Origin of the sequence: Hymenobacter lutimineralis, assembly GCF_008271285.1 — a bacterium.
Classification (GTDB): Bacteria; Bacteroidota; Bacteroidia; order Cytophagales; family Hymenobacteraceae; genus Hymenobacter; species Hymenobacter lutimineralis.
Genome location: NZ_VTHL01000012.1, coordinates 57672 through 115342 on the forward strand (window position 1 = coordinate 57672; position 57671 = coordinate 115342).

The 57671-nt window shown below is 59.1% G+C and carries 42 protein-coding genes (1 of these 42 only partly in view); 25 read left to right on the top strand and 17 right to left on the bottom strand.

From position 1 onward, the window contains the following. Positions 1-115 precede the first annotated feature (115 nt). The gene (locus FY528_RS12335; protein ID WP_149071327.1) at positions 116-1600 is read right to left on the bottom strand and encodes a helix-turn-helix domain-containing protein; all 1485 of its coding nucleotides are present in this window, start codon (positions 1598-1600) and stop codon (positions 116-118) included. A gap of 206 nt (positions 1601-1806) precedes the next feature. On the opposite strand from FY528_RS12335, the gene aceB reads away from it, so the two are divergent. Together aceB and aceA are read left to right on the top strand one after the other, a co-directional pair. After that, positions 1807-3438: a malate synthase A gene (aceB, locus tag FY528_RS12340; RefSeq protein ID WP_149071328.1), complete on the top strand. Its 1632-nt coding sequence runs from the start codon at positions 1807-1809 to the stop codon at positions 3436-3438. Between the two features lie 132 nt (positions 3439-3570). Next, positions 3571-4851 carry an isocitrate lyase gene (aceA, locus tag FY528_RS12345; protein ID WP_149071329.1) on the top strand — a complete coding sequence of 427 codons (1281 nt, stop codon included), beginning with the start codon at positions 3571-3573 and terminating at the stop codon, positions 4849-4851. Positions 4852-5099: 248 nt separating this feature from the next. On the opposite strand, the gene FY528_RS12350 is transcribed toward aceA, so the two are convergent. After that, entirely contained in the window at positions 5100-6269 is a 1170-nt protein-coding gene (locus FY528_RS12350; RefSeq protein WP_187632107.1) for a ribonuclease D, read from the bottom strand. Between the two features lie 196 nt (positions 6270-6465). On the opposite strand from FY528_RS12350, the gene FY528_RS12355 reads away from it, so the two are divergent. Continuing rightward, positions 6466-9522, top strand: coding sequence for a SusC/RagA family TonB-linked outer membrane protein (locus FY528_RS12355; protein ID WP_149071331.1), 3057 nt, complete (start codon positions 6466-6468; stop codon positions 9520-9522). A gap of 27 nt (positions 9523-9549) precedes the next feature. After that, positions 9550-10959 carry a RagB/SusD family nutrient uptake outer membrane protein gene (locus tag FY528_RS12360; RefSeq protein ID WP_149071332.1) on the top strand — a complete coding sequence of 470 codons (1410 nt, stop codon included), beginning with the start codon at positions 9550-9552 and terminating at the stop codon, positions 10957-10959. 90 nt (positions 10960-11049) lie between these two features. Here the strand turns inward: FY528_RS12360 and FY528_RS12365 are convergent, their stop codons facing one another. Continuing rightward, positions 11050-11529, bottom strand: a complete 480-nt coding sequence (locus FY528_RS12365; protein ID WP_149071333.1) for a hypothetical protein — start codon at positions 11527-11529, stop codon at positions 11050-11052. A 170-nt stretch (positions 11530-11699) separates the two neighbouring features. Between FY528_RS12365 and FY528_RS12370 the strand changes: the two genes are divergently transcribed. Beyond that, positions 11700-11957: a hypothetical protein gene (locus FY528_RS12370; protein WP_149071334.1), complete on the top strand. Its 258-nt coding sequence runs from the start codon at positions 11700-11702 to the stop codon at positions 11955-11957. 165 nt (positions 11958-12122) lie between these two features. After that, the gene (locus tag FY528_RS12375; protein WP_262383981.1) at positions 12123-14690 is read left to right on the top strand and encodes a M14 family zinc carboxypeptidase; all 2568 of its coding nucleotides are present in this window, start codon (positions 12123-12125) and stop codon (positions 14688-14690) included. Positions 14691-14805: 115 nt separating this feature from the next. On the opposite strand, the gene FY528_RS12380 is transcribed toward FY528_RS12375, so the two are convergent. The 3 genes from FY528_RS12380 to FY528_RS12390 all read right to left on the bottom strand — a co-directional run bounded on the left by FY528_RS12380 (position 14806) and on the right by FY528_RS12390 (position 17239). After that, positions 14806-15138 carry a hypothetical protein gene (locus FY528_RS12380; protein WP_149071336.1) on the bottom strand — a complete coding sequence of 111 codons (333 nt, stop codon included), beginning with the start codon at positions 15136-15138 and terminating at the stop codon, positions 14806-14808. A gap of 78 nt (positions 15139-15216) precedes the next feature. Beyond that, a complete protein-coding gene (locus FY528_RS12385) occupies positions 15217-16440 on the bottom strand; it encodes an S-adenosylmethionine:tRNA ribosyltransferase-isomerase (RefSeq protein WP_149071337.1) in 1224 nt (407 codons plus the stop codon). A 28-nt stretch (positions 16441-16468) separates the two neighbouring features. After that, the gene (locus FY528_RS12390; protein ID WP_149071338.1) at positions 16469-17239 is read right to left on the bottom strand and encodes a class I SAM-dependent methyltransferase; all 771 of its coding nucleotides are present in this window, start codon (positions 17237-17239) and stop codon (positions 16469-16471) included. A gap of 475 nt (positions 17240-17714) precedes the next feature. Here FY528_RS12390 and FY528_RS21260 point away from each other — a divergent pair, with 475 nt between their 5' ends. Further along, complete coding sequence (locus tag FY528_RS21260; RefSeq protein ID WP_187632110.1) at positions 17715-18287, top strand: hypothetical protein; 573 nt, start codon at positions 17715-17717, stop codon at positions 18285-18287. A 269-nt stretch (positions 18288-18556) separates the two neighbouring features. On the opposite strand, the gene FY528_RS12400 is transcribed toward FY528_RS21260, so the two are convergent. The 8 genes from FY528_RS12400 to rpsF form a co-directional block, all read right to left on the bottom strand. Then, on the bottom strand, positions 18557-18847 hold the full coding sequence (locus FY528_RS12400) for a DUF2752 domain-containing protein (RefSeq protein WP_149071339.1): 291 nt from the start codon (positions 18845-18847) through the stop codon (positions 18557-18559). Between the two features lie 19 nt (positions 18848-18866). Next, on the bottom strand, positions 18867-19439 hold the full coding sequence (locus FY528_RS21440) for a TM2 domain-containing protein (protein WP_197748876.1): 573 nt from the start codon (positions 19437-19439) through the stop codon (positions 18867-18869). Positions 19440-19742: 303 nt separating this feature from the next. Then, on the bottom strand, positions 19743-22286 hold the full coding sequence (gene priA / locus FY528_RS12410) for a replication restart helicase PriA (RefSeq protein ID WP_149071340.1): 2544 nt from the start codon (positions 22284-22286) through the stop codon (positions 19743-19745). Positions 22287-22376: 90 nt separating this feature from the next. Then, on the bottom strand, positions 22377-24410 hold the full coding sequence (locus FY528_RS12415) for a thioredoxin domain-containing protein (RefSeq protein ID WP_149071341.1): 2034 nt from the start codon (positions 24408-24410) through the stop codon (positions 22377-22379). Positions 24411-24483: 73 nt separating this feature from the next. Next, positions 24484-26868 (bottom strand): GSCFA domain-containing protein, encoded by a 2385-nt coding sequence (locus FY528_RS12420; protein WP_149071342.1) that lies wholly within the window; start codon positions 26866-26868, stop codon positions 24484-24486. A gap of 258 nt (positions 26869-27126) precedes the next feature. Beyond that, positions 27127-27570, bottom strand: a complete 444-nt coding sequence (rplI, locus tag FY528_RS12425; RefSeq protein ID WP_149071343.1) for a 50S ribosomal protein L9 — start codon at positions 27568-27570, stop codon at positions 27127-27129. Positions 27571-27678: 108 nt separating this feature from the next. Beyond that, entirely contained in the window at positions 27679-27930 is a 252-nt protein-coding gene (gene rpsR / locus FY528_RS12430; protein WP_149071344.1) for a 30S ribosomal protein S18, read from the bottom strand. A 4-nt stretch (positions 27931-27934) separates the two neighbouring features. Continuing rightward, positions 27935-28312 (bottom strand): 30S ribosomal protein S6, encoded by a 378-nt coding sequence (rpsF, locus tag FY528_RS12435; RefSeq protein ID WP_149071345.1) that lies wholly within the window; start codon positions 28310-28312, stop codon positions 27935-27937. A 381-nt stretch (positions 28313-28693) separates the two neighbouring features. Between rpsF and FY528_RS12440 the strand changes: the two genes are divergently transcribed. From FY528_RS12440 to FY528_RS12520, 17 genes are all read left to right on the top strand, one after another. Beyond that, positions 28694-30028: a cytochrome c3 family protein gene (locus FY528_RS12440; protein WP_149071346.1), complete on the top strand. Its 1335-nt coding sequence runs from the start codon at positions 28694-28696 to the stop codon at positions 30026-30028. Between the two features lie 147 nt (positions 30029-30175). Beyond that, positions 30176-33202, top strand: a complete 3027-nt coding sequence (locus tag FY528_RS12445) for a TAT-variant-translocated molybdopterin oxidoreductase (protein ID WP_149071347.1) — start codon at positions 30176-30178, stop codon at positions 33200-33202. A 78-nt stretch (positions 33203-33280) separates the two neighbouring features. After that, positions 33281-34735 (top strand): NrfD/PsrC family molybdoenzyme membrane anchor subunit, encoded by a 1455-nt coding sequence (nrfD, locus tag FY528_RS12450; RefSeq protein WP_262383982.1) that lies wholly within the window; start codon positions 33281-33283, stop codon positions 34733-34735. Then, positions 34728-35252 carry a DUF3341 domain-containing protein gene (locus FY528_RS12455; protein ID WP_149071348.1) on the top strand — a complete coding sequence of 175 codons (525 nt, stop codon included), beginning with the start codon at positions 34728-34730 and terminating at the stop codon, positions 35250-35252. Before nrfD ends, FY528_RS12455 begins: the two co-directional genes overlap by 8 nt. Next, complete coding sequence (locus FY528_RS12460) at positions 35252-36004, top strand: c-type cytochrome (protein WP_149071349.1); 753 nt, start codon at positions 35252-35254, stop codon at positions 36002-36004. The genes FY528_RS12455 and FY528_RS12460 overlap by 1 nt, the downstream gene beginning before the upstream one ends. A 3-nt stretch (positions 36005-36007) precedes the next feature. Beyond that, positions 36008-37324, top strand: coding sequence for a quinol:cytochrome C oxidoreductase (locus FY528_RS12465; RefSeq protein ID WP_262383983.1), 1317 nt, complete (start codon positions 36008-36010; stop codon positions 37322-37324). Between the two features lie 78 nt (positions 37325-37402). After that, complete coding sequence (locus tag FY528_RS12470; RefSeq protein ID WP_149071350.1) at positions 37403-38470, top strand: cytochrome c oxidase subunit II; 1068 nt, start codon at positions 37403-37405, stop codon at positions 38468-38470. 24 nt (positions 38471-38494) lie between these two features. Then, entirely contained in the window at positions 38495-40363 is a 1869-nt protein-coding gene (locus tag FY528_RS12475; protein ID WP_262383984.1) for a cytochrome c oxidase subunit I, read from the top strand. Positions 40364-40468: 105 nt separating this feature from the next. Beyond that, the gene (locus FY528_RS12480; protein ID WP_232066398.1) at positions 40469-41593 is read left to right on the top strand and encodes a COX15/CtaA family protein; all 1125 of its coding nucleotides are present in this window, start codon (positions 40469-40471) and stop codon (positions 41591-41593) included. A gap of 53 nt (positions 41594-41646) precedes the next feature. Next, positions 41647-42498 (top strand): heme o synthase, encoded by an 852-nt coding sequence (cyoE, locus tag FY528_RS12485; RefSeq protein WP_149071351.1) that lies wholly within the window; start codon positions 41647-41649, stop codon positions 42496-42498. A gap of 94 nt (positions 42499-42592) precedes the next feature. Further along, positions 42593-43180 (top strand): cytochrome c oxidase subunit 3, encoded by a 588-nt coding sequence (locus tag FY528_RS12490; RefSeq protein WP_149071352.1) that lies wholly within the window; start codon positions 42593-42595, stop codon positions 43178-43180. Positions 43181-43205: 25 nt separating this feature from the next. Beyond that, positions 43206-43976: a cytochrome c oxidase subunit 3 gene (locus FY528_RS12495; protein WP_149071353.1), complete on the top strand. Its 771-nt coding sequence runs from the start codon at positions 43206-43208 to the stop codon at positions 43974-43976. A 110-nt stretch (positions 43977-44086) separates the two neighbouring features. Then, positions 44087-44422, top strand: a complete 336-nt coding sequence (locus FY528_RS12500; RefSeq protein WP_149071354.1) for a cytochrome C oxidase subunit IV family protein — start codon at positions 44087-44089, stop codon at positions 44420-44422. A 4-nt stretch (positions 44423-44426) separates the two neighbouring features. Continuing rightward, positions 44427-45104: an SCO family protein gene (locus FY528_RS12505; protein WP_149071355.1), complete on the top strand. Its 678-nt coding sequence runs from the start codon at positions 44427-44429 to the stop codon at positions 45102-45104. After that, complete coding sequence (locus FY528_RS12510; protein WP_149071356.1) at positions 45076-45633, top strand: DUF420 domain-containing protein; 558 nt, start codon at positions 45076-45078, stop codon at positions 45631-45633. Before FY528_RS12505 ends, FY528_RS12510 begins: the two co-directional genes overlap by 29 nt. 52 nt (positions 45634-45685) lie before the next feature. Then, on the top strand, positions 45686-45943 hold the full coding sequence (locus tag FY528_RS12515; protein ID WP_149071357.1) for a CAMCR motif-containing small membrane protein: 258 nt from the start codon (positions 45686-45688) through the stop codon (positions 45941-45943). Positions 45944-46108: 165 nt separating this feature from the next. Further along, the gene (locus FY528_RS12520) at positions 46109-49825 is read left to right on the top strand and encodes a sensor histidine kinase (protein WP_149071358.1); all 3717 of its coding nucleotides are present in this window, start codon (positions 46109-46111) and stop codon (positions 49823-49825) included. A 14-nt stretch (positions 49826-49839) separates the two neighbouring features. Here the strand turns inward: FY528_RS12520 and FY528_RS12525 are convergent, their stop codons facing one another. Together FY528_RS12525 and FY528_RS12530 are read right to left on the bottom strand one after the other, a co-directional pair. Next, a complete protein-coding gene (locus FY528_RS12525) occupies positions 49840-51771 on the bottom strand; it encodes a WG repeat-containing protein (RefSeq protein WP_187632108.1) in 1932 nt (643 codons plus the stop codon). Continuing rightward, complete coding sequence (locus FY528_RS12530; RefSeq protein WP_149071360.1) at positions 51764-52195, bottom strand: DUF6799 domain-containing protein; 432 nt, start codon at positions 52193-52195, stop codon at positions 51764-51766. The genes FY528_RS12525 and FY528_RS12530 overlap by 8 nt, the downstream gene beginning before the upstream one ends. Positions 52196-52362: 167 nt before the next feature. Between FY528_RS12530 and FY528_RS12535 the strand changes: the two genes are divergently transcribed. Further along, complete coding sequence (locus FY528_RS12535) at positions 52363-56046, top strand: DUF8818 domain-containing protein (protein WP_149071361.1); 3684 nt, start codon at positions 52363-52365, stop codon at positions 56044-56046. A gap of 166 nt (positions 56047-56212) precedes the next feature. Here the strand turns inward: FY528_RS12535 and FY528_RS12540 are convergent, their stop codons facing one another. Next, positions 56213-57671, bottom strand: the 3' portion of a protein-coding gene (locus FY528_RS12540; RefSeq protein ID WP_149071362.1) for a peptidase domain-containing ABC transporter. 743 nt of this gene lie beyond the right edge of the window; the window shows 1459 of its 2202 coding nt (coding positions 744-2202); its start codon lies off the right edge, out of view — the gene reads right to left on this strand; its stop codon occupies positions 56213-56215.

Below are 57671 nucleotides of genomic sequence, written 5' to 3' on the forward strand. Positions count from 1 at the left end.
AACCCACAAACTCCGCCCAAGCCGACGGGAACCGTTACTACGCACACCAAAGCAATTAGCCCAACATTCCTCAAAGATAGGAGGGATGCTGGGCTAAGCAGGATTGGCTAAGGTGCTAGCCGGCGTTTACGAGGTTCGAAATGGCGTCCCGCAGGGCTTGCTGGCGGGCCTTCCGCTCAATTTCCACGGGCGGAGCCGAGCGTACTTCGCAATCCGGAATCTGGCACCGCTCACAGGTTTCGTTTACCCGCTTCTGCGGAATGGCCGGGTCTTCGAGGAAGCGCACCTTGTGGCGCAGGGTATCATCGCAGAGCAGCCCCACCGTCACGCTCACGGCCGGTTCCACCACGCTGCCCGCCCGGGCCAGCGTCAGGCACAGGTACTCGTCGCCGTTGGGATACAAAGAGCGCTGGGCCCCAATGCTGAAGGCCGGGGCCTGACGCAACGCCTGCTGGCGGCTTTCGTGGATAAGGCGCAGGGAAATCCAGCGGCGGCAGTAGTGCTCGTGCAGCTCGTTGCCGTGGGGGTTGTGCAGGCGGGAAAGGTGCAGCTCCTTGGTCAGCAGGTAGCCGGCATTCGCCTTAGCCTGGTCGAACCGCAGGAAAAACAAGCTCTGCAAACCAAAATGACGGGGCAGCAGATTGGTCAGGCGCTGCATGAACATCTCCGGCGAAACGCCATACTTCGTGAGCAAGTCCAGTAGGCTGTTGGGGTTCCAATGGTCGGCGGCAAAGAACTGCTGCAGGTCGCGCACCAGGTTGTCTTCCTCCATCAGCAGGGCCCCGGCAAAGTAGGAAGCCTTGAAGTTGTTGAGTACCTCATCAAAGGAGCGTACCGGGAAATTGGCATTCACGTAGGGCCGCTCCTTCATGCCAAGGTAGTTGAAGGCCACTTCCCGGGCCAGCACGAAGGACTCCTGTGCCCGCGTGAGGCCCGGCCGCAGCAGCAGGCGCTTGAGCTTGGGCTGGTACACGGAGCGTAGCCGGCCCAGCGAGTCATAGTCGCCGAGGGTGGTCCGGTCTACGGTGTAGCCATACTCCTCACACAAGACTTTCTCCAGCTGCGCTGTGTCGAAAGGGGGCGCTGTAGTGAGGTTGCGTTCTACCGCGAAGGTGTGCACGTCCTGTTCCAACTCCTCAAAGTAGTTGTCGTGCATTTCCTGGTAGGAGCGAAGCGCGGCCAGAAAAAAGTTCTCCTGGCGTAGTTCATAGTTGCGCGCTATTTCGAACAGGGTGCTGATGAAGGCATTCATCTTGGCCGGCGCATCGGCAATCAACTCCACGATGCGGATGGGCTCCAGCCCGAACATCTCCAGCGGAAACTCCTTCAGTACATCCGACTGCAGCAGCTCGGAAATAGGCTCCAGGCGGCGGCTAAGTGTAAGGGACGTGAGCTGGTCGTAGGAAACTCCCAGCACTTTGCTCATACTCAGTATCTTATCCGCCTTCGGGTACTTTTTGCCCTTTTCGATTTCGTTGAGGTACGACACCGATACGTCACAGGCACGCGCTAGCTCCGCCGGCGTAAATCCGCGTTCCAGACGCAGCTCCCGCAGTTTAAGACCAAAAATTAAGCGAACAACTTGTCCGTGACTAAGCATAGGTAAGGGGGAATGGGAGGGGAACAGACCCCAGGCAGCGAGGGTGCAAGAAAAGCGAATTTTCTGGGACTCTGAACAAACAGAGAATGGGACAAAAGTATCACTTTTTGGCGATTATCATCTTTTAGCGAATATTCGCTTGATTAATAAAATTCGCTTATGTATGTTTGGGTATCAACATGGTTCACCCTTTCAACCAGATACCCATGACGTTTTTTGCCCAAATGCAGCCCGTAGCGGCCCTACCTACTTATCGGACCCCCGAACGAGTGAAAGTGCTGGGGGCATATTCGGTCGAGTTTGCCGATATCCTTACGCCCTCTGCTTTGGCTTTTGTGGCCGAGCTGCACCGCCGCTTCGACCCAACCCGGCAGCATTTGCTGGCCCGGCGCGAGGAGCGTCAACGTGAATTCGCTGCCGGCAAGCTCCCCGATTTCCTGCCCGAGACCAGGCTGATCCGGGAAAAGGCCTGGGAGGTAGCCCCTGTACCCACCGATTTGCAGGACCGCCGCGTGGAAATAACCGGCCCCGTGGAGCGCAAAATGATTATCAACGCCTTGAACTCGGGTGCGAAGGTGTTCATGGCTGATTTCGAAGACTCAAACTCGCCCACCTGGGAAAACGTGGTGCAAGGGCAGCTGAATTTGCGGGATGCCGTGCGCGGCACTATTTCCTTGTCTACGCCCACGAAGGAATACCGCCTGAACGAGCGGGTAGCCACCCTGATGGTGCGGCCCCGCGGCTGGCACCTGGAAGAAAAGCACGTGCTGGTAGATGGGGAGCCCATCAGCGCGGCTCTGTTCGACTTCGGGCTTTACTTCTTTCACAACGCCCACGAGCTCTGCGCCCGGGGTAGCGGCCCGTACTACTACTTGCCCAAACTGGAGAGTCACCTGGAAGCCCGGCTGTGGAATGATGTGTTCGGGTTTGCGCAGTGGTCGATGAAAATGGCTAAGTGCACCATCAAAGCCACGGTGCTGATTGAGACCCTGCCCGCGGCTTTTGAGCTCAACGAAATCCTGTATGAGCTGCGTGAGCACAGCGCGGGCCTCAACTGTGGCCGCTGGGACTACATCTTCAGCTACATTAAGCGCCTGGGCTGCCAGCCGGAATTCCGGCTGCCCAACCGGGCGGAGGTGACGATGGCCGTACCGTTTATGGCGGCCTACTCGCAGCTGGTGGTACAAACCTGCCACCGCCGCGGCGTGCACGCCATTGGGGGCATGGCCGCCCAGATTCCCATCAAGAACAACCCCGAAGCCAACGAGGCCGCCCTGGAAAAAGTGCGGCTGGACAAAGTGCGGGAAGCCCGTAACGGCCACGACGGCACCTGGGTAGCACACCCCGGCCTGGTACCCGTTGCCCTGGACGTGTTCAATGAGCTGATGCCCGGCCCTAACCAAATCAGCAATAAGCGCGAAGATTTGCGCGTGACGGCCGCCGACCTGCTCCAGGCCCCTACCGGCTCTATCACGGAGGAAGGCCTGAAACTGAACATCGACGTGGCGGTGCAATACATTGAATCCTGGCTGCAGGGCAACGGCTGCGTGCCCATCTATAACCTGATGGAGGATGCGGCCACGGCCGAAATCAGCCGCGCCCAGGTGTGGCAGTGGATTCATACCCCCAACACGACTCTGCAGGACGGTCGGCCCGTTACGCTGGAACTGTACCGCTCCCTGGTGCCGGGCCAGCTGGCCAAGATCCGGGAACTGGTAGGAGAGGCGCGCTATACCAACGGCCGCTACCTGGAAGCTGCCCAGCTGTTTGATCAGCTGGTGAGCCCGCCCCAGTTCACCGAGTTTCTGACGGTGCCCGCCTACGATAAGCTGGCCTAGCCCGCCCCGGAAGGAAACACACTTTCTTATCGATTTAAAAAATGCTACCTGCCGGTAGCCTGGCCGCGCTTTGCCCAGCTGCAGGCGCCTTTTTCTCTCGTCTTCCTTTTCTCAACCCCAATTCCCAGTACCATGAACAAGCAGGAACACATTGCCGCTATTAACCAAGAATGGGCTTCTAACCCGCGCTGGCAAGGAATTGTCCGGCCCTATACCGCCGAGGACGTGCTGCGCCTGCGCGGCTCCGTGCAGATTGAGTACTCCTTGGCCCGGCAGGGGGCCGAGCGTTTGTGGAACCTGCTGCACACGGAGCAGTACGTAGCGGGTTTGGGCGCCCTCACCGGCAACCAGGCCGTGCAGGAAGTCCAGGCGGGCCTCAACGCCATTTACCTGAGCGGCTGGCAGGTGGCAGCCGATGCCAACGGTGCCGGCCAGATGTACCCCGATCAGAGCCTGTACCCTGCCGACAGCGTGCCGAGCGTAGTGCGCCGCATCAACAATGCTCTGCTGCGCGCCGACCAGATCCAGAGCGTGTCCGGGGAAGGCAACGTGCATTGGATGGTGCCCATCGTGGCCGATGCCGAAGCGGGCTTTGGGGGCAATCTGAATGCCTTTGAGCTGATGAAGATGATGATTGAAGCCGGCGCGGCGGGCGTGCACTTCGAAGATCAGCTTTCCTCGGCCAAGAAGTGCGGGCACCTGGGCGGCAAGGTGCTGGTACCTACCCAGGAAGCCATCAACAAGCTGGTAGCGGCCCGCCTGGCGGCCGATGTAATGGGCGTGCCCACCCTGGTAGTGGCCCGCACCGACGCCGATGCCGCCGACCTGATTACCTCCGACGTGGATAACCGCGACCTGCCATTTATCCTGCAGGAAGCCGAGCGCACGTCGGAAGGATTTTTCCGGGTGCGCTGCGGGGTAGAAGCGGGTATTGCCCGTGGTCTGGCCTACGCGCCCTACGCCGACCTGATCTGGATGGAAACCTCCCACCCCGATCTGGCCCAGGCCCGGCAGTTCGCCGAGGGCATTCACGCCAAATTTCCCGGCAAGCTGCTGGCGTACAACTGTTCGCCCTCTTTCAACTGGGCTTCTAAGCTCAGCCGGAAGCAGATGGAAACGTTCCGCGAAGAATTGGCTGCCATGGGCTATAAGTTTCAGTTCATCACCCTGGCAGGCTTCCATGCCCTCAACACGAGCATGTTTGAACTGGCCGCGGCCTACCGAGACCGGGGCATGGCCGGCTACTCGGAGCTGCAGGAGCGAGAGTTTGCCTTGCAGAAGCAAGGCTTCAAGGCCGTGAAGCACCAGGCCTTCGTGGGCACCGGCTACTTCGACGAGGTTCAGAACGTGGTATCGGCGGGGCGGGCCAGCACCGGCGCCCTAGTAGGCAGCACCGAAGAAGCACAATTCTAAACCACGGATTCGGGCGGATTTTTCGGATTTCGCGGATTTTGGGGACGATTGACGTTCCGTCAGCGTCGCATCATGCTAGACTTTTAACAAAGCTGTCATCCTGAACGCAGTGAAGGACCTTATCACGCCAGTACGATTCAAGCTGATCGTACTGGCGTGATAAGGTCCTTCACTGCGTTCAGGATGAACTATGAGGAGAGCCGTCCCCAAAATCCGCGAAATCCGAAAAATCCGCGCGAACCCGTGGTTTACATCGGCTGAGCGACTACGCCGAAGTCAAGCCCGTGGCGTTGCGCGGTTTCCTGCAGGATAGTCTTCTGCCAGGGGCGCAACACCGTGTCGGCGCCTTGCTCCACGATATCCCCGATCAAGCGGTTGGAAAGCACCAGGTTGGCTACGTAGCTGTTTACATCCTGGGTGATGTGCGTTTTCAGCTGGTTGAGTAGCTGCTCCCGCGCATCGGCCTGGGCGGCTTTTTCGCCGGTGAGGCGGCGCCGAAACGGGAACCGACGATTCTCGGCGGTGGCGGCGGGCTCGGGGGTAGCCACAAAATTATCGGGCGAAAGGGCCGTGAGCTGCTCCAGGTGAGGGGAGCGGCGGAGCTCGGGGTGCAGGCCCCGGGCATTTTTCCAGTCGTTCAGGCTGCGCGGGGTGTCGCGCACCAGCTCGGCCAGCCGGTCGTTGGCAAACACCATGTACGGTGGCCGGTCGAGTTGCCGGGCTATGGTATCCCGCAGCACGTACAGGTCGCGGAAGAGGGGCAGCTCCCCGGGCAGGATGCGGTATTTACCCGCAATGCGCAGGTAGGGCCGCTCGTCGCGGGTGTAGCGCACGTCCTCCAGGGCTTTGTTTTCCTCCGCCGCCCACTGGCTGCGGCCCAGGCTCTGCAGGCGGGCCGCCAGCCGGTCCGTCAGCTCAAACAAATACAGCACGTCGTTGGCAGCGTACAGTTTCTGGGCTTCCGTGAGGGGGCGCTTCAGCCAGTTCGACTTCTGTTCGCCCTTGTCAACTTCCAGACCCAGCTCCGTCTGAATCAACCGGCCCAGGGAAATATTATTTTCCGATTCCGCCAGCAGGGTGTATTGCACGCTGGTATCGGTGATGGGCCGCACGTGCACGCCGTAAAGCTCATCCAGGAGCAGGATATCGGACTTGCAGCTGTGAAACACCTTTTCCACGGCCGGGTTGCGCAGTACCTCCCACAGCGGCTCCAGCTCCTGGGCGGGGTTGGTGAGCGGGAGCGGGTCGACGAGGTAAACATTTTCACCGTCAAATACTTGAATCAGGGCCAGGTTGCGCCCGTAGCGGTAGCGCATGTCGTCAAACTCAAGGTCGACGCCGATGCGCGGGCAAGCCTGCAGGGCCGTGGCGGCCTGCGCAATGGCTGCAGGAGTGGTGAGGTAGTGGATAGCCGGCATTACAGGAAATTTCCCGCAAAGAACGTGGAATTTGCCGGGGTTCAGCATCTAACAGTTGTTAGTCTGGCAAACCAATATCTTTCGGAAGTACAACCGGAATCTGCCATAATTTCTTAGTATTGCCAAATGGGGCCCATTTGCGGGGCGTGCATTTGGGCCTTTTTCACTCACTCAAACCGACCGGGAGGTCACACACATGAAACAGAAAGTACTCCTCTCCCTGGTGCTGTACCTGTTGCTGGGCATATCGGCCTGGGCTCAGACACGCGCCGTGAGCGGCCGCGTAACCGGTGCCGGCGACGGCGCAGGCCTGCCCGGCGTAACCGTGCTGGAGCGCGGCACTACCAATGGTACCAGCACCGATTCCGGTGGCAACTTTACCCTGAACGTGCAGGAGGGGGCCTCATTGGTCTTTAGCTCCATTGGCTTCGTGTCCCAGACTGTGCCCGTCACGGGCGGTACCATCAACGTACGCCTGCAAACCAACGAGACCCTGCTCAACGAAGCAGTAGTAGTAGGCTACGGCACCCAGGCCAAAAGAGACCTGACCGGCTCCGTAACGCAGCTCGGCAGCAAAGACGTGGAAAACGTGCCCACCGTCAGCTTCGAGCAGGCTATTCAGGGCCGTACCCCGGGCGTACAAATCAACCAGGGCTCCGGTAAGCTGGGCCAGGGCGTAACCATCCGCGTGCGCGGCTCATCGTCTATCACGGCTTCCAACCAGCCTTTGTATGTGATTGATGGTATCCCGGTGACGTCGCAATACGTAGGCCTGGCTAGCTCCGAGCCGCTCAACCCCCTGGCCGACCTCAACCCCAACGACATTGAGAGCATCACCATTCTGAAGGATGCCGCGGCTTCGGCCATTTACGGCTCGCGCGCTTCCAACGGGGTAGTGCTGGTAACCACCAAAAAGGGCCGCCAGGGCGAGTCCAAGGTGAACGTAGGCTACTACGTGGGCACCAGCCGCGCTACCCGCATCCGGGAGTTCCTGAACCGCGACCAGTACAAGGAGTTCTTCGGAGAGTCTATTACCAATGCCTCGCTCTTTTCACCTGACGACTCGTACATTGCTGATGAGTATGGCCCCAACGATGGTTCTGATCCAGACTATCTTGCCAATGTTTTTGCAAACGAGGGTGGGCTAGATTACAATTCCAATACCGATACGCCCTGGAATGAGCTTGCTTTCCGCAAAGGTAAGGTGGCGCAGTACGATGCCAACATCAGCGGAGGCGACGCCAAAACCCGCTTCTACATCAGCGGCAACTACAGCGACCAGACGGGTATTATCATCGGCAACCAGTACCGCCGGGGCTCTTTGCGTACCAACTTCGACCACAACGTTTCGGACAAGCTGAAGGTAGGCCTGAATCTCTCGCTGGTACGCTCGGTAAACGACCGGGTGCCCGATGACAACGCCTTTACCAACCCCATCCAGATGAACGCCCTGCCGCCCCTGCAGGCCGCCTACGATGCTGCTGATCCAACGGGATTCAACCGCGGGACACTCTACGAAAATGCTTTGGTGTCAACCAACACGGCTACCAACCGTTCCGGTAACTACCGCTCCATTGGCACCGCTACTTTGACCTTTCAGCCCATCAAAAACCTGACCTTGCGCTCGGAGCTGGGTGGCGACTTCCTGAGCTTGCGGGAAGAACTATACTATAGCCGCCTCTCCAACGATGGGGCTCCGGATGGCTACGGTTACAGCAACCAGGTGCAGGCCGTGAACTATACCACCAACAACACGGCTACCTGGGCCCAAGCCATCGGCGAAGACCACACCTTCGACGTACTGGCCGGCTTCAGCTTCCAGCGTTACGACCAGTCACAGTCGGCGGTAGAAGGCCGGGGCTTTCCCAGCGACCAGTTTCGCCGTTTGGCCTCTGCCGCCCGCTTTACTTCCGGTAGCGGCTCTTCCGGCACGGGCTATTCCTTTCTGTCGCTACTGAGCCGGGTAAACTACGCCTTCGCCAACCGCTACTTACTATCAGCCAGTGTGCGCGGAGACCAGTCTTCCCGCTTCGGCAAAGAAAACCGCTGGGGCGTGTTTCCGGCCGCTTCGGCTGGCTGGGTAATCAGCGAAGAAAGCTTTCTGCAGGAAAACAACGTGGTAAGCTTCCTGAAGCTGCGCGGTAGCTATGGCCTGACGGGTAACGCCGAAATCTTCAACAACTTTGCGGCCCGCACCCTCTACACTGGTAGCCAGTACGGCTCTGAGCCGGGTATCGTGCCATCCACAGAGCTAGGCAACGACCAACTGACCTGGGAAAACACCGCCCAGGCAGACTTGGGCCTGGAGTTCGGCTTCCTGAACGACCGCATCACTGGTGAGGTAGACGTTTACCAGAAAAACACCACCGACCTATTGCTGCAAGACCAACTGCCTTATACAGGGGGATATCAGACCATTTATCGGAACTTTGGCAAGCTGCGCAATCGCGGCTTGGAAATCTCACTGAATACGCGCAACATCGACAATGCCTTCAAGTGGACTACCAACTTCAACGTTACCTTCAACCGCAACGAGGTATCGGACCTGAACGGACAGATTCTAAACACCGGCGCGCGTAACCTCAGCAACGTGCGCGAGGGGGAACCAATCGGCGTGTTCTGGGGTATCGAGTACGCTGGCGTGGACCCGGCCAACGGCGACGCGCTTTACTACACGGCCGATGGCAGCACGACCAACGTACCGGGTGATGCGGAGCGCCGTAGATTGGGCGACCCCAACCCTGATTTCACGGGTGGCCTGACGAATACCATTGCATTCAAAGGCTTTGAAGTAAGCCTGCTCAACCAGTTCGTGTACGGCAATGACATTTACAACTCGGCGGGCTTCTTCCAGTCAGTAAACGGTGATTTTTTCGACAACCAGACGGTAGATCAGCTGAAGCGGTGGCAGAAGCCAGGTGACGTAACCGATGTGCCGCAGGCACGGTTTCTGATGGGCAATGGGTCACGGCCGTCTTCCCGCTGGATCCAGGATGGCTCGTTCCTACGTTTCAAAAACCTGACCATTGCCTACAACCTGCCCAAGGAGTGGGCCGGCAAAGCGCGCCTTTCCAATGCTCGCATCTACGTGACGGGGCAGAACCTGCTGACCCTCACCAAATACGAGGGCTACGACCCGGAAGTGAACAGCTCGTTCAATGGCGCGGCTTTCACTAACTACTTGGTTGGCCACGACTTCTATACGCCGCCACTGGCCAAAACCTGGCTGGTTGGGGTAAACCTGGGTTTTTAATCTGACGGCGTTCTTACAGCTCAACTCATGAAAAAATATACGTTTCGCGCTGCTACGGTAGCGTTGCTGCTAGCTGCCGGATTGCTGAGTACTTCCTGCGAAAAGCAGCTGGACATCCAACCCCAGCAGTCGATTGACGCGGGTCTGGCTTTGGGCACGCCCGAAGGTATCGGTACGGCGGTAGTAGGGGCTTATTCTCGCCTGTATACCCCGGGCCTTTACGGTACCAACCTTGTTCTCATTCCTGATCTGCTGGCCTCTGAGGGCTACGTGGCTTGGCAGGGCACTTTCCAGAGCTACCGCGAACTAGCCCTGGCAGATATTGAGAACTTCAATGCAGATGCTTTGCGCACCTGGCGTGAGGCCTACCGGCTCATTAACATCAATAACCTGATCCTGGGCGGGCTGGGCACCATCACCGATGCTGATACCCGTGCTCAGTATGAGGGTGAGATGCGCCTGATGCGCGGTTTACTGTACTTCGAGCTGGTGCGCCTCTATGGGCAACCAGACATCAATAGCCCGCTGGGGGTACCCTTGCAGCTGAAAGGCATCAACACCCTGACGGAGGCCTCAGCTAAGGTTGGTCGTAACTCGGTGCAGGAAGTATACACCCAGATCATAGCGGATATGCAGGCGGCGGAGGATTTGTTGCCGGAAAGCAATGAGGAAGGACGCTTTGATAAATTTGACGCGAAGGCCCTGCTGGCGCGGGTATACTTGCAGCAAGGCAAATATGCCGAAGCGGGTGCCTTAGCCGATGAGGTGATTACCAGCAGCGGTGCTTCGCTGAATCCTTCGGTGCTGGACATCTTCACCAGCAAGGGCTCGGCGGAGGCCTTGTTTGAGGTGCAGCAAAACGACCAGAACAATGCTGGTACTACCAACGACGGCCTGGCCACCTTCTACTCCGGTAAAACGACGGGCTTCCGGGGCCGTGCCGACGTGAACGTGTCCTCGGTGTTCGTTGCTCAATACGAAACCAGCGACATGCGCGGCATCTCCGGTGAGAACATTGGGGAAAGCCTGCTTTACGTGGGTGATGCCGTACGCGCCGGCCGCCGCTCCTTTAAATGGAACGACCCGGCTCAGAACATTCCCATCATTCGCTTGGCCGAAATGTACCTGATTCGGGCCGAAGCCAATGTTCGGCTACCTTCAGAGGGCGGAAATGGAAACCCTGCCGCCGCATTGGAGGATATTAACCTGATCCGGGAGCGGGCCGGGGCTTCTACCTTAGGCTCGGTATCAACGGCGGAGGTTCTGCGCGAGCGGGAACTGGAGCTGGCCTTTGAGGGCTTCCGCATTCACGACTACCGCCGGACCGGCCGTACCCTGGGGGGTAACCCCTCCACGGCTCCTAACCGGGTACTGCCTATTCCGGATTACGAAATCCAGCTGGGCAATGCCCTGCCGCAAAACCCGGGCTACAACTAAGCCGTTGTGCCAACAAAGCCAAAAAGCCGCTCAAGTTTTGGAGCGGCTTTTTTTATGGCGGGCAATCTGCTTTTTAAGGCAAAATCAGTCTCAGGCTTCGTCTTCTTCCTCGTCGTAGTGGCTGAAATCGAGCTGGGGCAGCAGCACCAGTGCATCAAACAGCACGTCGTCCATGGCCTCGCGGGAGTCGGCGTCGAGGGTGCGCTCAAACAGCTGCAGCACCTGCTCGCCCTCGTCGTTTACGTAGAGGTTGGTGTAGAGCTGCTCGAAGGCCTGGGCGTCGCGGTGAATGGCTTTGTCGATTTCGCCGATGGAGCCGGCCTGGGCGGCGCGGTGCAGCACGGCCAGCACCCGGCGGCTTTCCTCGTGGTCACCCAGGTCGGCCAGCAGCTTGATGAGGGCCATGGCTACCACCAGCCGCACCCGCTCGAAGCGAAACGCCAGCTCCGGTTTCGGGGCTTTTTCCAGGGCTGCGTAGGCCTGGTGCTCGGCCGGGGTGAGGTAGCGGGCGGCCTCGGCCGGGAGGGGGAAGGCCTCACGCAAAAGTTTTTCGAAGGCAGGAGCACTCATAAGCAGGGTTGGTGAAGCGGAACAGGGCGAAGGGACGCGCAAAACGGAGTATTCGGCCCGCGCGGTGTAACCTCAGCCTGCAAAGGTACGATTGAAGATACTGCCAGCGGGACGTAAACGAATTTCGGGTAGCTCCCGCTGGCTTTGTCTCACCTAAGTAGTTTGCCGCAATGACGCACAAAACGAAATGGCTGACGTTTGCGCCAGCCGGGTTGATGGTAATTGGGTTGGGTACCTGCCTGGTGCAGTGGGCCAGCAACCTGAAGGAGCAACAAGCCCCCACGGCCACGTGGGTGGGGGCGGGTACGTTGGCCCTGGGCGTCCTGAACGCGGGCGTGAGCCTGTTTGGGCGGGGCGTAGCGGAGAGCGTGCTTTATCAGCTACGCGAAAAAGCCTCCGACCTACCCACAGCGGAAACGAAGAGCTGACTGATTTTTGCCCACTCCCGTCGCAATAACAGCTAAATGGGGCGGGCTTCGGCCTTATTTCCGGCGGTAGTGGGCAAAAATTACGGGGCTACTGCTACTTTAGGCTTTCTTTGGCTTTGTAAGCTTTTCGCCCATGCAGCCGTAGGGCTGCGTCAACCTTTTTCTGTGTCCCACGCTTATTTACGTACCCTCCGGGGCTGGCTATGTTTGCTACTGTTGGCAGCGGCTACCCGCACCAGCGCCCAACCCGCCCCCACCGCCGGCCTGCTCACGCCCGAACAGTTTCTGGGCTATGCCCTGGGCAGCCGCTTCACGCCTCACGCCGAGCTGTTGCGCTACGTCGACCACGTAGTACAGCATTCCGGGGGCCGCATGAAGCTCCAGCCTTACGGTGAGACGTATGAGCACCGCCCGCTGGAAGTAGTGCAGGTAGCTTCCCCCGATAACCTGGGGCGGCTCGATGCTATCCGGCAGAACAACCTCCGCCTGGCCGGGCTCCACACCGGGGCCATCCAGCGCCAGCAGCCCGGCATTGTGTGGCTGAGCTACAACGTGCACGGCAACGAATCGGTGTCGTCGGAGGCCGTGATGCAGGTGCTCTACGACTTGGCCAACCCCCAGAACCAACAAACCCAGCAGTGGCTGCAAAACACCGTGGTGATGGTGGACCCCTGCGTGAACCCCGACGGGCGCGAGCGGTACGTGCAGTGGTACAACCGCGTGAGCAACCGCCAGGCCAACGCCTCGCCCTACGCCTGGGAACACCATGAGCCCTGGCCCGGCGGCCGCTACAACCACTACTACTTCGACCTGAACCGCGACTGGGCCTGGCAGACCCAGCAGGAAAGCCGCCAGCGCCTCACGCTCTACAACCAGTGGCTGCCCCAGGTGCACGCCGACTTCCACGAAATGGGCCCCGACGCGCCGTACTACTTCTCGCCGGCGGCCAAGCCCTTCCACGCCGACGTGACGCCCTGGCAGCGCACCATGCAAAACGTCATCGGCGACTACAACCGCAAGGTGTTCGACCAGAATAACTGGTTGTACTTCACCCGCGAAACCTTCGACCTGTTCTACCCCAGCTACGGCGACACGTACCCGACTTTCAACGGCGCCATTGGGATGACCTATGAGCAGGGCGGCTCGGGCCGGGCGGGCCTCAGCTTCGCCAAGTCCGATGGCGACACGCTCACGCTCACCCAGCGCATTTCGCACCACCACGCTACCAGCCTGGCCACCATCCAGGCCACGTCGGAAAAGCACGACGACCTGCTCAAGGAGTTCCAGCAATTCTTTGAGCGGGGCCGTACCAAACCCCAGGGCGAGTACAAGTCGTTTGTGGTAGCTGGCTCCGGCGACCCAGGCCAGCTGAAAGCGCTGACCCAGTACCTCGATCGGCAGCAGATTCGCTACGGCTACGCCCCCAAGCGGCTGAAAACGCGCGGCTTCAACTACCTGAGCGGCAAAACGGAAAACGTGCAGGTAGAAGCCCGTGACGTAGTGGTAAGCATGTACCAGCCCAAGTCGACGCTGGTAAAGGTGCTGTTTGAGCCAAAGCCCGCCCTGGAAGACTCACTCACGTACGATATCACGGCCTGGGCCCTGCCTTACGCCTTCGGCTTAAAGGCCTACGCCGTGGCTCAGCGCCTCGACAACTCGGGCTCAGCCCCCACGACCACGACCGTAAAAGGTACTGCCGCTACTGGTACCCCCTACGCCTACGTAGCCCGCTGGAACAACCTGCAGGATGTACGCTTCTTGAGCCGCCTGTTGCAGCAGAAAGTGAAAGTACGGGTCGCTCAACGACCTTTTGAAGCCGCCGGGCAGCAGTACCAGTCGGGTACCCTCGTGATTACGCGCAGCGGCAACGAAGGTCTCGGCAAGCGTTTCGATCAGCTTGTGCAGGCTCAGGCCGATTCTTCCGGGGTGGTGGTGCAGGCCGTAACCTCGGGCTTTGCCACCAGCGGTGCCGACTTAGGCTCCGGCTACGTGCGGTTCGTGAACATGCCCAAAGTAGCAGTATTGGCTGGGGAGGGTGTGTCGCCCACCGCTTTTGGTGAGGTGTGGCACTTCTTTGAGCAGCAGATTGGCTACCCAATTACCGTGCTGGGCACCGATTACCTGAATTCCGTGCCCCTGTCCAAGTTCGATGTGCTGATTATGCCCGACGGCTACTACGCCGATGCCTTCTCCGACCGGCAGCTGGACAACCTGAAAAGCTGGGTGCGCAGCGGCGGAAAAGTTATTGCCCTGGAAGGGGGAGCAGCCTTCTTCGCCGGCAAAAAGGACTTTGCCCTCAAAACCAAGCCCGCCGACAGCACGGCCGCTGGCCGCAAAAACGACCCCTACCGCGCCCTGCGCCGCTATGCTGATGCCGAGCGGGACCAGATTCAGGAGCTGGTGCAAGGCAGCGTGTACCAGGTGCAGCTGGACAACACCCATCCTTTGGCATTCGGCTACGGCCCCAGCTATTACGCCCTCATCCGGGATACGCTTAACTACCGCTTCCTGGGCGAAGGCGCCTGGAACGTAGGCGTGCTGAAGAAGAACAACTACGCCGCCGGTTTCGCCGGTAACCGCGCCCGGCGCAAGCTCAACGACACAGTGGTGCTGGGTGCCCAGGATTTGGGCCGGGGCCAGGTAGTATACTTCGGCGACAACCCCCTGTTCCGGGCTTTCTGGCAAGGCGGGAAACTGCTCTTCGGCAATGCCGTGTTCTTCGTAGGGCAGTAGGTTTGAGGGGTTAGGATCTTAGTAGTAAGTCATCAAAAGCAGAACGCCCCGCTGATACAAATCAGCGGGGCGTTTTTGCAACCCTAGTGCGGAAAAACTATATACGCTAAGCTCTCTAGTCAACCACGTCTTTGGCGGTGTTTTTTACAGCTTTGCCAGCTTTTTTAAGGCCTTTGCCGGTTTTTTGAGCCCCTTTTTTAGCTACCCGGCCCGTTTTCCGGCCGGCCTGCTTCACGTCCTGGCCGGTGTTGTAAGCCTTCTGGCCAGCCTTGGTCCGGCCCGTGCGGCTTTCTGATTCCACTTTTACTGTGCCGTTGCTCCGCACATCTACCTCAGTCGACGATTGGGCACCCGTAGCTGGATTCTGGGTTTGGGTTTTGATTTCCTCCTGAGCGAAGGCAGAGCCGGAAAACGCTGCAAAGGCCAGCAGCAATACTATCTTTTTCATGAGAAAGGTCTAATGGAGATGAATGGCCCTCTATACGCTCCATTCCCAAATTGGATAGCCAAACCAGCTAAATAGACCTTAGGGAAGCAGTAAGGAACTGTCGCCGTAGCTCAGAAACCGGTAGTCGTGCGCCAGTGCGTGGTCGTACACGTCGCGCCAGCGCGGACCAATCAAAGCGGCTACCAGGAGAAGTAATGTGCTTTCCGGCTGATGAAAGTTGGTGATGAGCCCATTGGCTACCCGGAAGTGGTAACCGGGAGCAATGAGCAGCTGGGTGGTAGCGTGCAGGATATCGGCTCCGGTAGCCTGCAGGTGCTGCAAAAGGGCTTCGAGAGCTTCGGTGGTAGACGGGGCAGTAGTCTGCTCGTAGGGTTGCCATTGGCTCACGTGCCACGAGGGCGTCGTCGGGTCCTGCAGCAGGGCAGCGCCCAGCCAGTACAGGCTTTCCAGGGTTCTGAGGCTGGTAGTGCCCACGGCCAGCACGGGCCGGGGCAGGTGCGCCAGCAACTGCCGCAGCAAGGTCGCCGATACGCTGATGGGCTCCCCGTGCATGGCATGATCCGCCATGTGCCCGGCCTTTACCGGCTGGAAGGTGCCCGCGCCTACGTGCAGCGTGACGCGCCCCGAGGCAATGCCCCGGTCAGCTAGCTCGGTCAGTACCTCATCGGAGAAGTGCAGGCCGGCGGTGGGTGCTGCTACGGCGCCTTCCTGGGCGGCGTACACCGTCTGGTAGCGCACGGCGTCTACGGCTGTATCGGTGCGGTTGAGGTAGGGGGGCAGGGGCAGGTGCCCGGCCGCGCGCAGTACTTCGGCAAAAGGCATGCTGGCCGGCACCCAGCTAAAGTGCACCAACGAATAGCCATCGGCTACCTCGCCGCGCTCCGCCGTGAGGGTGGCCGGCTGGTTGTCGGCCGTAGTGAAAGAGAGGGTGACGGGGCCGGATTTCCACCGCTTGCCGTTGCCAACCAGACATTTCCACACGCAGGCGCCGGTTTGCTGCATAGCCGGCTCAATGGCCCGGTGGGGAGCTACCGGCTCCAGGCAAAAAAGCTCCACCAGGCCACCCGTGGGCTTTTGAGCAAAGAGCCGGGCGCGCACCACTTTGGTGTCGTTGAAGATGAGCAGCGCATCGGAGGGTAGCTCCTGGGGCAGCTGGCGGAATACCTGATCGGTGATAGTACCCTGGCGGTAGACCAGGAGCCGGGACTGGTCACGCTGGGGCAGGGGCTCGGGCGCAATGCGCCCGGCTGGCAGATGATACGTGAAGTCTTGGATGGAAAGCTGGCGCGGGTCGGTGTTCATACCTCGCAAAGGTAAGGCAGGCGCTGGCCTACTTCTTCCGGAAAATAAGCAGGTGTTGTTGCGGCAGTGACTGGATGTTTTCCACGTATTCCAGGCCGATGGCTTCCAGCTCCCGGCGGGCCTGGGCCACGCTCATCTTATGAATGCGCTTGATGGCCACATTGGGGTCCTCGGCGCGGTACTCCACCAGGGCGATGCGTCCGCCCGGCCGGAGCGCAGCCTGCACCGCCTGCATGATTTCCCGGGGATGGTCGAACTCGTGGTAGGCATCTACAATCAGCACCAGGTCTACGCTATTGGCCGGCAAGTTCGGGCTCAGCACCGTGCCCAGAATTGGCAGCACGTTTGTTGCCTTCCGGCGGGCTTTGGTCTCCTTCAATACCGCCACCATTTCGGGCTGAATATCCACGGCCAGCACCTTGCCCCGCGGCACGAGGGGGCTGATGCGGAACGTGAAGTAGCCGGTGCCGGCGCCCAGATCGGCCACTACATCAGTAGGCTTGAGGTGCAGCTCCCGCAGCAGGATATCGGTGCCTTCTTCCTTGTCCCGGTCGGTTCTTTCCAGCCAGCCCGCCCCATCGTGGCCCATTACGTGCGCAATCTGACGGCCCTGGTAATATTTGCCGATGCCATTGGGGTCCTGGGCCGGGCGCAGCTCGTAGCCGAGGCTGTCCGGCAGCAGGGCCCGGCTGGCCGTGGTACGGGTTTCCAGGACGGGCTGGGTGCAGGCAAAAAGAAAAGAGAAGGCCAGCGCGCAAAAAACCGGGCTGACAGAAATGGGAAATGAAGTTCGCTGCATGCTGGGGAAACAAAGCTACTTTATCAACGCGCCGCTGGCCGGAAGCGTTCGAACGAAGCTGGGCTGTGGGCTGGCGCGAAGCACTGGAGCCGGAAGAACGGCTAAGAAGACACGGGTAGTATGCAAATTAAGGAAAGGCCATCCTAGGCATTGCACCTTTACGACTTTCCATAGGTACAGAATTTCCCAGGCTTGCGGCTGCATTGGTTTCAGGGCTGACAATCAATAACCTATTCGCCGCCGGCTCCTGCTTGCCAAGCTCCACAGAGGACGTAGCTGCGTGTGGGGGCGGCCGGTAAGCGTGGGGCGGGGGAGGCTAATCAGGGCGCTTTCCCAGGTAGCTGAGCTGTTGCAGGAGGAGTTTTATTAGTTATCATTGCAGTAAACATAGCTAGTATGGCCAATTCCCTGCGCGGTTCGGCCTCGTCTATATCAACCCTTACGTTTCTTTTCCTTTAACCATTTTCTTGTTCCTATGAAACAACACCTTCTCTCCTGGAAGCAGAGCCTGCTGGCTCTGACGGTACTTATCTCGGCTGGTCTGAGCAGCTGTAACCGCGCTGAGTACGCCATGCTGCCCAAAACGTCGTCGTACCACGGCACGGAGCGGGTAGCCGTTACGAAGCCCGCCGCTACCCCGGCTCCGGCCGTGGCAGAAGCTCCGGTTGCCACTGCCCCCGCTGCCGAAGTAGCCGCTGTGGCCCCGGCTGTTAAAACTGCTCCCGCCGTTGCTGCTCCCGCTGCTGCCAAGAAAGCCACCGCGTCTACTGCCGCCAAGCCTTCCTTGATGCAGAAAATGCTGGTGAAGAAAGCGCTGAAGAATGCCGACAAAGTAGCTTCGAAAGTATTCAAGAAGAAGCACAGCGACGTTTCCGAATCCAACAAGCTGCAGGGCAAGCTGCGCCAAGGCGTGATTCTGCTCGTCCTGGGTTTGGTGGTTCAGATCCTCGGCAGTGCTATCGGCTCCGGCATCATCGTGCTGCTGGGCGGTATTCTGGCCCTGATTGGTCTGATCCTGATCGTACTTTACCTGCTCGACGAAATATAGAGCGGCCTGCTTTACCAGAAAACCCCGGTTACCACGCAGGTAGCCGGGGTTTTTTGCGTTCATCGGGGGCACTTCGGCGAGTGACCGTAAACCAGGCCACACCGGCCACATGAGCTGCGTAACGGACCTTCTTGGGCGCATTGGAACCTCGCAACGCGATAATGGGAACCGATGTCCTGACTTTAGCCCAGGCATAGTAAGTATTACACGAAAAAGCCCCGCCTGCACTGCAGGTGGGGCTTTGTGGTAAAACGGTTTCGGCGGCTTGATTACTCTTCGGACCGCGGGGGCGGAACCCAGCCCAGCCGCTGCATATTCACCCACACTTCCTGACCCCATAGCCAGGCCAGCAGTGGCAACACTATTACCACTAACCGATTGTAGTGCCAAGCTTGCTGCCAGTTGAGGTGCAGGGCGTGCATGCAGGCGCGGGTGATACCGCAAGCCGGGCAGGCCTGGTGCAGCAAAAGCTGGCTTAGGCAAACGGACTGACCGTGGTCGAAGAAGGATCCAGGCAGCACCAGCAGCGTAAGCCAGATGATGCCCGAGCCTACAATCATGAGCAGCGCCCGAAGCCGCTTAAAGTTTCTTCGCGTAATCTCCACCTTTCGGCTTCAGGTCACCGGTAATGATGCGAATGAGGTCAATCAGCGCCCAGATGCCACAGCCGCCGAGCGTGAGGAGCTGGGCAATGCCGATGCCGGTATAGCCCAGGTAGAAGCGGTGAATGCCCAAGCCTCCAACCAAGAGAACGAGGATCAGGGCTACCGCCTGGCTTTTGCCTTCGGCCAGCGGCGCGGCGGCGTGGGCTTTCTTGCTGGCCTTGTGCAGCGCTTTGATAGTGGCTTTGGCTTCTTTCACCTCGGCCCGAGTGGGAGCCGCTGTGGTAGCCATAGTAACTTTTTCAGCCTGTACCTGAGCCGAGTACGTACGGGCGGCTTTGCGGGCTACTGCTGGGGCTGCAGCTGCCGGTGCCGTAGACGCTGTGAAGGCCGGAGTAGCTTCCTGGGCTACGTCGGTAGTCTGCACGGTAGCAGCACTGGCCGTGTTGTGCGACGAGGCCGGAGCGCGGAACGTGTAGCTTTCTTTGCTGCACGAGGCCAGGGAAAGCATCAGCAAAGCGGCTGATAGCAGAGAGTTAAAGTTTTTCATAAAATGAGGAAAAGGGAAAAGAAAAAAGAAAATAGGGTACAATGAATATGGCTATTTCGCGCCTACACCAACAATATTAAATCCTTTTTCCTTTTTTTATCGTTTAAGGCATCATTTTTTAATTGTGCTATCATTATCAGGATTATAAGTAGTTGATTGATAGTGTATAATGCTCATATAGGATTGCTTTCACCGGTTTTTTGCTGACAACAGACCATACGCAGACCGCCCATTCCGGCAACAGCCGGAATGGGCGGTCTGCGTATGGTCTGGCTTTCGTGCTGCTACGGGTGCTTCCCTACTCTACATCGGGTCTACGTCGGCCACGAAGCGGGCCTGCTTGTAGTCCTTCTGGTCTTTCACGGCGTTGATGGCGGCCAGAATATCGGCTTTGGCCTGCTTGAGCACCGTATGCTCGCGGCTGAGCTTGATGGTAATTTCCTGCAGAAAGAAGTTACGGATGCGGAAAATGTAAGGCGCCTCGGGGCCCAGCACGGCCTCACGACCCAGCCGGTCTACCAGCTCGTTGGTAAGCAAAATGGCGGCCCGCTCGGCCAGGTGCTGGTCCATGTGCTTTACCGTGAGCCGGATGACGCGCATAAAGGGCGGGTAACCATGCTCGCGCCGCTGCAGAATCTCGTACTCGTAGAACTCCAGGTAGTCGTTGCGGATAACCTTGTCGAAAATTACCTGCTGCGGGTCGCCGGTTTGGATGATGACCTTCCCCTTTTTGCCCTTGCGTCCGGCTCGCCCGCTTACCTGCACAAACATCTGGAAGGCCCGCTCGTGCGCCCGGAAATCCGGATAATGGATAATGGAGTCGGCGTTGATGATGCCCACCAAGCTCACATTGGCAAAGTCCAGGCCCTTGGTGACCATCTGGGTGCCCACCAACACGTTGGTTACCTGCTTTTCAAAGTCGGCAATGATTTGCTGGTAGGAGTTTTTAGCGCGGGTGGTATCCAGGTCCATGCGCTGCACGTTGGCCTCGGGCAGCATGATTTTGAGGTCATCCTCAATTTTTTCGGTGCCGAAGCCCACCGGCTTGAGGTTGCGGGAGCCGCAGGCCGGGCACTCTACGGGTAGCCGGTCGTGGTAGCCGCAGTAGTGGCAGCGCAGCTCGTGGGCGTGCTTGTGGTAGCTGAGGCTCACGGCGCAGTTCTGGCACTTGGGTATCCAGCCGCAGTCGAGACAGTTGATGAAAGGGGAGTAGCCGCGGCGATTCTGAAACAGGATAATCTGCTCCTTAGCGCCCAGCTTCCGCTCCATCTCCAGCATGAGTTCGGGCGTGAAGTGGTTGTGCATCTTCTTCGCTTCCCGGCTCTTGCGCGTATCCACCAGCTCAATTTCCGGCAGCCCGGCCTCCCCGAAGCGCTTGGTAAGGGAGACCAGCCCGTAGCGCCCGGTGCGCGTCTGGTAGTACGTCTCCACGGCGGGCGTGGCCGAGCCCAGCAGCGTGCGGGCACCCTGGAAGTTGGCCATCATCAGCGCCACTTCGCGGGCATTGTAGCGCGGAGCCGGGTCGTACTGCTTGTAGCTGCTCTCGTGCTCCTCGTCCACGATAATCAGCGCCAGGTTGTCGAAGGGCAGAAATACCGAGGAGCGGACGCCTACTACTACCTGGAACCGCCCCGACAGCACCCCGTTCCACACTTCCACCCGCTCGTTGTCGGAAAACTTGGAGTGGTACACGCCCAGGCGGGAGCCGAACACGCGCATCAGGCGGGTCACAATCTGGGCGGTGAGGGCAATTTCGGGCAGCAGGTACAGCACCTGCCCGCCCCCGTCCAGCGCCTGCCGGATAAGGTCGATGTAGATTTCGGTTTTGCCGGCGCCCGTTACACCGTGCAGCAGCACAATGTCCTTTTCCTGAAACTGCTGCATCACGTCGTCGCGGGCCGTCGTCTGGGCCTCGCTCAGGGTGAAGTGCATGTTGGCCTCGGCGGCATCATCCAGTGGGAAGCGCGACACAATCACGTCGAACTGCTCCAGAATGCCGTTTTTGATGAGCGTGTTGACGGCGGAAGGAGAGAGGTGCGGAGCCGAAGTCAGGTAGGCCTTTTCGATGCCCTGGTGATTGAGATGCTCATTCTGGTATACTGGCACCTTCTGCAGGTAGCGCATGAGCACATCCAACTGCTTGGAGCGGGAGGCCAGCTGGGCAAACAAGCCTTCCACCGCCGCTTCGGCTACGTAGTGATGCGCCAGCCGCACCTTCTTCACCACCTTGGGCGAGTACTTGTCCTGCAAATGCTCGAACAGAAAGACCACGTCCTTCTGCATCAGGGACTTGATGACCTTGTGAAAGGACGTGATGCCTAGGATTTCGCCTACCTCCGTGAAGGTGAGACTTTTGCCTTCTTCGCCAGTGCTCAGGGCCTCCACAATCTTTTCCTCCTGCTCACTGAGCGGGTAGGGGTTTTCGTCGCGCACAAAGGCCGGGTGTAGCTGCACCCGGCTCTCAGAACTAAGCTTAAGGGCCGAGGGTAGGGCCGCGTTGATAACTTCGCCCAGGGTGCACAGGTAGTAGTCGGCCATCCAGCGGAAGAGCTTCAGCTGGGGCTGCGTCACCACCGGGGCATCATCGATAAACTCCAGGATGTATTTGGCCTGATACTCTTTAGGCGGATTTTCGTGCACGGCCGCCACAATGCAGCTCAGCGTTTTCTTGGCCCCAAACTGCACAATCACGCGGCCCCCTACCACTACCTGGTCGTTTAGCTCGTAGGGCACGCGGTAGGTATACAGCTTGGGCAGCGGCAGCGGCAAAATCACGTCCGCAAACAGCGTGACGCGGTCAGTGGCCGGCTCGGGCTGCGGCTGCACAAAGTCAAACGTGAGGCTCAAAGGAAAATCTGGCTGGAAGCGAAAGGTAAAGATAACACACGAGGCCGCGCCAAGTAGAGGCTCAAGCGGAATTCGTTGGCCGCCGGCCGGCTACAGTTGCTTCAGGGCCTCCGCCACACTATGTACTGGCAGCTGGCAGGTGCTGTTGAAGCACACGTACACTGTTGTCTGCTCCTTGATGGCGGTGCGGTTTTGCAGCAGGGGCAAAGAACTGGGCTCGGTACTACCTGCCAGCACCACGTTGGGTAAGTAGTGTCGGCAAAGCTCTTGGCGGAAAGCCTGCGCCTCGGGGCCTACAATAGCAATTTCGGCGGTGGGCCGGAGAAAGGAAGCGTAAAGGGAGGCCCAGTGCGCAAGGTGCTGGGGCTCCTGCACGACCAGCGTCTGCACCCGGCGCAGCATAGCGGCGGCCAGCTCGGTGTAGCGTGGCTGAGCCAGCAGCAGCCCCAGCCGGTGCAGGTTGTGCGCCATCACCGCGTTGGAACTGGGAATTACGTTGTCGAACAGCTCTTTGCGGCGGGCAATCAGTGGTTCACTGGCGGCGTCGGTGTAGAAGAACTGCTCCTCGGTGGGGTCAAAGAAGTTGTCCAGGGCATAAGTGGTCAGGACCTCAGCCTCGTGCAGCCAGGCTTCCACGAACGTGGCCTCGTATAAGCTGATATATGCCTGAATCGTCAGAGCATAGTCTTCTAGAAAGCCAGGAACGGTGGCGCGGCCTTCTTTATAGCTTCGCCACAGGGCAGGCCCGTTCCGCAGGTTGGCCTGGATGAACTCGGCATTGCGAAGTGCCAGCGCCAGGAAGGTAGGCTCGGCAAAGGCCCGGTAGGCATCGAGCATCCCTTGCAGCATCAGGGCGTTCCAGCCGGTGAGTACTTTGTCATCCAGGGCCGGGCGGGGCCGCCGTTCCCGATATGCCCGCAGCTTCTGCTGCCAGCTCTGCACCAACTCGGCCACCACGCCGGGGGCCAGCTCGTGTGCTCGGGCAAAGTCGGTATCCGAGAGGTGGCGGTGCAGGATGTTGCGGCCGTGTTCCCAGTTGCCCGCAGCGGTGCATTGGTAGTACGCTGAGGCCAGGGGCTCTTCGTCGCCCAGAGCCGCTACCAGCTCTTCTTTCGTGAAAACGTAGTAACGACCTTCCTCCCCTTCGCTGTCCGCATCCAGCGCCGAGTAAAAACCGCCTTCCGGGCTCATCAGCTCCCTTTCTATAAAGGCTACAGTTGCATACACAACCTCCCGGAATAGCTCCTCGCCGGTTGCCTGGTAGGCTTCGGCGTAGAGACTGACGAGCTGTCCATTGTCGTAGAGCATTTTCTCGAAGTGTGGAGCCAGCCAGGCTTCGTCCACCGAATAGCGCGCAAAGCCCCCGCTTACCTGATCGTAGATGCCGCCCCAGGCCATGTGGCGCAGGGTAAGCAGCACCTGCTCGCGCACGGCGTGGCTCCCACTAAGCTGCTGGGTGCGCAAAAGAAAGCGCCAGATGCTGGGCATCGGAAACTTGGGCGCCCGGTTCAGCCCGCCTTGCTCCCGGTCGAACTTTTCGGCTAGGTTATACACCAGCAATTTGAAGTCTTCGTCCGTAACGCCCTGCGCCGCCACCGGAACGTGGTGTTTCTCCAGGAAGCTTACCTGCAGGGCGCGGGCAAACTGTTCAGCCGAGGCATCCAGCTGCTCCCGGTCGGCGTTTTGATACGCCTGCCCAATGCTGGTCAGCAGCTGCGTCCAGTTGCCCGGAGAAAAGTAGGTGCCTCCGTAGAACGGCTTGGCGGCCGAAGTCAGGAACACGTTCAGCGGCCAACCCCCAGCTAGGCCCATAGCCTGCAGGGCCTCTATGTATACCTGATCTACATCCGGGCGCTCTTCCCGGTCGACTTTAACGCAGATGAAGTACTCGTTCATCAAGGCGGCAATCCGCGGATTCTCGAAAGACTCGCGCTCCATCACGTGGCACCAGTGGCAGGCCGCGTAGCCTATGCTCACCAGGATGGGCTTTTGCTCCTCTACTGCCCGCGCCAGGGCCTCCGGGCCCCACGGATACCAGTCTACCGGGTTGTGGGCATGCTGGAGCAGGTAGGGGCTGGTTTCCTGCAGAAGGCGGTTAGAAGGGGAGGATGCGGGCGAAGACATGGGTGAAGGCAAGATGGGAAAGACAAAACCCGGCCGCAGGGGGCCGGGTTTTGTCTTGGGGTGTTTTATCAGGTTACGCTTCCGGCCCGGCGGGCTTGCGGCGAGGCGGGCGAGTGCGCTTGGGCGCCGGAGTTGCAGGAACATCGGCAGGGGCCGGCGCTTCGGGCGCAGGGGCTTGGTCTAGCTGAGCCGTCGGAGCCTTCGCCCGCCGTTTCGGGGCTGGCTTGCTTTCTGGGGCTGGTGCAGCGGCTGCTTCAGGGGCCGGCGTAGCCTTTTTCGGGCGTGGGCGCTTAGGCTTTGGTACCAATGGTGCGGCCGCAGCTGCTGGCTCCACGACCGGGTCGGGCGGTGCTACCGGAGTAGCTTCGGGGACGACTTCTGCGGCCAACACCGGCTGCTTGGCCCGGCTAGGGCGGGGTTTGCGCGTGGCTACGCCGGCTTCGCTCAACGTGCCGGAGGAACCTGTATTGACCGTATCCGGAATCAAAGGCGGCGCAGGTAGCACCGCTGGTCGCGCTTCCGCTGAAGCTGCTACTGGGGCCACGGTAGGCGCCGGCAGGCTGGGCATCTGCGGCGCTACCGGCGGAAGTTCCGTTGCAGGAGCCGACGCTTCCGCTGGTACAGCGGTTTCACCTGCTTCTATCGGCGTATTGTCCGCGGCATATAAGGGCTTGAAGCGCGCGGCAGGACGGTGTGGTTTGCGTACTGCGGCGGCTCGCCGTTCGCTGGCCGAGCGGCCGGTGCGGCCTTCCCGACGACTGCCGGCTTCCTCCGATTCAGCTTCTGGCGACGCAGGCTCCGCAGTTGGTTGGTTTTCGGCGCTTGGCGCAAACACGGCCGGCTCCTCAACCGGGGCCGACGTCAGCAGGGGAGAGGTGGGCTCAGTTTGGGGTTGAACGGGTGCCGCAGCTGCTTCTTCCAACCCTGTTACAGCTGCCGAGAGCGTGTCGGGTAGGGCCGGCTTACGGTTTTTCGAACGGCGGGAATTGCGTTTGCGGCGTTCCAGCGCGGTTTGCAGGGGCGCGTCTTCCTGCGCAATAATTACGGTGGGCGGCGCGGGCGGCAATGCCTGAGTAAGCTCGGCGGCGGGCTCGACGGCAACTGGCGCTAGGTCAGCCGGGGCCTCGGCCTCCACACTAGCCGCGGCCGTAAGGGCTTCGGCGGCCAAGCGGGCGGCGTGCTTTTTCTTGTTGCGCTTGGCTCCACCCCGGCTCCGACGCTTTTTCTTCATCAAGGGCTGCTCCGATTCCAGCACGGCATCTACGGCTTCGGCTAGCGTGTCAACTTGCTCAGCTTCTTCTTCCCCGTCTTCCTCTTCCTGCTCGGAAATTTCCGCCGGTGCAAGCGGCTGGCGGCTGGCTTGGACCCATTCGGGTGCGGCCAGCGTCTTGGCTTCATTGGTTGAGGTTCCCTCCCCAATATCGATGCGCTCCTCGTCGTCTTCGGGCTCTAAGTCTAATTGAATCGGAGCAGGGGGGAGGGGCAGTTCGGCCAGGCGCTGCCGCACAACGGCCAGCTCAGTCTGCACGCTGGCCTGCGCGCTGATGCGCTCCAGCCGTTCGAGGGTTTGCTCCAGAAACTGGCGGTGTTCGGGCGCAGCCGCATACAAAGGCCGGTGTGCCAACGCCTGCCGGATGCTTTCCCATTCTTTTTTGAAGCGGCCGAAGGCCTGATCGAAGTAGGTGCGCGTGAACTTCTCCCAGATATAGTCCTCGGCCACCGACGAGGGGTGCAGCATATCCGCCGCGTAGAAGCGGTAGTCGCGCAAGTCGTCCACCAAAAGCTCATATGCCGGGAAATACGACATATCGGGCAGCAGTTCGCTCAGGTAATGGCAGGCCACGCGCAGCACCGACTTGCTCACAGCATTCAGCGGCAAGGTATCCTTAAGATGACGCACGGGGCTCACTGTCAGCACAAAGCGCAGCTTGGGGTTGATGCGACGCAGGTAGGCGTGGGTTTCGGCTACGGCGTTGATAATCTCATCGGGCGTCAGCAGCTCCTTCTCGAACCCCTCGGCGGGCATCTTGTGGCAGTTGCTCACCAACTCCTGCGTTTCCTTTAGCCGGTAGACGAAGGCCGTGCCCAGCGTGAGGACGACCACATCGGCCTGAGCCAGGAAGGCCCCGGCCTCGTGCATTTTTCCTTGGATCTGCTGAAGCAACGCCACCGGGTTGTCGGCACCTACGGAAGCGTGCAGGTCGTAGCTCTGCCAACGGCCCCGGGCTTCCACGAGGTGCTGCTGCCAGTCCATATCCTCGCCTGCGGCGGCACGCAGGAGTTGGCAGGCCGTAATTGGGTTGAACACGGTGCCGAACGGATTCACCAGGGCCCCAACTTTGTAGTCGGTGAGGCGGCGGCCAATAGAGTCGGCAAAGCAGGAGCCTATCGTGAGCACCCGCGCGGAAGGCGGCAGCTGCTGCGGATGGGGTATAAGGGGGAGTTCGGTACGGAACATCAGGGATACATCAACCCGAAAAGCGGTGCGGGCCACCGGCAGCTTGCTCCTTATGCGGCGCCTGCCAAGCGGCGGCACCCACAACCAGCCGAGCAAACGCTACCAGGCCAGGAGAAACTACAGTAGATAGAGTGCAAAGGTAACAGGCAGCCACTGAATGCCGCGCTAACCGGTAAGGGTACGTAAACAGCCCGCTAATGGCCAAGAAAAAAGCCCGTCTGATTTAACAGACGGGCTTTTTCTAAGCAGAAGCAGTACCTATTCTGATACTACGTTGAAGCGTACTTTGTGCTTCACCTCGCGGTGCAGGTCCAGCGTAGCGGTATATTCGCCAACAGCCGTAGGCTCCTGGTCGAACGACAGACGCTTGCGGTCTACCTCGATGCCTTTCGCTTTCAGGGCGTCGGCAAGTTGCAGGGTGGTTACCCGGCCGAAGATGCGGCCGCTTTCTCCCACCTTGGCGGGCAGGTCAGTTACTACGTCCCCGATTTTGTCGGCCACGGCTTGGGCATCTGCCTTTACCTTCTCCGCTTTGTGGGCGGCCTGGCGTACGTTTTCGGCTACGATTTTCTTGTTGGTCTTGTCAGCCAGCACAGCCAGACCCTGGGGCAACAGGTAGTTGCGGCCGAAGCCGGCTTTCACCGTCACCAAGTCATTCTTGTAGCCCAGACCCTTTACGTCGTCTTTCAGGATTACTTCCATGTTTTTATTTAGTATTCAGTAGTGAGGAGTAAGTGCTGAGTAAGAACGGAGCGAAGAAACTTCGCATTGGTCTCACTACTCAATACCAACTACTCAATACTAATTTTACTATTTCAGCGAGTCGGTTACGTAGGGCATCAAAGCCAGGTGACGGGCTTTGGCCACGGCCTGAGCTACTTTGCGCTGAAACTTCAGGCTGGTACCGGTGATGCGGCGGGGCAGAATGCGGCCCTGCTCGTTGACGAACTTGAGCAGGAAGTTCGGGTCTTTGTAGTCCACGTACTTAATACCGGCTTTCTTGAAGCGGCAGTACTTCACGCGCTGCTCTTGCTTGTGGATTCTTTCGTTGGCGAGGCTCATATACTTATTGGGCTACGGCTTCCGATTGTTGTTTAGCCTTCTGCTGGTTCATTTCGCCGTTGCGACGGCGCTGGCTGTAAGCCACGGCGTGCTTGTCGAGCACCGTCGTGAGAAAGCGGATAACCCGCTCGTCGCGACGGAAAGCCGTTTCCAGCTTGTCAACGATGTTGCCGGAGCCAGTGAACTCCACGAGAAAGTAATAACCGGTCGATTTCTTCTGAATCGGGTAGGCCAGTTTCTTGAGGCCCCAGTTTTCCTGGTGAATGATGTCGGCGCTATTTTCCTTAAGCACCTGGGTGAACTTCTCGACCGTCTCTTGCACCTGGCTCTCGTTCAGCACGGGAGTCAAAATGAAGACCGTCTCGTAATTTCTTACTTCCATTACGACGGGGTGAAAATGTGATTAAAAAACTGAATGAGGCGGCAAAGATACGCTTTTTCAGTTGGAAAGAACCCGGTAACACAACATTTCTTTTCCAGCTTCGGCGGACTAAGCCAGTGTGAATCAGCTGGCAAACAACGGTAGCTCAACGGTGTTGTTTTCTAGAGGCGCCGCTGAGCGCATAGGCTGGGGGAGCCAGCGCACAGAAGCGGTGGAGTGCAGAACATATATTAAGGAGTTGGAACCGGCCTTTTTAGAAGCATTCTACACAAGTCCGCGAAGGCGAAAATTAGCCTGGGCGGGTTTGTTCTCTGGGTTTCCCGACCTACATTTGTGGCCTTGAAGCACCCCCGCGTTTCTTTTTTCCCGTCAAATTGTGCTATGACTAGCATCCGACTTCGTACCCTTCCGCACTTCTTACTGGCTCTCTTTCTGTCGTTTGCCGCCCTTGACCGTGCCTCGGCACAGGACGTGGGCGCTGCCCCGGACGTGAGCAAGGAAGGAGTAGCGCCCGGCGCTACGGCCGCCGCTGCCCCCGCTGCTGCCGCTGGGGCCACCACCGGCGACGCTGCCGCCATTGCTGCCGGCGACGCCCTTTTCAAAGGCAACTGCGCCCAGTGCCACGCCGTGAACGAGAAAGTGGTTGGCCCGGCTCTGCGGGACATTTCCAAGCGCCGTTCCCTGGCCTGGCTGATTCCGTGGATCAAGAACTCCAGCAAAGTAGTTGCCAGCGGTGACGAATACGCGGTGAAGATCTTCAACGAGTACCAGAAGCAGCAGATGCCCAGCTTCCAGCTCTCGGATGCTGAAATCACCTCGATTGTTTCTTACCTCGACGCCGAAAGCGCCAAGCCTGCAGTAGCTGTAACTCCCCCAACTGGTGGTAAGCCTGGCGAAGGTGGCGAGACGGCCGCCCCCGGCACGGAAGCCGGCGCCGCCAAGTATGTCGACATCCTGCTCATCGTATTAGTAGTAGTGCTGATTGTGCTGGTGGTAACGCTGGTTATCATTGCCAACATCATGAAGGACGTGCTGCGGGGCCGCAAGGACCTCGATGGCCGCGACGTGGAAATGCTGGAGCAGCGCACGGACTGGACGCAGCTGTATAAGTCGAAAGTAGTACGCGGTTTGGCCGTGGGCATCTTCGTGCTGGCCGTGTTGTACGAATCGGTGCAGGGCGTAATGGCCGTGGGTCTGCAGCAGGGCTACCAGCCTACCCAGCCCATTGCCTTCTCGCACAAGCTGCACGCCGGTGAGCACCAGATCAACTGCGCCTACTGCCACACCTCGGTATACAAGAGCAAGTCGGCCAACATCCCTTCGGCTAACATCTGTATGAACTGCCACTCGCAGATCAAAACGGAGTCGCCGGAAATCAAGAAAATCTACCGGGCTATCCAGAAGAACCAGCCCATTCAGTGGGTGCGTATTCACAACCTGCCCGACCTGGCCTACTTCAACCACTCCCAGCACACGCAAGTGGGCGGCCTGGAGTGCCAGACCTGCCACGGCCCCATCCAGAACATGGAGGTAGTATACCAGTACTCGGCCCTGACCATGGGCTGGTGCATCAACTGCCACCGCGAAACGCCTCTGAACACGAAAGGCAACGGTTACTACGACAAGCTGGTGCAACTCCACGACAAGGCGAACGGCGCAGTGCCCTTCACGGTGTCGTCGAATGGTGGCACGGAATGCTCGAAGTGCCACTACTAGGTTAACCAGCCGGAAGCTCACCATTCAACGTGAGCTTCCGGTTATAACCCACTAAGCAAGTCTCTAATACAAGCCTTGAACTTGGGGACGAAACCGGGCACTGCTACGCCAGCCCTTCGTCTTCAAGCCCCTAAGTCCCCTAAACAAATGCAAGAGTCGCCTAAGTACTGGAAGGGAGTTGAGGAACTGGAGAACTCACCGGAGTTCGTGAAGAATGCACTCACGGAGTTTGCGGACTTCCTGCCGATGAAGGAAACCTATGGCTCTTCCGACGCCACGGTTGCCCCGCGCCGCGACTTCCTCAAACTGATGGGCTTCGGCATTGCCGCCGCCACCCTCGCCAGTTGCGAAACGCCCGTAAAAAAGGCCATTCCTTACCTGAACAAGCCGGAAGAGGTTGATCCAGGTATTGCCAACTTCTACGCCTCTACCTACTTCACGGGGCAGGACTACAACAGCGTGCTGGTGAAAACCCGTGAAGGTCGTCCGATCAAGCTGGAAGGCAACCCGGAGTCGCCCATCACGCGCGGTGGTCTTTCGGCCCGGGCCCAGGCAGCCGTGCTGAGCCTCTACGATGGCGCCCGTCTCCAGCACTTCTCCATTAAAGGCCAGAAGGCCGACAAGGACCGCGTCGATCAGGAAATCCGCTCGAAGCTGGCAGGTGCCGGCCGGATTGCCATTGTGTCGCCGACCATTATCAGCCCCAGCACCAAGAAGGTAATTGCGGAGTTTACTTCGCGCTACCCCGGCACGGAGCACGTGATGTACGACGTGAACTCAGCCTCCAGCCTGCTGCGCGCCAACAACGGTGTACTGCCGGCTTACGACTTCAGCAAAGCCGATGTTATCGTGAGCCTCGCGGCTGATTTCCTGGGTACCTGGATTTCGCCGGTTGAGTTTGCCGCGCAGTACATCAAGAACCGCAAAGTATCGAGCGAGAAGCGCACCATGTCGCGTCACTTCCAGTTCGAAACCGCGCTTTCACTTACCGGCTCCAATGCCGACGTACGCGTGCCGCTGAAGCCATCCGAGCTGGGCGGCGCTGCCCTGGCCCTCTACAACGCTGTAGTAGGTGGCGGTGCTGGTGCTTCGTACAAAAACGAACAACTAACCAAAGCTGCCAACGAGCTGAAAGCAGCTGGTAGCCGTGGCCTCGTGGTATCGGGCTCCAACGACCCGGCCGTGCAGACGCTGGTAGCCGCTATCAACACCGCGCTGGATTCAGCCGCCGTTGACGTAGCCGCTCCTTCTTATGTACGCCAGGGCGACGATGCTCGCATGGACCGCTTGGTCAACGACATCATTGCTGGCCGGGTAGGCGCCGTGATTTTCTACCACGCCAACCCAGTCTTCAACCACCCGAAAGGGACTCAGCTGGCTGCTGCTCTGCCCAAAGTAGGGCTGACCATTTCGCTGAACGACCGTCGCGACGAAACCGGCTCCCTCTGCCAGTACGCCGTGCCCGACCACCACTGGTTGGAGTCGTGGAATGACTTTGAGCCCAAGCGCGGCTTCCTTAGCTTGTCGCAGCCTGCTATTTCGCCGCTGTTTGCCACGCGTCAGGCGCAGGATTCGCTGCTGACTTGGGCCGGCAACCCCCAGTCTTACTACAACTACCTGCGTGGCCAGTGGCAGGGTGTACTGGGCGGTGACTTCCAGAAAGCCTGGGACAAAGCCGTGCACGACGGTGTAGCTACGGGTACGGCTCTGCCCGCCCCGGCCGCACAGATTACCCCGGCCATGAGCGCCGCTGCTGCCGCTTCGGCTATTGCTGCTGCGCCCAAAGGCTCCGGCACTGAGCTGTACATCTACGAGAAAGTAGGCATTGGCAACGGCTCGGAAGCCAATAACCCCTGGTTGCAGGAGCTGCCCGACCCGGTTTCGAAAGCTACCTGGGGCAACTACGTAGCCGTTCCGCGCGCTATGGCCAAAGAAAAAGGCTGGGAGCAGAACGACGTGGTGAAAGTATCGGCCAATGGTAAATCCATTGAGCTGCCCGTCCTGATTCAGCCCGGCCAGGCCAATGGCACCGTGAGCATCGCCCTGGGTTATGGCCGCGAAATGGCCGGCAAAGTAGGTGATAAAGTAGGTGCCAACGTGCTGCCCTTCGCCACGGTACGGGAAGGTGCCGTGGTTTACAGCGCAAACGTAACCCTGGAGAAAACGGGTGCCACTTCGCCTATTGCGCAGACGCAGACCCACCACACCATCATGGACCGCAAGCCGGTGGTGCAGGAAGCGACGCTGAAGCAATACCAGAAAGACCCCAAAGAAGTAACCGAGTACGAAAAGCTGGTTACGCCGGAAGGCAAAGTAATGCCCGGCAAAGTGTCGCTGTGGCAGGACTACGAGTACAAGAACCACCACTGGGGCATGGCCATCGACCTGAACTCGTGCATTGGCTGCGGCTCGTGCGTGATTGGGTGCCAGGCCGAAAACAACGTGGCCGTAGTAGGCAAGCAGGAGGTTATTAACCGCCGCGAAATGCACTGGATGCGCATTGACCGCTACTACAGCTCCGATGCTCATAAGTCGGACTTCGAAGAAAAAGGCAAGCTAGCTACGTATGCGGCCATGGAAGACCCCTCCGAGAACCCCTCGGTAATCTTCCAGCCCATGATGTGCCAGCACTGCAACCACGCTCCCTGCGAAACGGTGTGCCCGGTACTGGCTACTACCCACAGCACGGAAGGTCTCAACCAGATGACCTATAACCGTTGCGTAGGTACCCGCTATTGCGCCAACAACTGCCCTTATAAGGTGCGTCGCTTCAACTGGTTCTCGTACTACAGCAACGAGAAGTTTGAGAACGTAAACGGCCACATGTTCACGGACCTCGGCCGCATGGTGCTGAACCCGGATGTGACGGTTCGCGCCCGCGGGGTGATGGAGAAGTGCTCGATGTGCGTGCAGCGTATTCAGCTCGGCAAGCTCGAAGCTAAAAAGCAGAAGCGTCGCCCGCAGGATGGTGAAATCGTATCGGCCTGTGCTCAGTCTTGCCCCACGCAAGCCATTGTGTTCGGTGATATGCGCGACCCGGAAACCCGCATTTCGAAGCTGCTACGCCGCGAAGATGGCGAGCGGGCCTTCCACGTGCTGGATGCCATTAACGTGCAGCCCAACATCACGTACCTGACCAAGATTCGTAACACGGAAGAAGTTCGCAACGCGTAATGATGATGGAGTCGAGCAGCTAAATCGTCTTTAGCTGCTCGTGCTCTGAGTCCCCAAGCACCCTAATCTCTTAAATATATGCAGCACGTATCGCCTGTACGGGAGCCGCTCGTAACCGGGGGGAAAACGTACCACGACGTCACCCAAGACGTGTCGCGTCAGGTAGAAGCCGCCCCGAATATTCGGTGGATGGCTGCCCTGGCCGTAGCACTCTTTTTCCTCGGTATCTTCTTCTACTCAGTTTACCGGACGCTGTGGTACGGCATCGGGGAGTGGGGGCTGAACAAAACGGTGGGCTGGGCCTGGGACATCACCAACTTCGTGTGGTGGGTGGGCATCGGCCACGCCGGCACGCTCATCTCGGCCGTGCTGCTCTTGTTCCGCCAGAAGTGGCGTACCTCCATCAACCGCGCCGCCGAGGCCATGACCATCTTCGCCGTTATCTGCGCGGCCATGTTCCCGGTATTGCACATGGGCCGCCCGTGGTTGGCTTTCTACGTATTCCCGCTGCAAAACACGCTCGGTTCTCTGTGGGCTAACTTCAACTCCCCGCTGTTGTGGGACGTGTTTGCCATCAGCACCTACTTCACCGTCTCGCTCGTGTTCTGGTACACGGGCCTGGTGCCGGACTTTGCCACCATCCGCGACCGGGCCAAGGGCCCCATTGCCAAAGTCACCTACTCGCTCTTGAGCATGGGCTGGAAAGGCTCAGCCAAGCACTGGTCCCGCTACGAAACCGTCTCGCTGATCCTGGCCGGCGTCTCGACCCCGCTGGTACTCTCGGTGCACACCATCGTATCGATGGACTTTGCCACCTCCGTCGTACCGGGCTGGCACACCACTATCTTCCCGCCCTACTTCGTGGCCGGGGCTATCTTCTCGGGCTTTGCCATGGTGCTCACGCTGATGCTCATCACCCGGGTGGTGTTCAAGCTGGAAGACTACATCACCCTGGAGCACATTGCCCTGATGAACAAGATCATGATGATTACCGGCTCGATTGTGGGCGTGGCCTACATCACCGAGTTCTTCATTGCCTGGTACTCGCAGGTGGAGTTCGAGCAGTACGCCTTCATCAACCGGGCCACGGGCCCCTACTGGTGGGCCTACTGGTCCATGATGACCTGCAACGTGATTACCCCGCAGCTGGTCTGGATCCGGCGCATCCGCTACTCGATTCCGGCCACCTTCATCCTCTCTATCATTGTGAACATCGGTATGTGGTTCGAGCGGTTCGTAATTATCGTCACCTCCCTGCACCGCGACTACCTGCCCTCAAGCTGGGCCATGTTCTCCCCGAGTTGGATTGACATCGGCATCTACGTGGGCACGCTGGGCCTGTTCTTCACCCTGTTCCTCTTGTTTGCCAAGTTCTTCCCCGTCATCAACATGGCCGAAGTGAAGTCCGTGCTCAAGTACACGGTGGACAACGGTCCTACCTACACCGGGCACGACCCGCACCACGCTGTTCATCAACCTGCCACCCACGGGGTTCCGGCTTCGGCTCCTGTAAACCACGATAAGCATGACTAAGCGCTTCGCCCTCGGCATCTTCGACGACGAAGACGTGCTGCTGCACGCCGTTGAAAACGTCCGGGAAGCGGGCGTAAAAATCTATGAGGTTTTTACCCCGTTCCCGATTCACGGTATGGATGATGCCCTCGGCATCGAACGTTCCCGCCTGCCCATCGCCGCCTTCTTCTATGGCCTGACGGGTTTGTGCTTCGCGCTCTGGCTGCAGATCTACACCCTCGGGTTTGACTGGCCCATGATTATCGGTGGTAAGCCGCACATTGCTCTGCCCGCCTTCATTCCGGTTTCCTTTGAGCTGACCGTATTCTTTTGCTGCCACGGCATGGTTATTACCTTCTACGCCATCAGCAAGCTGTACCCGCGCTGGAAAACTCCTGTGCTGGACGTGCGCTCCACCGACGACAAGTTTGTGGTAGCTATTGAGCTGAAGGAAGGTGTGGACCTGGGTAACGTAACCCAGCTGCTGCGCGCCAACGGTGCTTCGGAGGTGAACGAAAAAGAAATGTCCAAGTTCTAATGACGCATTCGCTGAAATTAAGTCTGCAAGCGTCGGCTGTTCTGCTGGCATCGGTGTTCACCACCGCCTGCAACCGCCCCGACGACCCCGGCATCGAATATGCTCCGGAGATGTACGAATCTATTCCGTACGACCCGTTGCGCCAAGTGAATGCCAACACGGTAAACCCCATGGGCATCAATGAGCGCACCCCAGTGGTGGGCACAGTGCCCCTCGGCAAAGCCGACTACTACAACCACATTGGCAAGGACGACGTGGCTACCGCCGAAAAGGTGCTGCGCAACCCTTACGCTTACACGAAAGAAAACCTGGAAGAAGGCAAAACGCTTTACCTGCGGAATTGCCAGCATTGCCACGGTGAGCAGGGTGACGGCCAAGGCCCGGTAGGGGTGAAGTTCAAAGGGGTACCCAACTACTCGGCGGGCGCTTATAAGACCATGAACGACGGTCACATCTACCACGTGATTCAGTGGGGCCGTAACCGCATGATGCCGCACGGCTCGCAGGTGAACCCCGAGGAGCGTTGGAAGATTGCCATGTACGTGCGGGCCCTGCAACTGGGCAAAGGCCCGGACGGGGTAGCTGACCTATTGAAGTCGCGCGGTGCCTCGACGGCTGGTGTAGCCATTGCCGACTCTTCGCAGACCAACGATACGCAACTACAGGCGCCGGTACAGGAAGCGCAAGCAGACAAAGCCTCGGAAACTCCCGGGCAAGGTGGAGATAAAGCACGTAACGGAACGGCAAACTAACCTATGGCAACTCTGACGCATCACGACGGCGTTACGGCTGAATACCTGGAGGTTTCGCCGAGCGCCCGTAAAAAGTTTATTTGGATCATCGTAGCCGGGGTACTGGTGCTGGCTGCTGGTCTGCTGCTGGCCGCATTTGGCGGTGGACACCACGAAGGAGCTGAAGCCGCTCATGGCGCCGCCGCGGCTCACGGAGCCGCTGAGCATCATGGTAGCCCCATCTGGCTGAAGCGCCTGATCATGAGTCTGTGGCACAGCAATGTGTTCTTTCTCGGCGTGTCAGTAGTAGGCACGGTGTTTTTAGCTATCCAATCGGTAGCCTACGCCGGCTGGTCGGTGCTCGTGCGCCGCATCATGGAAGCACTAGGTGCCTGGGTACTGCCCGGCGGTATTCTGTTGCTGGTGATTTTCGGCCTAGGGCTTATCAACCATGATATCTTCCACTGGACGATGCCCGGCATTATGACCGAAGGCAACGCCAACTACGACGAAATCATTGCCGGCAAGTCGGGCTTCCTGAACATTCCGTTTTACCTGATCCGGACGGTGCTGTACGTAGCCATCTGGGCATTCTTTACTTACAAACTACGCCAGCTGTCTTTGGAAGAAGACTTGAACGGCGGAACGGAGTACTTCCACCGGACCATCAATGTATCGGCGCTGTTCCTGGTGCTGTTCGCCGTAACCTCGTCGATGGCGGCCTGGGACTGGATTATGTCGGTTGACGTGCACTGGTTCTCTACGATGTTTGGCTGGTATGTATTCGCTTCCTGGTGGGTATCGGGTATTGCCGCCATTACGCTGACCACCATCTTGCTCAAGCAAGCTGGCTATCTGCGCTGGGTTCAAGCCAGCCACCTGCACGACCTTGGCAAGTTCATGTTCGGCTTCAGCATTTTCTGGACCTACGTATGGTTCTCCCAGTTCATGCTGATTTGGTACGCCAACCTGCCCGAAGAAGCCATTTACTTCAACCAGCGGTTGGGCGGCTTTAATGGTCAGTATACCTGGCTGTTCTTCTTCAACCTGGTCATCAACTTCGTTTTCCCCTTCCTAGTGCTAATGACCCGGGATGCCAAGCGTCAGATGATCATGATGAAGATTGTGAGCATTGCTATCCTGATTGGGCACTGGTCTGACTTCTACCTGATGCTGATGCCCTCAACATTACAGGAGAACAACGGTTACCTTATTGAAATCGGCGTGGCGCTGGTGTTCCTGGGCTTGTTCCTGATTCTGATGACGAAGCGCTTGTCGCAGGCGTCGCTGGTACCCGTGAACCACCCCTTCATGGACGAAAGCCTGCACCACACCACCTAATTTGGTTAGTAAGCGGAGTGGCCGGAACCTATTCTCCGAGCCACTCCTTACTATCTACAAGCTTTAACTTTCATCACAATGACAGTTCTTGGTATTCTTCTGGTGCTGGTGTTGCTGTTGGTCGTATTCGGCCTACTGTTCCGCCTCCAGATTCTCACCTCCATCTTCTCGGGTAGCTTCGTGCGCGAAATCGGCATGAGCAACCGCGTCAACGGCATTCTCATGCTGGTCTTTCTGTTGTTCGGGGGCGCCGCCTTTGCGTGGTCGTTTATCGAAAACTACAGCAAGATGAATCCCCCGATTGCCTCGGTGCACGGTCATGCCACGGAACGGATGTTCTGGACGACCATGATCATCATCGGTATCGTGTTTGTGATTACGCAGATAGCCCTGTTTGTGTATTCCTACAAATACCAGCACCAGGATGGCCGCCGCGCTTTCTTCTTTCCCCACAACAACAAGATTGAGGTTATCTGGACGGTAATCCCCGCCATCGTGATGGCCGGTCTGGTATTCGCGGGCTGGAAAGAGTGGAGCCGCATCACCGGGCCTGCTCCCAAGGACTCCGTTGTACTGGAAATTATGGGTAAGCAGTTCAACTGGCTGGTACGCTACCCCGGCCGCGACCAGGCGCTGGGCGTAGTTAACTACCGGTTGATTGATGCCACGAATGAGTTTGGGTTTGACCTGAGTGACCAGAAAGGACTGGATGACTTTGTAGCTGGGGAAATTCACGTACCCAAGGGCCACCCTGTACTGCTGAAAATTCGCTCCCGCGACGTATTGCACGCCGTCTACATGCCGCACTTCCGCGTGCAGATGTATGCTGTACCCGGTATGCCAACCAAGTTCTGGTTTACGCCTACCAAGACCACGGATGAGATGCGTGCTCAGACCGGCAACCCGGCTTTCAACTACGAACTGGCTTGCAATCAGATTTGCGGCCGCGGCCACTTTGCTATGAAGCTGGCTATCATCGTAGATGAGCCGGACGACTACCAAGCTTGGTATGCCAAGCAACAGTCTTTCTCTTCGCAGAACCCGGATGTGCTGGCTTCTTTCAAACAAAAAGCAGCTCCTCTTGGTACTTCAGAAGCTGCGCCGGCCGCTGCGGCCGTAGTTCCCGCTGCCAAAGCTTCGCTGTAACCTCTTTTAACCGCCCGCATTTCTATGGCTGCTAATCTTCCAACCCAATCGAACGTGCAAGGGGGCATCGGGGCAACCGAGCCTGGCATTGCGCACGACGAGCATCTGCACCATGATGACCACCACGAGCATCATGAGCTCAGCTTTCTGGAGAAATACGTTTTCAGCACCGACCACAAGGTTATTGCCAAGCAATTCCTGATTACGGGTATCTTCTGGGCTATCCTCGGCGGTACGCTGTCGAGCTTGTTCCGCTTGCAGCTGGGCTGGCCCGAGGCTACGTTTGAGTGGCTTTCGCCCTTCCTCGGCAAGTGGATTGAGGCTGGCAAGCTGAACCCCGAGTTCTACCTGGCACTGGTAACGATGCACGGCACCATCATGGTGTTCTTCGTACTGACGGCTGGTTTGTCGGGTACGTTCTCCAACTTCCTGATTCCGCTGCAGATCGGGGCCCGTGACATGGCCTCGGGTTTCATGAACATGCTTTCCTACTGGTTCTTCTTTATCTCCAGTGTGGTAATGTTCATTTCCCTGTTCATCGAAACCGGGCCGGCCGCTGCCGGCTGGACAATTTACCCACCACTCTCGGCACTGCCCCAGGCTATTCCTGGCTCGGGCATGGGCCAAACGCTGTGGCTGGTATCGATGGCTCTGTTCATCGTGTCGCAGCTGCTGGGCGGTGTAAACTACATCACCACGGTCATCAACCTGCGGACCCGTGGCATGAGCATGAGCAAGCTGCCGCTGACCATCTGGGCGTTTTTCCTGACGGCTATCCTGGGCCTGCTCTCCTTCCCCGTGTTGTTTTCGGCAGCGCTGCTGCTGATCTTCGACCGTTCGTTCGGCACGTCGTTCTTCCTGTCGGATATCTACATTGCTGGGCAGGCGCTGCCCAACGTAGGTGGTTCGCCAGTTCTGTTCCAGCACTTGTTCTGGTTCCTGGGTCACCCGGAGGTGTACATCGTAATTATGCCTGCTATGGGCATGGTATCGGAAATCCTGGCCACCAACGCCCGTAAGCCTATCTTCGGCTACCGCGCTATGATTGGCTCCCTGCTGGGTATTTCGTTGCTGTCGTTTATCGTGTGGGCTCACCACATGTTCGTGACGGGGATGAACCCCTTCCTGGGTTCAGTGTTCATGTTCCTGACGCTGATTATTGCCGTGCCTTCGGCCGTGAAGACCTTCAACTGGCTGGCTACGCTGTGGCGCGGTAACATCCGCTTCACTACGGCCATGCTCTTCTCCATTGGCTTTGTGTCGCTGTTTATCTCGGGTGGTCTGACGGGTATTATCCTCGGCAACGCTGCCTTGGATATCCAGATGCACAACACCTACTTCGTGGTAGCTCACTTCCACTTGGTAATGGGTTCCTCAGCGTTCTTCGGTCTGTGGGCTGGGGTTTACCACTGGTTCCCCAAGATGTTTGGCCGCATGATGGACGAGAAGCTGGGCTACGTACACTTCTGGCTGACCTTTATCGGCGTATACCTGGTGTTCCTGCCGATGCACTACGTAGGCATTGCCGGCTTCCCCCGCCGTTACTACGCTTGGACGGGCTTCGACATGTTCTCGCAGTTTGCTGACCTGAACAAGTTTATTTCGTTGGCCGCCATTCTGGCCTTCTTCGCCCAGTTTATCTTCATCTTCAACTTCTTCTACAGCATTTTCCGCGGCCGTCGGGCTAGCCAGAACCCCTGGAACTCGACTACGCTGGAATGGACCGCGCCCATCGAGCCGGGTCACGGCAACTGGCCTGGCGCCATTCCCGCTGTGTACCGCTGGCCCTACGACTATAGCAAGCCCGGAGCCGTGGAGGATTTCATTCCGCAAAACGTGCCCTTCTCGCAAACGCAGTCATCTAACCTGCCCTACGAGCGAGAAATGGAGTAGGCCACCCGGCCAACATAAAGCGGGCCGCTGTATCTACGGCGGCCCGCTTTCTTTCTCAGCAGGGGAGCCCGGTTCCGGTTTATTCGGCTAGGCTTCCCTTTCTTTTTGCTTTTTCATTCTGTCCTGATGGGCAGCAGCGTATTGCGTGTCATGCTGCAAACTCCAGCTTTTGTTCGTCGTTTCCGGTTTTTTGGTTTGCTGACGGTAGTCAGCGTCTACCTGCTGATTCTGGTAGGGGGTGTCGTGCGAAGCACGGGGTCTGGCATGGGCTGCCCCGATTGGCCCAAGTGCTTTGGCTCTTGGGTACCACCAACGCATATCAACCAGCTACCGGCCAATTACAAGGAGATATATACTGCCCAACGGGTGGCGAAAAACCAGCGGCTGGCTCGTACGCTGGAGCGTATGGGTTTCAAGCAAGTAGCTGGGGAAATCTTTGCGCATCCCACGCAGTATATTGAGACAGACTTCAACCCCACCAAAACGTGGATTGAGTACGTGAACCGGCTCCTCGGTGTGCTAATCGGAATTTTTATTTTTCTCACGGTAGTGTTGGCACTGCCTTACTGGCGCCACGATAGGCCCGTGTTTTGGCTGGCATTTGCCTGTTTTCTGCTTACTGGCGTGCAAGGATGGCTAGGCTCCCTGGTGGTATCTACCAATTTGCTCCCCGTTATGGTGACCATACATATGGGCCTTGCCTTGCTCATTGTAGCGCTGCTCCTGTACGCCGTTGACCGCTCCCAGCGGGATAGCAACCGGGTAGTAGAGCACTCTGTCCCGGGCCTGGGCTGGGGGCTGCTGATTGCGGCTGGAGCCACGTTCGGCCAGATTGTGCTCGGTACCCAAGTAAGAGAGGAAGTGGATTTGGTTGCGGCCGCCGCGCAGTATCTGGGCCGCGCCGAGTGGGTAGAACAGTTGGGCATAGCCTTTCGGGTGCACCGCTCTTACTCGGCAATTCTGCTACTGCTGAATCTGTATCTGATGTATCGCCTGTACGTAGGTTCAACTGGCGCGCTACGGCCCTTGGCAGTCGCCGTTATCGGCGTCCTGGGGCTGGAAATACTGGCGGGGATTACCCTAGCCTATTGGGCACTACCTGCCGCTGTGCAGCCTATTCACCTCACTTTGGCTACGGTACTCTTCGGATTACAGGTGCTGGTGGGGCTGGCGTACCGCCGAGCTACGAAGTTGGTGCGGCAAGAGGCTAGTCCGGGCGTTGTTGCGTAACTTTGCGGCCCCGTTTGGCAAGCATTTGCCCCGATGGGTTGTTATAACCACGTATGACGAAGGCCCGGGCGTATTTTCAGCTGCTTAAGTTTCGATTGTCGCTGACAGTAGCGTTTTCCAGCGCCATTGGCTACCTGCTGGGCGCCCAGGAGTTCAACTGGAGCCGGGCGCTGCTGGTGATGGTAGGCGGGCTGGCGGTTACGGGCGCAGCAAATACCATCAACCAGATTTTCGAAATAGACCTCGACCGGCTGATGAAGCGCACCGCTAAACGTCCGCTGCCGCTGGGCGTGTTGTCGGTAACGGAAGCGTGGGTGTTCGTACTGCTGGTGGGTGGCCTAGGCCTGGGCCTGCTAACGTACTTCTTTAACCCCCTGGCCGCGGCACTGTCCCTGGTTTCGCTGATCCTCTACGGGTTCATCTACACTCCGCTGAAGACCATTTCTCCTATTTGCGTAGCGGTAGGGGCCATACCGGGCGGCATGCCGCCGCTTATTGGCTGGGTAGCGGCCACCGGGGTGCTGGGCATCGAAGGGTGGGTACTGTTTGGCATTCAGTTTATGTGGCAATTTCCGCACTTCTGGGCCATAGCCTGGGTGCTCGACGACGATTACAAGAAAGCCGGCTTCAAGATGCTGCCCACCCCGGGTGGCAAGGACATGCGTACGGCCATTCAGATCATGACGTACACGCTGGTGCTGATTCCCCTGAGCCTATTGCCGCTCTACTTTGGCATGACGGGCACTACCTACGCCATGGTGGCCGCGGTTTGTGGCGTGCTGTTTCTGATGCAAACATTTTACCTGATGCGCACCTGCACCAAAAAGGCGGCAATGCGCATCATGTTTGGTTCTTTTCTGTACCTGCCCATCGTGCAGATTGCCCTGGTAATGGACAAAATCTAAGGCTTTGGTGTTGTTATTTCAGCCAGAAGCCACTGGGTTTGGCCGCCTGAAGTCAACGCAACTGGTGATTTAAACCGCGTAAAAAAAACTCCTTATGCATCCCGCCGAAACCTTAACCGACAAAGAACCCGGCACCGGTCTGCACCCGGCCCGGCTCGTTCTCTGGCTGATGATTATCAGCATTTTCATGATTTTTGCTGCCTACACCAGCGCCTATATCGTGCGCCGGGAAGAAGGCAACTGGCTGGAATTTGAGCTGCCGGCCAGCATGCTCATCAATACCGTGCTGATTGTGCTAAGCAGCGCCACGGTGCAGTGGGCTTACTTCGCGGCCCGCAAGGATGAGCTAAATCAGGTAAAACTGGGCTTAGTGCTGACGCTGGTGCTGGGCACGGCCTTCCTGGTAGGGCAGTGGCAGGTATGGGCCGAACTCGTGCGTAACAAGATTCACTTTGGTGGCGTTGATGCAAATCCCTCCGGCTCCTTCCTGTATGTGCTGATGGGCGTACACGCTTTTCACCTGATTACGGGCCTGATTTTTCTGCTGAAAGTGCTGCGGAAAAGCTTTAACTATCAGGTGCATTCGCGTCAGATGCTGTCCATCGGCAACGTCACAATCTACTGGCACTTCCTGGGCGGGCTTTGGTTGTACCTGTATTTGTTCCTACTTTTGAACCACTAGTTTTTCGACCTTCTTTACGCGCACTATGGCCATTTCACAAGCGGCAACGCAGCACGCTGCCACGCTCGACACGCCCCGCAGCGGACCTTGGGACGGAGGCAATGAACCATTCAAGGCAAGCTACGGCAAGCTGATGATGTGGTTCTTCCTGTTGTCGGATGCCTTTACCTTCGCTGCCTTCCTCACCACCTACGGCCTGATCCGTCACCGCCACGCGGCGTTTGATGCTGCTTCGGGCAAAGCCTTTGAATTCTCCACGGCGTATTGGCCTGTGCCCGATAAGGTGTTCAACTCCTTCCCGGGCCTGCACGGCATGGATCTGCCGCTGGCTTTCGTGGCTTTGATGACGATGATTCTCATCTTCTCGTCGGTGACGATGGTATTGGCCGTAGAAGCCGGCCACCGCATGGACAAGAACGACGTGCAAAAGTGGCTGCTTTGGACGATTCTGTTCGGGGCTACTTTCCTGGGCTCCCAGGCATGGGAATGGACGCACTTTATCGGTGGCACTGATGAGGGTACGCGCATGGCCGATGGCACTATCTTCCACGGTGCTAACCTGGCGATGAACCAGTACGGCCCCGTGCTGTTTGCTGACTTGTTCTTCTTTATCACCGGTTTCCACGGCACGCACGTATTCTCGGGCGTTTGCCTGCTGGTGTGGGCCTTCATTGCTACCACCAACGGCACCTTTGAGAAGCGCGGCCACTACGAAATGGTGGAGAAAATTGGCCTTTACTGGCACTTTGTAGACTTGGTGTGGGTATTCGTCTTCACCTTCTTCTACCTCGTATAACGTAAATTGCTTACTGGTCTGCTGGTAGTTGGGCCCGCCGTAAGGCTAATCCTGCTACCAGTAAGTCAATTAATCAGCTGGCAATTCTAACCACTCAACCATTCAACAAGATGGCTAATCACGTAGGCCTCGACTCGCATAATCCTGCCGAAATTGCTAAGCCTAATACCGGCTGGATCTGGAAAACGTTTTTCGTGCTCGTAGGCATTACGGCGCTGGAATTCGTGTTCGTATTTCTGATGGACCCCGGCACGCTCCGCAACGCTATTTTCATTATCCTCACCATTTTCAAAGCCTTCTTCATCGTGGCGGAGTTCATGCACCTGAAGCATGAGACCAAGGGCCTGATCTGGACGATCCTGATTCCGATGTCCCTGCTGGTGTGGCTGCTGGTGGCCCTGATTACGGAAGGCTCGTACATCAACGAGGCCGTTTTCAACCGCTAACCGCATGCGGCCCAAACAAACGCTCCTGTTGGGCCTGATGCTGCTTGTGCCGGTGCTGGCGTTTCTCTTCCTGAAAACGTTTGGAACCAACCGTTACGCGCTGCCAACTTACCTGCCCGACCGCGTCGACTCGACGCAGGTAGGGGGGAAGTGGCAGCGCGATACTGTTTTCCACCGCATCGTGTGGCCTGCGGTACAGTCGCAGTCAGGCCGGCCCGTGAGTAGCCAGGACTTCGCCAAGGGCCTTTACGTGGTCAACTTCTTTTACACTACCTGCGCCGGTGCCTGCCCGCAGGTGAGCAGCCTGCTGCAGCGGGTGCAGGAGAAGTTCCGGCACGAGCCCCGGGTGCGGCTAACCTCGGTTACGCTGGACCCGGCCCACGATACCCCGGCTATTCTGGAAAAATATGCCGAGCAGTATGGCGCCATCAGCGGAAAATGGCTGTTCCTGACGGGTGACAAAACCGCGGTTTATCGGTTACTAACAGATGAGTTTCGCTTACCGGCGCCGCAAGGGGTTGCTCCGGGGCTCCAGCACAGCCAGCAGCTGTTTCTGGTAGACCGGGCAGGCCAGGTGCGGGGCCGCTACGATGGCAGCAGCCCCAAGGAGATTGAGCGGCTCATCACCGAAATTGGCGTAATGCTTTACTCGTATGACCTCACCGACGAACCCCGCCGTTAACCCCGGCAGCTTTACCAAGTACAAAATACTGATGGGTGCTTTGGCTGCCATCATTCCCTTGGCCGTAGCCGTACTGTATTTCTTCCCTGGTATTTTTCGGATTCCGGGTCTTGAAGTGAAGATGCTGCCCAAGGTAAACGCCTGGCTGAACTCGCTCACCGCGGTCTGCCTCGTGGTGGGCTACTACTTCATCCGGCGCAAGGATGTCGCCCGCCACCGGCTGATGATGGGCCTGGCTTTTCTGCTGGGTTCCTTGTTCCTGGTTTCCTACGTGGCCTATCACTCCCAGGTAGCTTCTACTAAGTTTGGCGGGGAAGGCCTGATTCGCGGGGTGTACTACTTTGTGCTGCTTACGCACATTGTGCTGGCCGCCGTTACAGTGGGCCTAGTACTGTTCACGCTGTACTACGCCCTCACCGAGCAGTTTGCCAAGCACCGGCGCATTGCCCGCTGGACGTTTCCCGTGTGGTTGTACGTCTCGGTAACGGGGGTGCTTGTGTACCTGATGATTTCACCGTACTACACCTAGCAGAAAAGCCGTTTTAGCGAAACTTTACTCCGCAGGGAGTGTTAGAAAAGAGATGAAAAAGGTACTAGTTTTCGTTTTTTGGCTGGTAGTGCTGACGAGCCTTGGGAGTGTGGCTCCTCGTTCGGTACAGGCCCAGTGCACCATGTGCAAAACCCAGGTGGAAGCCTCCCGCACGGACAAGGAGGGCTATGATACCTCTGGCCTGAACAAAGGCATTCTGTACCTGATGACCATTCCGTACCTGCTAATTGGCACGGTAGGCTTCTGGTGGTACCGCAACAACAAAAAGAAGAAGCTGGCCCAGCGCTAAGCCTTGCGGCCGCAGGCGTATGGTTGCGTAGCCAGCATAGTTAGATACTAGCCACCGGCCTGCCCGGTAGGAAATGCCGCCAATTGGCGGCATTTTTGATGCTAGCCCATTTCTATTAGCCTACTGGCTCGTCCGGGCCGGGGCTCCATTCGTATTCTCTAGCCCTTGCTGCCCAAACGTACTTTTCCCTGGTTGCTGCTTTTGCTGGCTGCAGGTTGCTTTGCGGCGGCCTACATCAGCAACCACTACGGGCTGGCCACGTCGGTACTGCTGCGGGCGGAGGCCCGGCAGCTGCAAAACTTGGTGCGCACGGCCGAGCATACCGCCGAGCAGGAGGGAGCTAAGCTGGCCGCCGACCTGCAGCGAGACCCGCCTAGCTTTAGTCGGTTGCTACAGGGCGCGACTTATCCGACCTTCGTTTTTGAAAAGCTGGAGCTGCGCTACTGGTCCGACCACATGATGCGGCCGGAGGTAGAAAATGCGCTGCAGCCGTTCCAGGAGAAGGTAGTAGAGATGAAGTTTGGCCGCTATCTAGCCCTGCGCCAGCCGGCCGGCCCCTACGTGCTACTAACTTACGTGCCCCTGGAGAAATACTATGGCATCAGCAACCGCTACCTGCGGGAGGGCGCTACGCAGGCCCTGTTCAGGGGCCTTAGCCTGCGCATCGTAACCAACGATCCAAGCGGGCTTCTGCCGCGGATATACTCGGCCAAGGGGACGTATTTGTTTTCTCTGGAGAGTCTGCACGCCAACCCCGTAACCGGCAAATTCCTGCCTGCGGGCCTGCTTCTGCTGGGTATTGTCCTGTACCTGCTGGGGTGGCTTTTGCTGGCTCAGCGCTGGTTTACACAGCAAAGACGCTTGCGCGGGGCTGCGGCGGTGGTATTGCCCCTGGTGGCTTTGCGGGCGGCGCTGCTGTACTGGGGGCTGCCTTTCTCCTTTATTGAGTTGCCCTTGTTCGACCCGCGCGTATACGCCGCCTCGGCCATTTCCCCTTCGCTAGGCGACTTATTGCTGAACGCCTTGGTGATGGTGGTCGTGGCGGTGTATGGCCTGCGGCTGTTTCGGCGGTACGGGGTGCTGCGGCGCATAGGGCGCCTGCACCGGGATGCCGCCCGCGTGGCCGTGGGCACTGGGGCCGTACTGGCGTTTTATGCATTGCTTATCACGCTATACCAGTTTTACGCCAGCACCTTCACCAACTCCCAACTCAACCTCGATATCACGCAGAGCATTCAGGTATCTACCTTCAAACTGCTGCTGCTGCTGGCTATTGTGCTGCATACCGGCGGGTACCTGCTGGCGTTGTATCTGCTGACGCAGTGCTTTGTGGCTATTGTCCGGCCCGCTACCAAGGGGGTAGCCGTGCTGCTGCTGGCGGGCAGTGCCTTGGTATTTACGCCGGTGGGGCTGCTGCTGAGTATGCCCTACATTACACTGCTGGGCCTCACCCTTATTTTCTTTTTGATTCTGCGCCTCACGGGCTTGCGGCCCCTGGCGGCGGTGGTGCCCTACCAGTTATACCTGCTGGTGTTCCTGATGGTAGGGCTAAGTGCAGCCATTGGGTCCCTGGCGCTGTACATGCACTTCGACCGGCAGCTGATTCAGAACAAGCAGAAGCTGGCCAGCAACCTCTTGGTTGACAACGACCTGCAGGGGGAATTTCTGCTCACGGAGCGGACGCGCCAAATGGCGGCTGACCCATTTATCCAAGCGCGCATTACGGGACCCTTCGGCAACCAGGACGTAGTACGGCAGAAGATTGAGAAGTACTACTTGCGCGACTACTTCGATAAGTACGAAACCAACGTCTTATTTTTTGATGTGGCCGGGCAACGGCCGGGTGCGACCAACGGGGTGGAAACCTTAGCCGCCGCCCGAAGCCGCCTGCTGCGCAATGCCGTGCAGACCGACCAGTCAAACCTCTACTTGGTACACGATGGCGCTACGTTCAGCTCCCGCCGCTACGTAACATTTGTGCCCGTGCAGGCTGCGTCGGGCGGGGTGGCTACCATTGTGCTGGAGCTGGCCCTGAAAAAGCTCACCACCTATAGTCTGGTGCCGGAGCTGCTCGTCGATGAAAAGTTCTTCCAGCCTGGGCTTGGTCCCGAGTTGAGCTATGCCGGCTTTGAGCATGACCGCCCCGTGTATAGCGAGGGAGATTTTGACTACGTCAACAACCTACGGCACCAAGCCCTCCACGACCCCCGCTTGTACACGACCGGCCTGGTAGTGGCGGGGCGGCACCACCTGGGCGTACGCGGCCCGCAGGAGCGGGTAGTGGTAGTAACCACGCCCAAGTACTCCTTTGGCAGCTGGCTGTCCAACTTCTCGTTTCTGTTCCTGCTGCACACCTTCTTCTGGCTCTTGTGTGTGGTGGGCTACATGGTGGTGCGGGGCAAATACCCCCGCATGCTGCGCACCAACTTCAGCACCAAGATTCAATTGTTCCTGAACCTGGGCATTCTGATTCCGCTGCTGGTGGTAAGCGTGGCTACGGCCAGCCAGGTAACGGCCTCTTACAAGCGCGACCTGCTGCGCACCTATGAGCGCCGTGGCAAAGCCGTGCAGGATAATCTGCTGAAGAACCGGGCCCTGCTGGCCGACTCCGTGAACCGCACGCAATTGGCCGAGACGGCTACCACGGTAGCTAGTCTCACCGAAACCGACCTCAACCTGTACGACAGCCAAGGCCAGCTGCTGGTAAGTAGTCAGCCCCTCATCTTCGAGAGCGGCCTGCTGAGTCCGCTCATGAATCCGCAGGCCATGAAGGCGCTGGCCGAGCGCAGCCAACCCCGAATTCTGCTCTCAGAACGCGCCGGGACGCTTTCGTTTAATGCCTTATACCTGCCGTTGCGGGTAGCCACGGCCACGCCCGGAGCCGGAGCAGTATTGGGCTACGTGGGAATTCCCTTTTTCGACTCCGAGAAAGAGCTGGATACCAAGCTGATTGAGCTGGTGGATACCATCCTGAACATCTTCACCGTGATGTTCATCCTATTCCTGATTCTGACGTTTATTGCCTCGCGTTACCTCACCGCCCCGCTCAAGCTGCTTACGGAAAAGCTCAAGCACACCACGCTCACGGGGCAAAATGAAATGCTCACCTACGAGTCGTCGGATGAGATTGGGCTGCTCGTGCGCGAGTACAACACCATGCTGCGCAAGCTGGAAGAAAGCAAGCAGGAGCTGGCGGCCCAGGAAAAAGAAGCAGCTTGGCGCGAAATGGCCCGACAGGTGGCCCACGAAATCAAAAACCCGCTCACGCCCATGAAGCTTAGTCTGCAGTTTCTGCAGCGGGCCATTCAGGACGGCCGGGCCGACCTCTCAGAGCTGATTGGCCGCGTATCGCAGACGCTCATCACGCAGATTGATGTGCTGACTGACATTGCCACCTCGTTCAGCAACTTCACTAATCTGCCCGCCATGCGCCCCGAGCGGCTGGATGTGGCCGCCGTGCTGCGCCGTTGCGTGGGGCTGCACCAGGGCAATGGCCAGGTGCGCCTACAACTGCCCCCCGAAGCCGAGGAGCATGGCTACATCGTGTATGCCGATGAAAGCCTGCTGGTGCGCACGTTCAACAACCTGCTCATCAATGCCCTGCAGGCCGTGCCGGAGGGCCGCCGGCCCGAAATTGAGGCGCGCATTGCGCTGGTTGGCGCCAGCAAGGTGCGCATTGCTATTGAAGACAACGGGGCCGGTATTCCGGAAGAGGTGCAGGAAAAAATCTTCGTGCCCAACTTCACCACCAAGGAAAAAGGCTCCGGCATTGGGCTGGCAGTGGCCCGGCGGGGCATCGAAAGCGCTGGGGGCAGCATCTGGTTTGAAACCGGGGCCGGCATCGGCACCACATTCTACATCGAGCTGCCGCTGGCCGGCTGATGGGGGCGGGGGCATTACTTTACCTCATCCCCATCAGTATCGATAAAAAAGGTGCGGCCCTGTTGCGTAACGCGGGCGCGGCCGTCGGTAAAGTCAGTGGCGGCGGTGTAGCGCCCAAAGGGCCCGGTGCCGGTGGTGGGGTCCCGCAGGTAGTCGGGGGTGATGAAAGTGTAGCCGTCAGCCAAGCGCACGCGGGCCAGCCCTTGCTGGAAGGAATACGCCTCGCGGAAGATAACGGGTGGCTTGGCAGGGTCTTCCTCCGCGGGCCCCTCAATGTAGTACCAGCCCCGGTGGTCGAGCACGGCGGCGTAGCCTTCCGCGAAGTCCAGGGCATTAAAGAAGTACGCGTTGAATTCCTGCCCGTTCCGATCCAGAAACGTGTAGGCGTCGCCTATCCGTACGCGGGCGTACTCGCCGGCGTAGGGGTTGAGGGCATCGTAAGCCGGCTTTACTACTTCTTCGCCGTTCTCATTCACCAGCCCGAAGGCCTTATCGGCTTCTACCACGGCAAAGCCTTCCCGAAACTCCGTTGCTGAAGCGTAGCGGGCGGGCACCAGGGGCTCGGCGGCCCCAGTTGTGAAGCCCCATTTGCCGTTTTCCTGAAATGGTTGGGGAGGCGAAGCGGAAAAGGCCTGGTGCAGGCCCCAGCCACCCAGGCCCACCAACGCCAGCGCCCCAGCCGCCACGGCCAGGCGCGGCAGCCGGCGTTGCCACTGCCGCAGCCGCTCGAAACCCGCCCGGGCCGGGGCCAGCGCCCCCGCTAGGGTTGGCTTAGCCGATGTGCCCGGCCCGGCCGGATAGGTCGGGTGAGCAGCCGGCTTGGGGGCCGCCGGGCCGGTGGTGACTGGTGCCGCCGGAGTAGCTGTGGGCAAAGTCGCAGCTGGCTGGGTGTTCAGTTGCTGGATAAGCTGCCCCAACTGGGCAATCTTGGCATCCAGCTCGGCGTTGCGCGCCGCCGACTCGGCCCGGGACGCGGCCATGGCTTCTTCTATCAGGGCTTTTTCGCGGCTCTCAGCGGCCAACCGGGCCTGTATGGCGGCCGCCTCGGCGGGCGCTGCCGGGGCCTGGGTGAGCTGGGCCCGCAACTCGGCTATATGCTGCTCCCGCTCGGCCTCCCGGGCCTGCAGGGCGCGCATCTGCTCGTTCAGGTCGGCTTGGAGCTGGTGGCGTACGTGTTCCAGTTCCTCCTTTTCAGCGCTGCGGGCAGCTACGGCCTGGGCGTCGTAGCCGTAGGGCGCATCGTCGGGCACATCGTGGGCACCCAGCCACTGCCAGAGGCGGCGCAATGGGCTGGCAGGCTCGGCTGCAACGGGCGCAGGGTGGCCGGAAACTTCGCTGTTTCCGCCGGTCGCGTCGTCATCGGCTAGGTCGCGGGCCCACTGGGTGAGGTCGGCCTCGGTCAGGTCGATATCAGGGCGGGCCAGCTGGCGGAGGCGGCGGGGCAGCTGGCTGGCTTCGGGCAGCAACTGAAAGCCGCTGGTGCCGGGGGTAGAAGCCAGCTGCGTCTCCACCTCCGGCCCGAACGTTATCGGACCCTCAAACACGACCACTCCCGAAATAAACTGCAGGTTGGCTTGCTCCGCGCTCAGCTGGGGCGCCAGCCAGGCGGCCAGGGCCTCTTTCTGGCGCTGGAACTGCTCGAATGGGTTGTCGGCCTCCCAGGTGGTGGGCAGGGGCGTGTTATCGAGCTTCCAAGTGCCGTAAGACAGGGCAGGGATGCTGAGCTGACCACCGTGCGGCACCAGCAGCAGCAGCGTAATGCTGTGCGGGCGCACTACCACCGCGTCCAGGGCCGGGCCACCGGCTTCCAGGGCCAGGTTACCCAGCAGCAGGGTAACGGGGCCAGTATCGTCGGTACGCAGGGCGTGGCGCACGGCCGCATAGTGACGCTGCCGGCTGGCCTCGGCAAAAGGGGCCGCCAGAAATTCGTGTAGGGTGTTAGTCATGATTACGGCGGCCTTTGTGCTTTTTGCCCTTCTTATGCTTGCCCCAGGCATAGCCCAGTCCCCGGGGGCTGTTGCTTCGTAACCGGGCGAGTACCGTTGGCAGAGGCTGGGGCTGGGTGCGCGCCGGCGGTGCCGCCAAGGCCAGGCCCCGGCTGGTGGGCACCACGGCCACGGCCCGGCCGCGCAGGTCGCAGCCCTGGCCCTCGCGCAGCTCAGTACGCAGGCCGTTAGCCGCTACCACAAACCCATCTTTGGTGACCACGTGGCCGGTAGGCAAGTGGGCATCGTGCGTCATGGGGCGGCGTTGGCCATTGCGCACCAGGTACATCTGGCCGTGGAGGCGCTGGAAACCGTCGTTGCTCTGGGCCGGCGCCGGGGTAGTGAGCAGCAGCGCCAGTGCGCCGGCTAGTAGAATACTTCGCATACAAGCAGCAAAAACGGGCAAGATAGGGTATCGGGCAGTACGAAGCCGGCCGGCCGGGGTTGGCAGCAACCACCGCGCCAACTCTGATCAGGAAAATTATCCGGCACGAATCGGGGCCGCTTTTACGTTGTACCGCCAGTACCGCTACCGCGCCCTATTTTTACCGGATGACCCGCCGTATTTCGCCTTTCTTCCTGCGCCTGTGTTTGCTGCTGGCGTGCGGATGGATGGCTGTTGCGGCGGCGTGGGCCCAGCAGCGACCAACAGAGGCGGGCCCGGCTTCGTCCCGCCGCTGCCGGTGGGTGCGGCTGGCCGCCACGCGCGATACTACCTTCTTCGAGCTCCGCGACACGCTCACGGTGGTACCGTCGTCGGTGGGGGCGGAAAACGGCCGCGCGGTGGCCTACGACCCGCGCACCAACCGCTACCGCTACGTGCGGGCAGCTACGCGCCTGCCCGCCTTCGAGCCCGGCCAGCCGGATATCCAATTGCCGGGGGGGAGCGAAGATTCCATCCTGGTTTGCTACCGCGTGCTGCCGCTGCGGCTGGCCGGGCCGGTTTTCCGGCGTCCGCTTAGTTTAATGGACAGCGTGAACTTTCCGCGCAAGCCCTTCGGCTACGAAGACTTTGCGGTGAAAGAGCAAATTCTGGCTACCCCCGGCATCAACAAAACGGGCAACCTCGCGCGCGGAATTTCCTTCGGCAACGCCCAGAACGTGTTCGTCAACTCGGCCCTGAACCTGCAACTTGAAGGCCAACTCACCGACCAAATTCAGCTCACGGCGGCCATCAGCGACCAAAGCGTGCCGTTTCAGCCGGAGGGCAACACCCAGCAGCTCCAGGAGTTTGACCGAATCTTCGTGACCCTGACGCACCCCCGCTGGAACCTGACGGCCGGCGACGTGGTGCTTCGCAACAAGCCCGACTACTTTCTGCGCTTCTACAAGAATATCCAGGGCGCCGCCATCGAAGCCAATTTTGGGCGCCCATCCGCGCGGGCAGGAGTGGGCCTCACCAACTCGGGCAACAGCACCATTCCGGCCCAGGCCGCGCCAGCTACCAGTGCCACGGCCACCACGGTGCTGGGGAAAGGGCGCTTTGCTACCACCACCGTAGCGGCGGGGGTAGCCAAGGGCAAGTTTGCCTCCATCGAAATCACGCCCATCGAGAACGTGCAGGGGCCTTACCGCCTGCGCGGGCCCAATGGGGAGCAGTTCATCATCGTGCTGGCCAACTCGGAACGGGTGTACCTGGACGGGCGCCTGATGACGCGGGGCTTTGACAACGACTACATCATCGACTACAACCAAGCCGAAGTCACGTTCTCGCCCCAGCACCTGATTACCCGCAATACCCGCATCCGTATCGACTTCGAGTATTCCGACTTCAACTACGCCCGCTCCCTCACCCACGTAAGCCACTACCAGCAGACCGGCCGCCTGAGTGTGCATGCCAACTACTACCGCGAGGCCGACAACCCCGACAACTCGCCCAACCTGGAGCTGACGCCGGCCCAGCGCGAGCTGCTGCGCAACACCGGCGACAACGTCAGCCAGGCAACCACGCCCGGTGCCGACTCAGCCGTCTACGACCGGCGGCAGGTGCAGTACAACCGCAACGTCATCATCGACGCCAATGGCCAGCCGGTGCCGGTGTTTACCTACCCGCCCGATTCCACGCGCGGCGTCTACACAGTGCGCTTCACCAACATCGGCCCTAATCAAGGTGACTATATCCTGAGCCCCACGGCCGTGAATGCCAACGGGCGCGTGTTTCAATACGTGGCCCCGGTAAACGGCATTCCCCAGGGCAGCTACCAGCCCATCCGGCTTCTGCCCACGCCCCTGCAGAAGCAGATGCTGGCGGGCAGCGCCAGCTACCGGCTTGATTCGACCAGCACGGTATTCGTGGATGTGGCTACCTCCCAATTGGATTTGAATCGGTTTTCGCCCCAGAGCGACCAGGGCAGGGCGTTTCGGGTGGGCTACGCGGTGGTAGATAAACCCCTGCGGCTGCCCGTTCTGCAAGGCTACAAGCTGCGCAGCACCCTCGACTACGAGTACACCAGCCGCCTGTTTGCCCCCATCGACCGGTACCGGGATATTGAGTTCGACCGCAACTGGAGCACGACCAGTACCGTGCTGGGCAACGGCACGCGGCGCACTCCGCGCGAGGACAACATCTTCAACTTTTCCCTGGGCGCCCTGAAGGATGCCAACAACCTGCTGAGCTACCGGGTAAGCCGCCGTTTCCGGGCCGGGGAGGTAAGCGGCGTGCAGCACTGGCTGGAAGGGGCCCGGCAGCTTGGGCAGGTAGAAGTACGCGGGACCCTGTTTCTTTTGAACTCGGAGGCCGGCCGGCGCCGCTCTACCTGGGCCCGGGGCGAAGCCACCGCCCGCTACACGCAGGGGCGCATTATCCCGGGCTACGCCTACCGGTTCGATAAGAACCGGGTAGCCCTGCCTTCGGGCGACTCCATTTCCTCGGCTAACTACTACGACGAGCACAACGTGTTTCTGCAAAGCCGCGACTCGTCCCAAACCAAATTCCGGCTCGACTACAGCTACCGGCGCGACCAAACGCCCAACCGCGAATTAACCAGCCTGCAAACCCGGGGGCGCGCCCAAACCTGGCGGGGGACTTTCAGCAGCCGACTGGGCAAAAGTCAGGACCTCACGGTGCTGGCTACCTACCGCGACCTGGCGGCCCGCGACAGCGCCCGCCAACAAACCGTGCTGGGCAAGATAGACTGGAATGCGGCCCTGCTGCAGAATACCCTGCGCTCGGAGCTGAGCTACAGCGTGGCTTCGGGCCGGGAGCTGAAGCGGGATTATTCCTTTCTGCCCGTACCCAACGGCCAGGGCACGCACTACTACGGCGGCGACGCCGAGCCCAAAAACGGCCGCGAAGACAAAGAAGAGTTCTTTGAGGCCCAGACTCCCGATGCGCAATTCCGCACCCACATCAAGGTGTTCCTGCCCACCGATGACTACATTCTGGCTTTTTCCAACCGCTTCAGCTACCGCCTCACGGCCAGTGCCCCGGCCCGTTGGCGGGAGCAGGCAGGCTGGCGCAGCGTAGCCGCCCGCTTTTCCACCCTCACCACCGTCAGCCTCGACCGGCGCACTACTGATAAGAGCCTCAGTTCCCGCCTCAACCCCTTCGCCTTCCAAACTGAGGACTTATTTCTGCTGAGTTTGAACAAGCTCCTGCGCAACACGCTTTACTTCAACCGGTCCAATCCTATTTTCGGGGGCGAGGTTACCGTCCAGCAAACCCAGCAAAAGGTGCTCCTCACCCAGGGTACCGATATCCGCAACCTGGCCAGCCAAAGCGTGCTGGTTCGGCGCACCTTGGCCCAGTCGTTCACGGGGCGCTTCACGGTCACGCGCACCATCCGCGAAAACGAATCAACCTACCTCTCGCCCCGTAACTTTCGGCTTTTGCTGTACGAAGCTGCGCCCGAAATCAGCTACCAGCCCAGCAACACGCTGCGCTTCACGGGTGTTTATCTGCACACCAGCAAGCAGAATACCCTCGCCGGCCCCGATGAGGGTGCCCGCGGCGTATTCGACGAGCTGGGGGTGGAAACCCGCGTCAGCCAGGTAGGGAAACGCACCGTAACGGCGGCTACGCGGCTGGTGCGCGTTGGCTTCGATGGGGATTTGTCATCCGTGGTGGGGCTGGAAATCCTGAATGCCCTGCGCCCCGGCAACAACCTCACCTGGAACGTAAACGCGGAGCAACGCCTCAGCAATGGCCTGAACCTTACGCTCAGCTACGATGGCCGCAAGCCCAATGGCCTCAGTCCCGTGCACACGGGCCGCATGCAGGTAGCCGTGCTGTTTTAGGCAAGCTGGGGCGCCTGCACAGGGTAGTGCAGAAAAAAACACCGGCTATGCGCTAGCAGGGTAACTAGGAGCATAGCCGGTGCACGGGGGAGCCCATGCCTGGCTGGTTGTACCAGGAGCTCGGAGTTGGTATCTGCAGCAACCTGTCCGGAAGGCTCCAGCCCAATTAGTTGAGACTTGGGGAAGAAGAAACTGAGGGAGCCACCGCGTACAGGCTGGGCGGCAGGAGCTGATGCCACATCCGGTGGTAGTGGCCCTCAGCCAGCATCAACTCAGCGTGGGTGCCTTCTTCCACCAGTTTACCGGCGGCCAATACCACAATCTTATCCGCACCCATCACGGTGCTGAGCCGGTGAGCGATGATAATTACGGTTTTGCCCGCCGCCCGCAGATGCTGAATAGTCTGCTGCACGTAATGCTCAGAGTTGCCATCCAGGGCCGAAGTAGCTTCATCCAGAATTAGGATTTCCGGGTCGCGGTAGAGGGCGCGGGCAATAGCCAGACGTTGCTTCTGCCCGCCCGAGAGGCCGGTGCCGTGCTCCCCGAGCTGAGTGCCAAAGCCGGCCGGCAGCTTCTCAATAAACTCCAGCATACCCAGCTGCTGGCAAATCCGGATGAGGCGGCCCATATCGGGGGAGTAGTCGCCCACGGCTATGTTTTCGATGATATTGCCCGTGAACAGATCCACCTGCTGGGGCACCACGCTCACCACCCGGCGCAGGCTGTCGGGGTGTACGTGCTGCAGGTTCAGGTCGCCGATGCCGATGCTACCGCTCTTGAGTGGGTAGATGCCTTGCAGCAGCGCCAGCAGCGTGGTTTTGCCCGAGCCGCTTTCGCCTACGATGCCCGTGATGGTACCCTTGCGAATGCTCAGCGACAGGTTTTCAAACACCGTTGTGCGGGTCCCGTAGCTAAAAGCCACGTTGGAAAACCGGATATCTCCCACCAGTTCTTTGGTCAGCGCCGTCTTGTGTTCCAGTGACTCGCGCTCTAAGTCAATTACTTCAAACAGGCGGTCGGCCGCAATCAGGGCATCCTGCACCGTTTTGTTGGCGCCAATCAGGCTGGTAGCCGGGCCCGTGAAGTAGCCAATTAACGCGTAAAAGGACAGCAGCTCTCCGGGCGTAAGTTGGTTGCCAAGTACAAAATACGCGCCCACCCACAGCAGAATGACCTTAAAAACCTGCGACACGAACTCCGAGGCGGCTCCTCCAAGTATGCTCTGCCGGCCGGAGGTGTAAACCAGGCGAAGGAGCTGCACAAAGCGTGTTTCGGTGCGCACGCTGGCAAACTCCTCCATGCCGAAGCCTTTGATCGTGCTCATCGCCCCCAACGACTCCACCATTTGCGACTGCAGTTCCGCGCCGCTTTCCATCAGCTGGCGCTGGTAGCGGCGGTTCAGGCGGTTCATGATCAGATAAATCACCGCATAGAGTGGAATAATCGTCATGATGATGAGGGCCAGCTTCCAGTAATAAGTGAACATGAGGGCAAAAGAGAAGGCCACGATGAACAGGTTTACCAGCACATTGATAGCGGCATCGTTGACAAAGGCCCGGATCTTCACCGCGTCGTTTACCCGCGAAATAATTTCCCCCACGCGCATGGTGTCGAAGAACGTCTGG

Excerpts from the sequence above, each read along its gene's own strand:
- FY528_RS12390 (WP_149071338.1), bottom strand. The coding sequence starts at position 17,239 with ATGCAGCGAACTTCATTTCCCATTTCTGTCAGCCCGGTTTTTTGCGCG.
- rpsR (WP_149071344.1), bottom strand. The coding sequence starts at position 27,930 with ATGAGCCTCGCCAACGAAAGAATCCACAAGCAAGAGCAGCGCGTGAAG.
- FY528_RS12530 (WP_149071360.1), bottom strand. The coding sequence starts at position 52,195 with ATGCGAAGTATTCTACTAGCCGGCGCACTGGCGCTGCTGCTCACTACC.
- FY528_RS12500 (WP_149071354.1), top strand. The coding sequence starts at position 44,087 with ATGGCTAATCACGTAGGCCTCGACTCGCATAATCCTGCCGAAATTGCT.
- aceB (WP_149071328.1), top strand. The coding sequence starts at position 1,807 with ATGACGTTTTTTGCCCAAATGCAGCCCGTAGCGGCCCTACCTACTTAT.
- FY528_RS12400 (WP_149071339.1), bottom strand. The coding sequence starts at position 18,847 with ATGATTGTAGGCTCGGGCATCATCTGGCTTACGCTGCTGGTGCTGCCT.
- FY528_RS12355 (WP_149071331.1), top strand. The coding sequence starts at position 6,466 with ATGAAACAGAAAGTACTCCTCTCCCTGGTGCTGTACCTGTTGCTGGGC.
- cyoE (WP_149071351.1), top strand. The coding sequence starts at position 41,647 with ATGACGAAGGCCCGGGCGTATTTTCAGCTGCTTAAGTTTCGATTGTCG.
- rplI (WP_149071343.1), bottom strand. The coding sequence starts at position 27,570 with ATGGAAGTAATCCTGAAAGACGACGTAAAGGGTCTGGGCTACAAGAAT.
- FY528_RS12365 (WP_149071333.1), bottom strand. The coding sequence starts at position 11,529 with ATGAGTGCTCCTGCCTTCGAAAAACTTTTGCGTGAGGCCTTCCCCCTC.
- FY528_RS12440 (WP_149071346.1), top strand. The coding sequence starts at position 28,694 with ATGACTAGCATCCGACTTCGTACCCTTCCGCACTTCTTACTGGCTCTC.
- FY528_RS12515 (WP_149071357.1), top strand. The coding sequence starts at position 45,686 with ATGAAAAAGGTACTAGTTTTCGTTTTTTGGCTGGTAGTGCTGACGAGC.
- FY528_RS12380 (WP_149071336.1), bottom strand. The coding sequence starts at position 15,138 with ATGAAAAAGATAGTATTGCTGCTGGCCTTTGCAGCGTTTTCCGGCTCT.
- FY528_RS12535 (WP_149071361.1), top strand. The coding sequence starts at position 52,363 with ATGACCCGCCGTATTTCGCCTTTCTTCCTGCGCCTGTGTTTGCTGCTG.
- FY528_RS12455 (WP_149071348.1), top strand. The coding sequence starts at position 34,728 with ATGACTAAGCGCTTCGCCCTCGGCATCTTCGACGACGAAGACGTGCTG.
- FY528_RS21260 (WP_187632110.1), top strand. The coding sequence starts at position 17,715 with ATGAAACAACACCTTCTCTCCTGGAAGCAGAGCCTGCTGGCTCTGACG.
- FY528_RS12490 (WP_149071352.1), top strand. The coding sequence starts at position 42,593 with ATGCATCCCGCCGAAACCTTAACCGACAAAGAACCCGGCACCGGTCTG.
- FY528_RS12470 (WP_149071350.1), top strand. The coding sequence starts at position 37,403 with ATGACAGTTCTTGGTATTCTTCTGGTGCTGGTGTTGCTGTTGGTCGTA.
- FY528_RS12510 (WP_149071356.1), top strand. The coding sequence starts at position 45,076 with ATGACCTCACCGACGAACCCCGCCGTTAACCCCGGCAGCTTTACCAAG.
- FY528_RS12460 (WP_149071349.1), top strand. The coding sequence starts at position 35,252 with ATGACGCATTCGCTGAAATTAAGTCTGCAAGCGTCGGCTGTTCTGCTG.
- aceA (WP_149071329.1), top strand. The coding sequence starts at position 3,571 with ATGAACAAGCAGGAACACATTGCCGCTATTAACCAAGAATGGGCTTCT.
- FY528_RS12370 (WP_149071334.1), top strand. The coding sequence starts at position 11,700 with ATGACGCACAAAACGAAATGGCTGACGTTTGCGCCAGCCGGGTTGATG.
- FY528_RS12475 (WP_262383984.1), top strand. The coding sequence starts at position 38,495 with ATGGCTGCTAATCTTCCAACCCAATCGAACGTGCAAGGGGGCATCGGG.
- FY528_RS12445 (WP_149071347.1), top strand. The coding sequence starts at position 30,176 with ATGCAAGAGTCGCCTAAGTACTGGAAGGGAGTTGAGGAACTGGAGAAC.
- FY528_RS12415 (WP_149071341.1), bottom strand. The coding sequence starts at position 24,410 with ATGTCTTCGCCCGCATCCTCCCCTTCTAACCGCCTTCTGCAGGAAACC.
- rpsF (WP_149071345.1), bottom strand. The coding sequence starts at position 28,312 with ATGGAAGTAAGAAATTACGAGACGGTCTTCATTTTGACTCCCGTGCTG.
- FY528_RS12385 (WP_149071337.1), bottom strand. The coding sequence starts at position 16,440 with ATGAACACCGACCCGCGCCAGCTTTCCATCCAAGACTTCACGTATCAT.
- FY528_RS12525 (WP_187632108.1), bottom strand. The coding sequence starts at position 51,771 with ATGACTAACACCCTACACGAATTTCTGGCGGCCCCTTTTGCCGAGGCC.
- FY528_RS12420 (WP_149071342.1), bottom strand. The coding sequence starts at position 26,868 with ATGTTCCGTACCGAACTCCCCCTTATACCCCATCCGCAGCAGCTGCCG.
- FY528_RS12360 (WP_149071332.1), top strand. The coding sequence starts at position 9,550 with ATGAAAAAATATACGTTTCGCGCTGCTACGGTAGCGTTGCTGCTAGCT.
- nrfD (WP_262383982.1), top strand. The coding sequence starts at position 33,281 with ATGCAGCACGTATCGCCTGTACGGGAGCCGCTCGTAACCGGGGGGAAA.
- FY528_RS12465 (WP_262383983.1), top strand. The coding sequence starts at position 36,008 with ATGGCAACTCTGACGCATCACGACGGCGTTACGGCTGAATACCTGGAG.
- FY528_RS21440 (WP_197748876.1), bottom strand. The coding sequence starts at position 19,439 with ATGAAAAACTTTAACTCTCTGCTATCAGCCGCTTTGCTGATGCTTTCC.
- FY528_RS12505 (WP_149071355.1), top strand. The coding sequence starts at position 44,427 with ATGCGGCCCAAACAAACGCTCCTGTTGGGCCTGATGCTGCTTGTGCCG.
- FY528_RS12335 (WP_149071327.1), bottom strand. The coding sequence starts at position 1,600 with ATGCTTAGTCACGGACAAGTTGTTCGCTTAATTTTTGGTCTTAAACTG.
- FY528_RS12495 (WP_149071353.1), top strand. The coding sequence starts at position 43,206 with ATGGCCATTTCACAAGCGGCAACGCAGCACGCTGCCACGCTCGACACG.
- FY528_RS12350 (WP_187632107.1), bottom strand. The coding sequence starts at position 6,269 with ATGCCGGCTATCCACTACCTCACCACTCCTGCAGCCATTGCGCAGGCC.